At 61.9% G+C, this 41438-nt stretch carries 34 protein-coding genes, 2 tRNA genes and 5 pseudogenes (1 of these 41 running past the window's edge); 27 read left to right on the top strand and 14 right to left on the bottom strand.

Annotated elements, in window-relative coordinates; all coding sequences use genetic code 11:
• From PQR42_RS25395 to PQR42_RS25385, 3 genes and pseudogenes are all read right to left on the bottom strand, one after another.
• Positions 1-209 (bottom strand): annotated as a pseudogene (locus tag PQR42_RS25395) (hypothetical protein); the annotation flags it as partial.
• Positions 210-276: 67 nt separating this feature from the next.
• Positions 277-741 carry a hypothetical protein gene (locus PQR42_RS25390; protein ID WP_408387647.1) on the bottom strand — a complete coding sequence of 155 codons (465 nt, stop codon included), beginning with the start codon at positions 739-741 and terminating at the stop codon, positions 277-279.
• A gap of 379 nt (positions 742-1120) precedes the next feature.
• Positions 1121-1969, bottom strand: a complete 849-nt coding sequence (locus PQR42_RS25385; protein WP_408210779.1) for a FadR/GntR family transcriptional regulator — start codon at positions 1967-1969, stop codon at positions 1121-1123.
• Positions 1970-2242: 273 nt separating this feature from the next.
• On the opposite strand from PQR42_RS25385, the gene PQR42_RS25380 reads away from it, so the two are divergent.
• The 9 genes from PQR42_RS25380 (at position 2243) to dhaL (ending at position 11856) form a co-directional block, all read left to right on the top strand.
• Entirely contained in the window at positions 2243-3451 is a 1209-nt protein-coding gene (locus tag PQR42_RS25380) for an ABC transporter substrate-binding protein (protein WP_408210755.1), read from the top strand.
• A gap of 90 nt (positions 3452-3541) precedes the next feature.
• Entirely contained in the window at positions 3542-4402 is an 861-nt protein-coding gene (locus tag PQR42_RS25375) for a branched-chain amino acid ABC transporter permease (RefSeq protein ID WP_408210752.1), read from the top strand.
• Positions 4399-5454, top strand: a complete 1056-nt coding sequence (locus PQR42_RS25370) for a branched-chain amino acid ABC transporter permease (RefSeq protein WP_408210749.1) — start codon at positions 4399-4401, stop codon at positions 5452-5454. The genes PQR42_RS25375 and PQR42_RS25370 overlap by 4 nt, the downstream gene beginning before the upstream one ends.
• Positions 5451-6218 (top strand): ABC transporter ATP-binding protein, encoded by a 768-nt coding sequence (locus PQR42_RS25365; RefSeq protein ID WP_408210746.1) that lies wholly within the window; start codon positions 5451-5453, stop codon positions 6216-6218. The genes PQR42_RS25370 and PQR42_RS25365 overlap by 4 nt, the downstream gene beginning before the upstream one ends.
• Positions 6215-6916: an ABC transporter ATP-binding protein gene (locus PQR42_RS25360; protein WP_408387649.1), complete on the top strand. Its 702-nt coding sequence runs from the start codon at positions 6215-6217 to the stop codon at positions 6914-6916. The genes PQR42_RS25365 and PQR42_RS25360 overlap by 4 nt, the downstream gene beginning before the upstream one ends.
• Positions 6917-6949: 33 nt before the next feature.
• Complete coding sequence (locus PQR42_RS25355; protein ID WP_408387651.1) at positions 6950-8230, top strand: Zn-dependent hydrolase; 1281 nt, start codon at positions 6950-6952, stop codon at positions 8228-8230.
• Positions 8227-9717: a M81 family metallopeptidase gene (locus PQR42_RS25350; RefSeq protein WP_408387653.1), complete on the top strand. Its 1491-nt coding sequence runs from the start codon at positions 8227-8229 to the stop codon at positions 9715-9717. Before PQR42_RS25355 ends, PQR42_RS25350 begins: the two co-directional genes overlap by 4 nt.
• A gap of 65 nt (positions 9718-9782) precedes the next feature.
• Positions 9783-9859 (top strand) — tRNA-Val (locus PQR42_RS25345).
• Between the two features lie 293 nt (positions 9860-10152).
• A complete protein-coding gene (dhaL, locus tag PQR42_RS25340) occupies positions 10153-11856 on the top strand; it encodes a dihydroxyacetone kinase subunit DhaL (protein WP_408387655.1) in 1704 nt (567 codons plus the stop codon).
• 121 nt (positions 11857-11977) lie between these two features.
• Here the strand turns inward: dhaL and PQR42_RS25335 are convergent, their stop codons facing one another.
• The 5 genes from PQR42_RS25335 to PQR42_RS25315 all read right to left on the bottom strand — a co-directional run bounded on the left by PQR42_RS25335 (position 11978) and on the right by PQR42_RS25315 (position 16006).
• A complete protein-coding gene (locus tag PQR42_RS25335) occupies positions 11978-12112 on the bottom strand; it encodes a hypothetical protein (RefSeq protein ID WP_408210732.1) in 135 nt (44 codons plus the stop codon).
• Positions 12113-12115: 3 nt separating this feature from the next.
• Entirely contained in the window at positions 12116-13171 is a 1056-nt protein-coding gene (locus PQR42_RS25330; protein WP_408387657.1) for a permease, read from the bottom strand.
• 24 nt (positions 13172-13195) lie between these two features.
• Positions 13196-14263 (bottom strand): tRNA 2-selenouridine(34) synthase MnmH, encoded by a 1068-nt coding sequence (gene mnmH / locus PQR42_RS25325; RefSeq protein WP_408387659.1) that lies wholly within the window; start codon positions 14261-14263, stop codon positions 13196-13198.
• A 121-nt stretch (positions 14264-14384) separates the two neighbouring features.
• Positions 14385-15449 carry a selenide, water dikinase SelD gene (gene selD / locus PQR42_RS25320; RefSeq protein WP_408387661.1) on the bottom strand — a complete coding sequence of 355 codons (1065 nt, stop codon included), beginning with the start codon at positions 15447-15449 and terminating at the stop codon, positions 14385-14387.
• Positions 15450-15646: 197 nt separating this feature from the next.
• Complete coding sequence (locus PQR42_RS25315) at positions 15647-16006, bottom strand: beta-xylosidase (RefSeq protein WP_408387663.1); 360 nt, start codon at positions 16004-16006, stop codon at positions 15647-15649.
• A 194-nt stretch (positions 16007-16200) separates the two neighbouring features.
• Between PQR42_RS25315 and fdnG the strand changes: the two genes are divergently transcribed.
• The 8 genes from fdnG to PQR42_RS25275 all read left to right on the top strand — a co-directional run bounded on the left by fdnG (position 16201) and on the right by PQR42_RS25275 (position 26880).
• Positions 16201-19269 carry a formate dehydrogenase-N subunit alpha gene (gene fdnG / locus PQR42_RS25310; RefSeq protein WP_408210718.1) on the top strand — a complete coding sequence of 1023 codons (3069 nt, stop codon included), beginning with the start codon at positions 16201-16203 and terminating at the stop codon, positions 19267-19269.
• Positions 19270-19278: 9 nt separating this feature from the next.
• Positions 19279-20211, top strand: a complete 933-nt coding sequence (gene fdxH, locus PQR42_RS25305) for a formate dehydrogenase subunit beta (RefSeq protein WP_408387665.1) — start codon at positions 19279-19281, stop codon at positions 20209-20211.
• A complete protein-coding gene (locus PQR42_RS25300) occupies positions 20198-20854 on the top strand; it encodes a formate dehydrogenase subunit gamma (RefSeq protein WP_408210712.1) in 657 nt (218 codons plus the stop codon). Before fdxH ends, PQR42_RS25300 begins: the two co-directional genes overlap by 14 nt.
• Before the next feature lie 110 nt (positions 20855-20964).
• On the top strand, positions 20965-21960 hold the full coding sequence (gene fdhE, locus PQR42_RS25295; RefSeq protein ID WP_408387667.1) for a formate dehydrogenase accessory protein FdhE: 996 nt from the start codon (positions 20965-20967) through the stop codon (positions 21958-21960).
• Positions 21961-21995: 35 nt separating this feature from the next.
• Positions 21996-23426, top strand: coding sequence for an L-seryl-tRNA(Sec) selenium transferase (gene selA / locus PQR42_RS25290; RefSeq protein ID WP_408387669.1), 1431 nt, complete (start codon positions 21996-21998; stop codon positions 23424-23426).
• Positions 23423-25336: a selenocysteine-specific translation elongation factor gene (gene selB, locus PQR42_RS25285; protein ID WP_408387671.1), complete on the top strand. Its 1914-nt coding sequence runs from the start codon at positions 23423-23425 to the stop codon at positions 25334-25336. The genes selA and selB overlap by 4 nt, the downstream gene beginning before the upstream one ends.
• 30 nt (positions 25337-25366) lie before the next feature.
• Positions 25367-25462 (top strand) — tRNA-Sec (locus tag PQR42_RS25280).
• Between the two features lie 164 nt (positions 25463-25626).
• Positions 25627-26880 carry a tyrosine-type recombinase/integrase gene (locus tag PQR42_RS25275; protein WP_408387673.1) on the top strand — a complete coding sequence of 418 codons (1254 nt, stop codon included), beginning with the start codon at positions 25627-25629 and terminating at the stop codon, positions 26878-26880.
• A 471-nt stretch (positions 26881-27351) separates the two neighbouring features.
• Here PQR42_RS25275 and PQR42_RS25270 read toward each other — a convergent pair.
• Positions 27352-27618 (bottom strand): annotated as a pseudogene (locus PQR42_RS25270) (IS21 family transposase); the annotation flags it as partial.
• Positions 27619-27951: 333 nt separating this feature from the next.
• Between PQR42_RS25270 and PQR42_RS25265 the strand changes: the two are divergent.
• The 4 genes and pseudogenes from PQR42_RS25265 to PQR42_RS25250 all read left to right on the top strand — a co-directional run bounded on the left by PQR42_RS25265 (position 27952) and on the right by PQR42_RS25250 (position 31011).
• Positions 27952-29015 (top strand): annotated as a pseudogene (locus tag PQR42_RS25265) (glycosyltransferase family 4 protein).
• Positions 29016-29335: 320 nt separating this feature from the next.
• Complete coding sequence (locus PQR42_RS25260; RefSeq protein WP_408387675.1) at positions 29336-29923, top strand: BPSL1445 family SYLF domain-containing lipoprotein; 588 nt, start codon at positions 29336-29338, stop codon at positions 29921-29923.
• A 61-nt stretch (positions 29924-29984) separates the two neighbouring features.
• A complete protein-coding gene (locus PQR42_RS25255) occupies positions 29985-30131 on the top strand; it encodes a DUF3096 domain-containing protein (protein WP_115102851.1) in 147 nt (48 codons plus the stop codon).
• Between the two features lie 106 nt (positions 30132-30237).
• Complete coding sequence (locus PQR42_RS25250) at positions 30238-31011, top strand: PRC-barrel domain-containing protein (RefSeq protein WP_408210700.1); 774 nt, start codon at positions 30238-30240, stop codon at positions 31009-31011.
• Positions 31012-31163: 152 nt separating this feature from the next.
• Here PQR42_RS25250 and PQR42_RS25245 read toward each other — a convergent pair whose 3' ends face one another.
• The 3 genes and pseudogenes from PQR42_RS25245 to PQR42_RS25235 form a co-directional block, all read right to left on the bottom strand.
• A complete protein-coding gene (locus PQR42_RS25245; protein ID WP_408387677.1) occupies positions 31164-31340 on the bottom strand; it encodes a CsbD family protein in 177 nt (58 codons plus the stop codon).
• A 121-nt stretch (positions 31341-31461) separates the two neighbouring features.
• The gene (locus tag PQR42_RS25240; RefSeq protein WP_149676769.1) at positions 31462-31617 is read right to left on the bottom strand and encodes a DUF3309 family protein; all 156 of its coding nucleotides are present in this window, start codon (positions 31615-31617) and stop codon (positions 31462-31464) included.
• A gap of 377 nt (positions 31618-31994) precedes the next feature.
• Positions 31995-32357 (bottom strand): annotated as a pseudogene (locus PQR42_RS25235) (Crp/Fnr family transcriptional regulator); the annotation flags it as partial.
• A 22-nt stretch (positions 32358-32379) separates the two neighbouring features.
• On the opposite strand from PQR42_RS25235, the gene PQR42_RS25230 reads away from it, so the two are divergent.
• Positions 32380-33039: an IS6 family transposase gene (locus PQR42_RS25230; RefSeq protein ID WP_408387878.1), complete on the top strand. Its 660-nt coding sequence runs from the start codon at positions 32380-32382 to the stop codon at positions 33037-33039.
• Positions 33040-33516: 477 nt separating this feature from the next.
• Entirely contained in the window at positions 33517-34131 is a 615-nt protein-coding gene (locus PQR42_RS25225; RefSeq protein WP_408493906.1) for a dioxygenase family protein, read from the top strand.
• A gap of 205 nt (positions 34132-34336) precedes the next feature.
• On the opposite strand, the pseudogene PQR42_RS25220 reads toward PQR42_RS25225, so the two are convergent.
• A pseudogene (locus PQR42_RS25220) lies at positions 34337-35783 on the bottom strand (IS1182 family transposase).
• Positions 35784-35921: 138 nt separating this feature from the next.
• Positions 35922-36740, bottom strand: coding sequence for a DNA-binding transcriptional regulator (locus PQR42_RS25215; RefSeq protein ID WP_408210691.1), 819 nt, complete (start codon positions 36738-36740; stop codon positions 35922-35924).
• Between the two features lie 216 nt (positions 36741-36956).
• Between PQR42_RS25215 and PQR42_RS25210 the strand changes: the two genes are divergently transcribed.
• The 4 genes in view from PQR42_RS25210 to PQR42_RS25195 are tightly spaced (at most 8 nt apart) and all read left to right on the top strand, a layout consistent with a single transcriptional unit that may run on beyond the window.
• A complete protein-coding gene (locus PQR42_RS25210) occupies positions 36957-38798 on the top strand; it encodes a bifunctional 3-(3-hydroxy-phenyl)propionate/3-hydroxycinnamic acid hydroxylase (protein WP_408387681.1) in 1842 nt (613 codons plus the stop codon).
• A 1-nt stretch (position 38799) separates the two neighbouring features.
• Entirely contained in the window at positions 38800-39762 is a 963-nt protein-coding gene (locus PQR42_RS25205) for a 3-carboxyethylcatechol 2,3-dioxygenase (RefSeq protein ID WP_408387683.1), read from the top strand.
• Entirely contained in the window at positions 39752-40540 is a 789-nt protein-coding gene (mhpD, locus tag PQR42_RS25200) for a 2-keto-4-pentenoate hydratase (protein WP_408387685.1), read from the top strand. Before PQR42_RS25205 ends, mhpD begins: the two co-directional genes overlap by 11 nt.
• Before the next feature lie 8 nt (positions 40541-40548).
• Positions 40549-41438: the 5' portion of an acetaldehyde dehydrogenase (acetylating) gene (locus tag PQR42_RS25195; protein WP_408493904.1), read on the top strand. 52 nt of this gene lie beyond the right edge of the window; 890 of the gene's 942 nt are visible here — the first part of the coding sequence; the start codon lies at positions 40549-40551; its stop codon lies beyond the right edge, outside the window.

The raw sequence follows: 41438 nt of genomic DNA, 5'->3' as shown, positions 1-41438 counted from the left end.
CAGGCTCCCCTGCAGCAAACAGAAACCCCACCCCGCAAAGGTGGGGTTTCTGCGTTTACCGCGGCCGGAAAACAGACGAAGCGGGCGTGAAAACCACCCTCACTCCCTGTGCCCATCCGCAACGCATCGGCATAGCCCGTCAGTTCCAGATAGGCCCGTCCGACATCCACACCTTCGCGGCTCACCCGCACCGCGCCCATCCAGTACACTGCGCCCGCCAATCGCCGGAAACTCGTCGACGAGGCTTCCCTCGCTGTCCCCACATCGCGTGGTCGACTAAGCCCGCTTACGCACCGGCGTCTGATGCGACATGCCTGCGGTAAACCGATCGAGTCGTTCGCTCGCATCGGTGATTGCCCAAAGGGGCGCGCTATGCAACTGCCGGTCGTAATTCGTTGCGATCACCGCAAAAAGCGCGAATCCGGCGTCGTCCAGTTTCCACTTGCCGGTCTCTCGGCCGATATCGAACACTGCGGACACCACGCGTTCCGCCGCACCCAGTTGCTCACCAGTCGCCGAGCCGAAGCCCGATTCCGCCAGAAAGCCCGTCAACAGCATGATCTGCGTGAGCGTCTGCGCGTCGGTCATGCTGCCCGCACCGCGGCGCAAGGCGTCGAGTGCCAGATGGACCCGCAACGCGAGGTCGTCGGCGGTCTGCCGGGCGATCGGCAACAGCATGGCCTTGGCATGCCGGGCACGCGCAGCGCCAGTGTGGCGGGATAACGGAATAGGTTGTGCCATGAAGGTCCAATGTTTATGCCTGTGCAGATGCAATAACGGCGCGGCCCGTAAAAGGTTGAGCCCTCGTTGTGCATGCCACAGGCGGATCGACTGGAACGCCGGCTAGAGGCTGCTTTCGGCGCGATTCCTTCGCGGACCCGGCGCGTGCATCCTTCCAATCTGAGCGCGCGATGCCTTTCGATCTTCCTTCATGCGAAGGCATTTCACCCGCCCAGATCCCACACTCCGCGACGCCGATATCGCGAGCGCGCCACGCCTTCTGCCGTATGCCGGGCGCATCAAACCATTTGCATCTCGTCAGAGAAGACGGCCGCCGTTCTCCAAGCAAGGCACCCACCGGGCGTCCATAGCGGAATTGCCCGCAACCCGCAACCCGACCTCACTCCTCATCACCTTCATCCGAAACCGGCGCCACACTTCGCGCCCGCACGCGCCGTCGAATCTCCGAATCCAGAATCAGACGCCCCCGCAATTTCCCCTTCATCCGCTTCACATAGCGCGGCGCCTCGGTCATATGAATCACCATCAACTCCCGCACCTTCTCCACATCACGCTCACGCGCTGCCTTCGTAATCGCTTTGTGAATCTTGACGTTGGCCTGACCGAACCGCTCATGCTCAGCTTGCGGCGTGTCGTTACGAAACTCGATCAGTTGCCGGATCATTTCGTTGATCAACTCGCAACTGAAACGCAGGAACGGATTCGGATTCGCCGCCGCGAGAATGTCGTGGAAATTCACGTCCTCCTGACGTTGTCGCACGATGTCCTGGCCGCCGTGTGACGAAGCCGGTCGATCGCAACACGCAATGCTCGCGTCGAGCGCCTCGAAATCCTGCTCCGTCAGATGCGGCACTGCCCCTGCCGCGAGCTCCGGCTCCAGCAGTTTGCGCACGGTGTAGATGTCGTCGATCGATACGTCCTTGAAGAACAGATAGTTCTGCAGAAGTTGCAACGTACGATCGAGCGGCACCTCCACCACCATGCCGCCGCCGCTCGGGCCGGTGGTCACTTTGATAAGACCTTGCACCTCGAGCGATTTCAACGCCTCGCGGATCGTGCTTTTGCTCACCGAAAAGAGCTGCTGCAACTCCACCTCGCGCGGCAGGCGGTCGCCTGGCTTCAGGTCTTTCTCGGTGATGAGCCGCTTGATTTCCTCCGCGACCAGATCGCCGCGTTTTTGCTGCTTGATCTCAATCGCAGCGCCAGCCTTGGCGCGGTCCATGGCCATTTTCGAATCTCCCAGTTTGCCCTGCACGATCTTCGATCGATTCACCGGCGCCGTCGCAGCCCGGCAGGCCGCTTCGATGCCGCCAGGAATTTTGCCTTATTGACACCCGAATTTATTGTACCTACGATCAAGTCCAACCTATTTATCATGATAAATAGAACAAAGCCGATGTGGTGGAAAACTTCACGGCGGCCAGCAAGCAAGTAGTCGTTCGCGCAATGCGTGCAGTTTCGTAGTCGGTCAGTGCGTGTCTCTTTCCTAAGGAGCGTCATTTTGAATCGCCGAAATATGTTGAAGCTGGCCGCGTTGTCGGCCGTTCCGGGGACGTTGGGCTCGCTGGTCGCGCGAAGCGCGTTCGCGCAGGCCGGCACCTTGCAGTTCGCTTGTCCGGTGCCGATGTCGGGTCCATTCGCGGCGAACGGCAAATACGCCGACCTCGGCATGAAGCTTGCCATCGAGCAATATGGCAAGGTGCTGGGTCAACCGCTCGCATATACGGTGCTCGATACGGAAGGCAAGCCTGCAACCGCTGTGCGCCGTGTGCAGGAAATCGCGCAGCAGAAGAACGCACGCTTCTTTGCCGGCGGTATTCTGTCCTCCGAAGCATTGGCAATGGGCAAGGAAGTCCAGAAAGCAGGCGGCATTTTCATCACGACGGCAGGCGCGGACGAAATCACCGGCAAGGACTGTAACGACGCCACGTTCCGCTGGTCGGTGCCGACCTATGGCGCGATCGAGCAGACCGTGCGTCCGCTGATCCAGATGCTGCCTAAAGCGAAACGTTGGTACACCATCACACCGCAATACGTGTTCGGCGACGGTTTGCTCTCGGCCGCCAAGGCGATCTTCAAAGAGAAGGGCATCGAACATGTGGGCAACAGTTACCACTCGCTCAATGAGAAGGAATTCAGCGGCTATCTAACGAACGCAGTCGCGGCGAAGCCTGACGTGCTGCTGATTCTGAACTTCGGCTCGCAGTCGTCCGATACGTTGCGCCAGGCCGTCAGCTTCGGCATGAAGAACAATTGCACGATTCTGATGGCTTGGGCGTCGGGACTCGAGCAATTCGAATCGCTCGGCGCAGACCTGTGCGAAGGTGTCTATTTCGGCGCACAGTATTGGCACGGCATCGATTCGCCGCTCAACCGCGATCTCGTCAAACGTTCGAACGCCGCGTTCAAGGCAAACCCCAACTACAGCCTCGCCGGCTCGTATATTTGCACGAAGATCCTGCTCGACGGCATCGTGAAAGCAGGCAACGTCGATCAGAAGAAAGTGGTCGCCGCACTTGAAGGCATGAAATACGATGGTTTGACAGGCCCGGAAGAAGTACGCAAAGGCGACCATCAGGTGCTAAAGAACTATTATCTGTTGAAGGGCAAGGCGAAGAACAAGATGAAAAACGCCGACGACTACGCGGATATCGTGAGCTCAGGCCAATCGTTCCTGCCGCTCGACAAAACCGGCTGCAAGATGGCCTGACGCCTGCGTGCCGCATGCGAGCGCGGCGCGGCGCACATATCGCAACACGGCATCGCGATTCCCCTACGCACCACCCTTTAGACGGACGCCATGAACGTTTATCTCCTGCAGATCGTCAACGGCATCGGAGTGGGAATGCTGTATTTCCTGCTCGCGGTCGGTTTGTCGATCGTGTTCGGCCTGCTGCGCTTCGTGAATTTCGCGCACGGCGCGTTCTATCTGCTCGGCGCGTACTTCTGCTATCAGGCGATGCAGTGGTCGATGAGCTTCTGGACCGCGCTCGCGGTCGTGCCGATCGTCGTGGGCGCGCTTGCGTGGGTCGTCGAGAAACTGATTCTGCGGCACGTCTATGCGCAGCAGCATGAGTTTCATATTCTCGTGACCGTGGGTCTCGCGCTCGTCGTGCAGGAATGCGCGATCCTGATCTGGGGACCGCTCGGCGATAACGTGGCCGTGCCCGACGTACTGAACGGCGTGGTGATCTGGGGCAGTTTCGTGTATCCGAAGTACCGTCTCTTCGTGATTGGCTTCACTGCGGTGCTGGCTGCGCTTCTGTGGTGGGTGCTCGAAGGCACGCGGCTCGGCAGCGCGGTGCGTGCGGGCAGCGAATCGACTGAGATGGTCTCGCTGCTCGGTATCAACGTGTTGCGTGTTTTCAGCCTCGTGTTCGCGCTCGGCGCTGCGACTGCCGCGTTGGCGGGCGTGCTCGCCGCGCCGATTCGTGGCGTCGATCCGTTCATGGGTATCGAAGCGCTCAGCGTCGCGTTCGTCGTGGTGGTGGTCGGCGGAATGGGTAATTTTCTTGGCGCGCTGGTCGGCGGATTGCTGGTGGGGATCGTGCAAAGCGTGATGAGTACCTTGTGGCCGGAAGGCGCGCGATTGATGATCTATGTCGCGATGGCCGCCGTCCTGTTGCTGCGACCGAACGGTTTGCTCGGGAGGGCGGCATGATCGATACGTCGAAACCTATCGTGCAGAGCGCTTCTTCCGCAAGGACACAATCGAGCCTGAAGCATTCATTGCACCGCTATCGGTTCCTGCTACTGGCGTTGCTGGTCGTGTGCGTGTTGCCGCTGACGTTGCGCTCGGGATCGCTGGCTACTGAAGTGCTGGTGTTCGCACTCGCCGCGCTCGGCTGTAATCTGCTGCTCGGCCACACAGGTTTGCTGTCGTTCGGGCAAGGCATTTTCTTCGGGCTCGGCAGCTATTGCGCGGGACTGGTCCTTACCAAAACGGGCTTGCCGGTGTCTGTGGCCTTGCTTGCGTCGGCCGTCATCGGCGCGGCGGCCGCAGCACTCGTCGGCTGGTTTTCAATTCGCCAGCGCGGCACCTACTTCGTCATGCTGACGCTTGCGTTCGGACAACTGTTCTACTTCCTCGCCTACACCACGCCCGACCTGACCGGCGGCGACAACGGCTTGCTAGACATTCCGCGCCCGGCGCTTGGACTGTTCGGCAAAACGATCGTGCCGTTGACATCGCCATGGCAGTACTACGGTTTCGTCGCCGTGTTGTTCCTCGTGGTCTTCTGGCTGCTGATGCGCGTATCGCACTCGGTATTCGGCCGGACGTTGCTCGCGATTCGCGACAACGAAGCGCGCGCCGCTGCGGTTGGCTACGACGTCAAACGCTTCAAACTGATGGCGTTTGTCATCTCCGGCGCGGTCACGGGTCTGGCGGGCGCGCTGCACGCGTTGATGACCGGTATCGCGCCGCTTTCCAACATCGACTATCACACGAGCGAGATGATCCTCGTGATGACCGTGATAGGCGGCACAGGCAATCTTTTCGCCTCCGTATTGGGCGCCGCGTTCTACGTGCTGTTCGCCGACTGGCTGTCCACTTTGTGGCCGCGCTGGCTCTTGTTGCTCGGCATCGTGCTGATCGCCGTCAGCCTGTTCATGCAGCGCGGTCTGTGGGGATTGGGCGAACGCATCTGGCAATCGCTACGCCGCAAATCATCCGCCGACGCAGACAACGACGCAGACAAGGAGCCCGTATGAGCGAACCCATTCTGCGAGCGAGCGGCGTTGTGAAGCGCTACGGAAAATTCACAGCGCTCTCCGACGTCAGTTTGAACATCATGCCGCGCACGGTGCATTCCGTGATCGGTCCAAACGGCGCGGGCAAAACCACGCTCTTTCACGTGTTGACCGGCACGCTGCCGATCACCGAAGGCAAGATCGTTTTCGACGGCCACGACGTCACGCACGAGCCGGATCATAAACGCGTGCGGCGCGGCGTCGCGCGTTCGTTTCAAGTGACGAGCCTGTTTGCCAACCTGAGCGTGCGCGAAAATCTGCGGCTCGCCGCGCAAGGCGTCGACGCGGTGCGCGCATTGAATGCGTGGACGCCGCCGCACGGCGCGCTCACACATGCGGACATCGTGAACAGTGTGCTCGAACGGCTCGCGTTGCAGCGGTTCAGCGAGGTATCGGCAGGCGCGCTTTCGCACGGTCAGCAGCGCCGGCTCGAAGTCGGCATGGCGCTCGCCGCGCGGCCCAAGGCGATCTTTCTCGACGAGCCGACCTCGGGCATGGGCATCGACGATCTCGACGACATGAAGCAGTTGATTCGCGGCCTGCGCGACGACTACACGGTCGTGCTGATCGAACACAACATGGGTATCGTGATGGACATCTCCGACACGATCACCGTCATGCAGCAAGGGCGCGTACTGGTGGAAGGACGTCCCGACGACATTCGCGGCGACGAGCGCGTGCGCAGCGCCTATCTCGGCAACATGATCACCGGAGGCCGCGCATGATTCTCGACGTACAGCAGATTCACGGTTTCTACGGCAAGAGCCACATCCTGCAAGGCGTGTCCCTGCAAATCAACGATGGTGAGACGGTCACGCTATTGGGCCGCAACGGCGCCGGCAAATCGACCACGCTCAAGTCGATCGCCGGCGTCGTCACGCCTCAGCGCGGCACGGTCACGTTCAACGGCGCCAGGATCAGCGGCATGCCGCCGCACAAGATCGCGTCGCGAGGTGTCTGCTTCGTACCCGAGCATCGCGGCATCTTTCGTCTGCTCACCGTCGAAGAGAACTTGCGGCTTGGCGCGCGCAAGGATTCGCCGTGGCAACTCGACGACATCTACCGAATTTTTCCACGCCTGAAAGAACGGCGCACGAACGGGGGCGCGCAGTTATCCGGTGGCGAACAGCAGATGCTTGCAATCGGCCGCGCGCTGATGAATCACCCGCGTTTGCTGATGCTCGACGAACCGGTCGAAGGCCTCGCGCCGGTGATCGTCGAAGAAATCGTCGCGCAACTCAAGCTGATCCGCGAGGCCGGCGTGGCGATTCTGCTGGTCGAGCAGAACCTGGAAGTCTGCACACAACTCGCGGATCGCCATTACATCATCGAACAGGGCGTGATCGTCTATTCGGGCGACAACGCATCGTTTGCTGCGGACGACTCGATCAAGGACCGTTATCTCGGCGTCGGCGTGGTCTGACGCGCACTCAGTCTTCAACACGAGGAAGGATCGATGCAAGTTCATGAATCAACAACCGTCGCGACGTTCGCCGATCTGCGAGTCGACGGCGCGCGGCTCTGGGACAGTCTCATGCAACTCGCGCGGATCGGCGCCACGGAGAAAGGCGGTGTGTGCCGGCTCGCACTCACGGAGTTGGATCGCCAGGCGCGCGACCTCTTTATCGCGTGGGCGAAGGAGATCGGCTGCAGCGTGCGGATCGACGCGATCGGCAATATTTTCGCGCGCCGCGCGGGTTTGCGTGACGACCTGCCGCCGGTGATGACCGGCAGCCACATCGACACGCAGCCTACAGGCGGCAAGTTCGACGGCAATTACGGCGTGCTCGCGGGACTGGAAGTGCTGCGCTCGCTGAATGATGCCAATGTGCGGACACTCGCACCGCTCGAAGTCGCGGTATGGACCAATGAAGAAGGTTCGCGCTTCGTACCGGTGATGATGGGTTCCGGCGTGTTCGCCGGCGCATTCACTCTGGAGCACGCGCTCGAACAAAGCGATCGCGAAGGCATCACGGTGCGCGATGCGCTGTCGCAGATCGGATATGCCGGCGAAGCCGAAAAACCACACGACGTAGGCGCTTATTTCGAAGCGCACATCGAACAAGGGCCTGTTCTCGAGGCGAACGACAAAACAATCGGCATCGTGCAAGGCGCGCTCGGCCAACGCTGGTACGACGTGACGGTGCACGGCATGGAAGCGCACGCCGGCCCGACACCGATGGCACTACGCCGTGACGCTCTGCTGGTCGCGGCGGATCTGATTCACGCCGTCAATCGCATTGCGCTCGATCACGCGCCTCACGGCCGCGGCACGGTCGGCTGGCTCGACGTACATCCGAATTCACGCAATGTGATTCCAGGCCGCGTGACGCTCACCGTCGATCTACGCGCCGCCGACGATGCCACGCTCACGACAATGGATAGCGCGTTGCGCGCCGCATGCTCGCTAGCGGGCGAGAAAACCGGCATCACGGTGGACGTCGAGCAAGTGGTGTACTTCCCGCCGCAACCGTTCGCCGCGGAACTGGTCGGCGCCGTGAAGCAGGGCGCGGACACGCTCGGTTTTTCATCGATGGACGTGATCAGCGGCGCCGGCCATGACGCCGTTTATCTCGCGAGAGTCGCGCCCGCGGCGATGATCTTCGTGCCGTGCAAAGACGGCATCAGTCACAACGAAATCGAAGACGCCCGCGCGGATCATCTCGAAGCCGGTTGCAACGTGCTGCTGCAGGCCATGCTGAACGCCGCGCAGAAAGCGGGGAGCGCAGACGCATGAAGATCCTCATCGCGCGCATGAATCACGAGACCAACACGTTTTCGCCGGTGGCCACGCCGTTGGCAGCGTTCGGCCGTAACGGTCCGACCTATGGCGAAGACGCGTTCAACGACAACAAAGGCATGCAGACGGCGATGGCCGCGTTCATCGACGCAGCCGAGCATGAGCATGCCGACATCGTGACGCCCGTGTCGGCGTCGGCGAATCCGAGCGGGCCGGTCGAGGCCGCCGCTTACGATGCAATCTGCGAGGCGATCGTGTCGGCGGCAGCAGGTTGCGACGCTGTCATGCTCGATCTGCACGGCGCGATGGTCGCCGAGAATTCGAACGATGGCGAAGGCGACCTGCTCGAACGCGTGCGCACATTGCTGCCGGATGCGCCGATCGCCGTCGCGCTCGACTTGCACGGCAACGTCACGAAAAAGATGATCGACAACGCGGACGTGATCGTCAGCTTCAAGACCTATCCACACGTCGATATGTACGAGACCGGCGCGCATGCGGCGCGTCTGATGTTCGACCTGGTCCACGGCAAGGCGAAGCCTGTGATCGCATGGCGCCAACCGCCCTTGCTCACGCACACGCTGCGCAGCGCGACTGCCGAAGGCGCGATGAAGCGCGCCGTGGATGCCGCGCGCGCCGCCGAGGCCGACGGCATGCTCGCGGTGTCGGTGCTGTCTGGCTTCTCGCTCGCTGATATCGAGGCGCCATGCATCAGCGTCGTAGTGGTGGGCAACGGCGATCCTGCTCATGCCGAAGAGGTAGCAGAACGCATCGCGGAGCAGATCTGGAACGAACGCGAGGATTTCGTGTATCGCAGCGCGCCGCTCGCTGAATCCGTCGCACAAGCCGCCTCGCTCGCAGTGGACGCCGACAAGCCCGTGCTCCTGCTCGATCACGGCGACAACTGCATGTCGGGCGGCACATGCGACACGATGGATCTGCTCGAAGAAGCCTTGAAGCAGAAGCTCGACGGCATCGTGAGCGGGCCGTTGTGCGATCCGCAAGCGGTTGCGGCGTTGATGTCGGCCGGCGTGGGCAGCACGGTGACGGTGACCATCGGCAACAAGGTCGCGAGCGATGCGCTCAAGCCGCGTCCGCCGCTTGCCGTGACCGGCGTGGTGCGCGCGTTGACCGACGGCGAGTACGTGATCAGCGGCCCGACATACACCGGGCAGCGTGCCTTCATGGGACGCGCCGCGGTCCTCGACACGGGCACCGTCAAGCTCGTGACGACCGAGCGCACGCACGAACCGTGGGACCTGGGCGTGTTCGAGAGCGTCGGCATCGATCCGCGTCGCGCGCGTTTCCTGTTGTTGAAATCGCGCATGTATTGTCGGCCCGTTTTCGTGCCGATCGCCGCGGCGCTGGTGGAATGCGACAGCCGCGGCGTGACGAGTTCGGACTACGGCCTGTTCGCTTTCAAGCGCGTGAAGCGGCCGGTTTTTCCGCTCGATACGCAGACTGAGTGGCCATCCGCGAATTGAATCGACAGAAGTGCTGTCAGGGGCTTGTGCAGAGCGCACGGGTTCTCTATAATTCGCGCCTCTAAAGGCTCGTAGCTCAGTTGGTTAGAGCACCACCTTGACATGGTGGGGGTCGTTGGTTCGAATCCAATCGAGCCTACCAACGCATCCGTGACGTAGACGAAAGCGGCTTCGCTTTCGTCTACTGTCAGGTTCTCGCATCACCTCGGCGCACTGTCTGTTGTGCCGCTGTCCTGTCAGTTTCTCCCCTCCGTATTGCCTTCAATTCGACGCAGCGTGACTCGTTCGCCGTGAGTGCCTTTGTGCGTCCATCGTTGCCGTCTCACGTCGTCGTGAACCAATGCGCGGTACAGTTAAGCCTCCCGGTTTCGCCACTGAATAAACTGCCGTCAGCGCGCGACGAAAGCGCGGGCAGCTCAAAAGGAAGCTGACGCAATGAAGAAGCTCATCAACGAGGTCTCCGCGGTTGTTCCGGACATGCTCGACGGACTCGCGGCGCTCAATCCCCATCTCTCCCTGTTGCAAGGCAGCACGATCGTCGTGCGAGCGGATGCCGAGGCCGCCGCGGCGCGCGGCGAAGTCTCGCTGATCTCGGGCGGCGGCTCGGGCCACGAGCCCGCGCACGGCGGTTATGTGGGCTCCGGCATGCTGAGTGCGGCGGTCGCGGGTGAAGTCTTCACGTCGCCGTCCACCGACGCCGTGCTCGACGCGATCCGCGCGGTGGCCGGCAAGGCCGGCGCCTTGCTGATCGTGAAGAACTACACGGGCGACCGCTTCAACTTCGGCCTCGCGGCAGAGATCGCGCGCGCCGAAGGCATCCCCACGGAAATGGTGATCGTCGCCGACGACGTCGCGCTGACGGCAAGCGGCGATCATGCGGGCCGTCGCGGGCTCGCGGGGACCGTGCTGGTTCACAAGATCGCGGGCGCGGCTGCCGCGGCGGGCCGCCCGCTGGCGGAAGTCGCGCGGATCGCGCGCGACGTGGCGGCTTCGCTCGGCACGATGGGCGTCGCGCTCACCGCGTGCACGGTGCCGGCTGCGGGCAAGCCGGGCTTCGAATTGGCTGACGGCGAGATCGAATGGGGGCTTGGCATTCATGGCGAACCGGGTGTGGAGCGCGGAGCGATGGAGCCCGCCGGCGCGATCGTCGACAAGCTGCTGGCGAAGATCGTCGGCGATCTGTCGTTGCAGGCCGGTGTGCGGGTGGCATTGCTGGTGAACAATTTAGGCGGCACGCCGTCGAGCGAATTGAGCATTGTGGCCGGCTCCGCGCTGCGTTATCTGGCGGCCCGCGGCATCAAGGTGGAACGTGCGTGGGCCGGCACGTTCCTGAGCGCGCTGGAAATGGCCGGCGTCTCGCTGACGCTGCTGCGCGTGGACGACCAACGGCTCGGCTGGCTCGACGCCGTCGCACATACCAGCGCGTGGCCCGCGCTCAGCGGCCGCATTGCACAGGTTTCCGTGCGGCCCGCGCCTGCCGAGCCGGAGCGCGCAAGCGGTGCGACGCTGTCGCCTGAAGCGACGTTGCGCCGCGTGATCGAAGCCGTTTGCGCGTGCCTGCTGAAAGCGGAGCCGACGTTGACGGACATGGATCAACGCGTCGGCGACGGCGATCTCGGCATCAGTCTGTCGCGCGGTGCACGCGCGATACTTCACGAGCTCGATGGCTATCCGGCTGAAACGACGCCGGGCGCCGTATTGCGCAGCCTGTCGGCGACGCTGCGGCGCGTGGTCGGCGGTACGTCGGGCCCGCTTTACGCGGTGATGCTGGTACGCGCGGCGGTCGCGCTCGAACAGTCAGGCGGATCGACGCCGAAGGAATGGGCGGCGGCGTTCGGCGCGGGTGTCGACGGCTTGATGGAACTGGGCGGTGCGCATCCGGGCGATCGCACGATGGTCGATGCATTGAAGCCGGCCGCCGACGCATTGCAATCCGCTCTCGCACGTCAGGATGCATTGGATGCCGCGTTGCAAGCGGCCGTCGACGCGGCAACCGAAGGCGCCTCGCAAACGGCGTCGATGCATCCACGGCGCGGGCGCTCGAGTTATGTCGGCGATCGCGCGCTAGGTTACGTGGATCCGGGCGCGCATGCGGTGGCGTTGTGGCTTTCCGCGATTCGCGAGGCGCTGAAGAAGTAAGCGAGTCAGCGCAAACACTCGCTTGTCCGAAACGAAAAACGGCTAACAGCAGAGCAGAGGTCCCATGTTTTTAGCCGTGCGAGCAAAGCACCAACGCTCACGCTTTCGCATCAGCACGCTGTCACGGACGAAGCAGATCAAAACCAGCCAGCGCAACCACCCCGCTCACCATGATCAGCGCCACCGAATGCTGTCCGAAGTAAAGCAGGCCGGCAGCCGACCAGCACGTCAAAGCAAATGCGGCAATACGTTTCATGCTTTAAAACCCCAACGCGACAGCCAGCAACCCGCTGATCACCCCACACACCACCACGGCCAACGCCACGACCGTCAGCACACGCCGCGGAAACGAGCGTCCGAGCATGGCCATCGACGGGACACTGATCAGCGGCAGAGTCATCAGCAACGCGCCAGCCGGGCCGGCCGCCATGCCGAACGAGAGCATGGCCTGGATGATCGGCACTTCGCCCGCGGTCGGAATCACGAACAGCGTGCCGGCGATGGACAGCGCGATGATCCACAGCAGGCTGTTGTCGATATCCGGTCCGACATGCGGAAACAGCCACGTGCGCGCCGCGCCGAGAATCAGCACGAGCACGATGTATTCGGGAACGAGCCGCAGCGTCATCGTGCCGAGGATTTTCACCCAGCGGGCGAAGGCGGTGCGGGGCACATCGCCGGCGACCAGTTGCGCCATCGCTTCGCGCGACGCTTCGGCTTCCTTCGGCGTCACCATGCGGTTCACCAGATAGCCGAGGCCGAAGACCATCACGATGCCCAGGGCGAGGCGCAGGCCCATCCACTGCCAGCCGAGCACGAAGCCCATGAAGATCAGCGTAGCCGGATTCAACGCGGTATTGCCGAGCCAGAACGCGATAGCCGCGCCCGGCGCCGCCTGACGCGCACGCAAGCCCGCCACGACCGGCGCCGCGCAGCACGTGCACATCATGCCCGGCAACGACAACAAGCCACCCTTCACGACGCTGCTGAAATCGGTGCGGCCGAGCGCGCGCGCGACCCATTGCGGCGGAATCAGCGCCTGCACCGCCGAACCGAGCAGCAGCCCGAGCACCATCGCTTGCCAGATCGCTTTGCCGTAGGCGAAGGCGTAGTCGATGGCAGCCTGCCACGACGCCGCCGGCGCGCTCGCCGACGTGCCCATCAGGATGGATTTGCCGATGGAGTGCTGGCTCGCGGCCACGAACGCGCGGTTGTAGTACGGGAACCACTTCACATAAAAGAGGCCGACCACAGCGATCAGCAAAAAGACGATCCAGCCAAGAGCGACTCGTGGTTGTCGAAGGGTTGATTGCATGGTGGTCTTAAATGTTGGTTTTAATCAGATGACAGCGAGCGCGCTGCGGTCGTACTGCGCAAGCAGCGCTCTTGCCTGGTCGACGACATCGGTGTCGTTGGGGCGGAAATTCCATTGCAGTGCGCGCGGCAAATGGACGAAATGCTGATGGCTGCTGCGCGCATACGCCGGATCGTAGTGACGCTCGATCAGCTCATGCGCGAGTTCGGCACGTCGGTTGTCGTCGACGAGCTTTTGCCAGCCGGTGACACGTTCCCGGCTATGCAAACCGATCATCCGTTGCAACTGCCCCTTCAGTGAATCGGGATCGTCGAACAGATGGGCATAGTCGTGCAGCAGGAATGCCGCGCGATCTTCGCGGCTCGAAATCACCTCGACGCAGCGACCCTGATGAAACGTGTCGAGCAGCGCGAGCGGCAGCGCGACCGAGCCGATGCGCCGGCTCTCCGCTTCCACGAACACCGGCCGTGCCGGATTGAACGTGCGCAACGCGCTCACGAGCAGCGTATCGAAACGTTTCTGCGACGGCTGCGCCACGCCGGCCCAGGCGCCGAGCAGCGAGCCGCGATGCGCGGCCAGCGCTTCGAGATCCAGCGTCTGCGCACCCGCGGCGTTCAGGGCCGCGAGCAGGCGCGTCTTGCCGCTGCCGGTCGGGCCCACCAGCGCGATGTATGAGAAGGTCTTCGGCAAGGTGCCGAGCGTGTCGAGCGTGGCCCGCCGATAGGTTTTGTAGCCGCCATCGAGTTGGCGCGCCTGCCAGCCGATCATATTGAACAGCGTGGTCACCGAACCCGAGCGCTTGCCGCCGCGCCAGCAATAGATCAGCGGCCGCCAGTTGCGCGGCCGGTCGGCGAAAGTCGTTTCCAGATGGTGCGCGATATTGCGCGCGACCAGCGCCGCGCCGATCCGCGTGGCTTCGAACGGCGATACCTGCTTGTACGTCGTGCCGACCAGCACGCGCTCTTCGTTGCTCAGCACGGGCGCGTTGAGCGCGCCCGGAATATGGTCTTCCGCAAACTCGAGGGGCGTGCGCACATCGATGATTTCATCGAAATCACCTGCTTTTTCGAGGCTGACGAGTAGGTTTTTCAAGGAGTTGGGGATAAAACGGGCCGGCTGCGGCAGGTTGAAATTATCGCATGCGCCGTGAATCCAAGCCGGTGGGCGCGTAGGGCTGCTTCCCGCATGCGCCCCCCACGCCGTTGCTCGCGGCTCAGATGACCTCGACGCGTCCTTCTCCACTGACCATTTCGCCGATCACACACGCCTCGCCGAATCCGTCGGCGCGGAACAGGGCGAGAACCTCGTCGACGGCTTGCGGCGCGCACGAAACCAGCAGGCCGCCCGAGGTTTGCGGGTCGGTGAGCAGGGTGCGCGCCGTCGCAGGAAATGAGGAGGGCAAAACGATGTTTTTACCGTATGCGTCCCAGTTGCGTCCCGACGCGCCGGTAAAAATGCCGGCTTCCGCGAGGCTCACCACGTCCGGCAACCACGGCAAATCCGCGTAGCGCACGCGGGCGGTCAGGTTCGAGCCGCGCGCCAGTTCGAGCGTATGGCCGAGCAGGCCGAAGCCGGTGATATCCGTGAGCGCGTGCACGCCGTCGAGCTTGGACAGGTCCGCGCCCGGCCGGTTGAGTTTGGTCGTCGCGCCGATCATGGCGGCGTAGCCGGCGGCGTCGAGCCGGTCTTTCTTCAGCGCTGCCGAGAGAATGCCCACGCCTAGCGGCTTGCCGAGAATCAGCACATCGCCCGCGTGCGCGTCCGCATTGCGTTTGACGCGCTTCGGATCGACCACGCCGATGGCGACGAGGCCGTAGATGGGCTCGACCGAATCGATCGAATGGCCGCCGGCGAGCGGAATGCCGGCCTCGGCGCACACGGATTCGCCGCCCTTCAGCACGGCTGCGATCACGTCGTGCGGCAGCACGTTGATCGGCATGCCGACGATGGCCAGCGCCATGAGCGGCTTGCCGCCCATGGCGTAGACGTCGGACAGCGCATTGGTCGCCGCGATGCGGCCGAAGTCGAACGGGTCGTCGACGATCGGCATGAAGAAGTCGGTCGTGGCGACGATCGCCTGCTCGTCGTTGAGCTTGTAGACGGCGGCATCGTCGGCGGTGTCGTTACCGACCAGCAGATCGGGAAAGAACGGCAGCGGCGCGCTGCGCTTGAGCAGATCGGCGAGCAGGCCAGGCGCGATCTTGCAGCCGCAACCGCCGCCGTGCGACAGACTGGTCAGACGGGGCGACGCGCTTGCGTGGCTGGGGGTATCGGTCATTGTGGCGGGCATTTCAGGCTACGAATGACCGCCATTATGATGGTTGTTCGGGCAATGCGCAGGGAACGGCCGCCGCCGGAGCGATCCCGGCAGAACAGGAAACGCGCCGTGCATTCCTCCGCGCCTGCCCATAACGCGCCCCACGCTCGCGATGCGCTTGCCGCAAAGGTGCGACAAAAGGACTGCAGCCGCACTCGTTACTTGTTGCTGCCCGTCCCCGTGCCATAGAGGCCGCTATCGAAGCCGCCCGCGCCTTGGGACTTGTGACCCTGCCCGCCAGTCTTGCCGCGCGAGTTCGCCGAACCGCCATCTTTCGTCTGCGGCTTGTGCGATTCATGGACCGCGGACGCGGACGCATCCGGCGCCGATCCCATCGAAGAGGTGCGGTTCTCCTGCTGCGACGAACCACTGCCTTGTGTGATCTGAGCAATACCGTGCGGACTCGTCGCGAGCATCGCGACACCCAGCGCGAGCGAGACAACGCTGACCGATGCACGCGATTTCACTGCGCCGTAAAGATTGCCCGCGAGAAAAGACTTCAGAAGTAGGTAGGTCATAGGTGCGCCAAAGATCTGGAGTAAGTGTCGATCCGTAACTCACAGACTCAGCAATAACAATGCCTCGACTTTTATAAACCGGCTGTGGCACTTCATATTTAGTTGCACTGTAGAAGGCTTAAGTCTCGCTGCAGGATTTCATACCGGTCTCTATAATCGTTATCAGTGTCCCCATTAAGAGCCGAGGCCATCCAATGCCCCAAATGTCCCGGCGACAATTTCTGAAGATCTCCGCCACCACGCTAGCCGGATCGAGTCTCGCCCTCATGGGCTTCTCGCCGACGCCCGCGTTAGCGGAAGTCCGTCAGTACAAGTTGTCGCGCACAACCGAAACCCGCAATACCTGCCCGTACTGTTCGGTAGGCTGCGGCATCCTGATGTACGGACTCGGCGACAACGCCAAGAACGCAAAGTCCAGCATCATCCATATCGAAGGCGATCCCGATCATCCGGTCAATCGCGGCACGCTGTGCCCGAAGGGCGCGAGCCTGATCGACTTCATTCACAGCCCGAGCCGTCTGAAGTATCCGGAGTATCGCGCGGCGGGCTCGAATGAATGGAAGCGCATGTCGTGGGAAGACGCGCTCGACCGCATTGCGAAATTGATGAAGGAAGATCGCGACGCCAACTTCGTCGAGACCACGGCAGACGGCAAGAAGGTCAACCGCTGGCTGACCACCGGCGTGCTCGCTGCATCGGCCGGTAGCAATGAAGTCGGTTATTTGACGCACAAGACTGTCCGCAGTCTTGGCATGCTCGCATTCGACAACCAAGCACGTGTCTGACACGGCCCGACGGTGGCAGGTCTTGCCCCGACGTTTGGCCGTGGAGCGATGACGAACCATTGGGTCGACATCAAGAACGCGGATGTGATTCTGGTGATGGGCGGCAATGCGGCCGAGGCGCACCCGTGCGGTTTCAAATGGGTCACTGAAGCCAAGGCGCATCGCAAGGCGAGGTTGATCGTGGTCGATCCGCGCTTTACGCGCACGGCATCGGTTGCGGACTATTACGCGCAGATTCGCACTGGCTCGGACATCGTGTTCCTCGGCGGGGTGATCAACTATCTGCTCACCAACGACAAGATCCAGCACGAGTATGTGAAGAACTACACGGACATGCCGTTCATCGTTCGTGAGGACTTCTCGTTTACCGACGGTCTCTATTCCGGCTACGACGCCGACAAGCGCAAGTACGACCAGAGTTCGTGGGATTACGAACGCGGCGACGACGGCTTCGCCAAAGTCGATCCGACCTTGCAGCACCCGCGCTGCGTCTATCAACTGATGAAGCAGCACTATTCGCGCTACACGCCTGAACAGGTCGAAAGCACGTGCGGCACGCCTAAGGAAAAATTCCTCAAGGTGTGCGAGATGCTCGCGTCGACGGCTGTCCCAGGGCGCGCCGGCACGATCCTGTACGCGCTCGGCTGGACGCATCACTCGATCGGCGCGCAGATCATCCGCACCGGCGCGATGGTGCAATTGCTGCTAGGCAATATCGGCATTGCGGGCGGCGGCATGAATGCGCTGCGCGGTCACTCGAACATTCAGGGTTTGACCGACCTCGGTCTGATGTCGAACCTGTTGCCGGGTTACATGACGCTGCCGCTGGAAGCCGAACAGGACTTCGACGCCTTCATCGCGAAACGCGCGAGCCAGCCGCTGCGGCCGAATCAGTTGAGCTACTGGCGCAACTATCGCGCTTTCCATGTCAGTTTCATGAAGTCATGGTGGGGCGATAACGCGACCGCCGAAAACAACTTCGGTTTCGACTATCTGCCGAAGCTCGATAAGTCATACGACATGCTGCAGGTCTTCGAGCTGATGAATCAAGGCAAGATGACCGGCTACATCGCGCAGGGCTTCAATCCGCTCGCCGCGGCGCCGAACAAGGCGAAGATCGGCGCGAGTCTGGCCAAGCTGAAGTGGCTTGTCATCATGGACCCGCTCGCCACCGAAACCTCCGAGTTCTGGAAGAATTTCGGCGAGTTCAACGACGTCGATCCCACGTCGATCGCGACCGAGGTATTCCGTTTGCCGACCACCTGTTTCGCGGAAGAGCGCGGTTCGCTGGTCAGCTCCAGCCGCGTGCTGCAGTGGCACTGGCAGGGCGCGGAGGGCCCCGGAGAAGCGAAGAGCGACCTCGAGATCATGTCGGGGCTATGGCTGCGCATCCGCGAGGCTTACAGGAAGAACGGCGGCAAGTATCCCGATCCGATTCTCAAGATGAGCTGGCCGTATGCCGACCCGGAAAGCCCGACGCCCGAAGAGATCGCCATGGAGTTCAACGGCAAGGCGCTCGCCGACGTCACCGACGCGACCGACAAAACCAAGGTGCTCGCCAAAAAGGGCGAACAACTGGCGAGCTTCGCACAGTTGCGCGACGACGGCAGCACCGCGAGCGGTTGCTGGATCTTCTGCGGCGCATGGACCCAGGCGGGCAACCAGATGGGCCGCCGCGACAACTCCGACCCGACCGGCATCGGCAATACGCTGAACTGGGCGTGGGCCTGGCCGGCAAACCGGCGGATTCTGTACAACCGTGCTTCATGCGACGTCAGCGGCAAGCCGTTCGATCCGAAGCGCAAGCTGATCGCGTGGAACGGCAAGGCGTGGACGGGTGCGGACATTCCCGACTTCAAAGCCGACGAACCGCCCGAAAACGGCATGAATCCGTTCATCATGAACGCGGAAGGCGTGGCGCGCTTCTTCTCGCGTGACGGTCTGGTGGAAGGGCCATTCCCGGAGCACTACGAACCGTTTGAAACGCCGCTCGGCTATAACCCGCTGCATCCGAACAACAAGGCGGTCGTCAGCAGTCCGGCGGCGCGCGTGTTCCCCGATGACCGGGCCGCGTTCGGCACGCACGAGAAATTCCCGCATACGGCGACCACGTATCGTCTGACGGAGCATTTCCACTACTGGACCAAGCACGCGCGCTTGAACGCAATCGTGCAGCCGCAACAGTTCGTGGAGATCGGCGAGGATCTGGCGAAGGAGGTGGGCGTGGTGGCCGGGGACCGCGTCAAGGTGTCGTCCAATCGCGGGCACATCATTGCCGTGGCGCTCGTCACCAAGCGGATCAAGCCGCTGATGATCGAAGGAAAGAAAGTCCAGACAGTCGGATTGCCGCTGCATTGGGGCTTCAAGGGACTCGCGAAGCCGGGCTATCTCGTCAATACGCTAACGCCCTCCGTGGGCGATGGGAATTCGCAAACACCGGAATTCAAATCGTTCCTCGTCAAGGTCGAAAAGGCATAGGGAGAAGAGATGGCACTGCAATCACTGGACATCAAACGCCTCTCGGCCACGACCTTGCCTGAACCGCAAGTGCGTGAGCCGGCCACGGGCACGGTCGCCAAGCTCATCGACGTGTCGAAGTGCATTGGCTGCAAGGCGTGTCAGACCGCCTGCATGGAATGGAACGATCTGCGCGATGAAATCGGCACGACAACGGGCATCTACGACAACCCGCGCGATCTGAGCGAACATTCGTGGACCGTCATGCGGTTCTCGGAATACGAGAACACCGAAGGCGATCTCGAGTGGCTGATCCGCAAGGATGGCTGCATGCACTGCGAGGATCCCGGTTGTCTGAAGGCCTGTCCGTCACCGGGCGCGATTGTGCAGTACACCAACGGCATCGTGGATTTCCACGAGGAAAACTGCATCGGCTGCGGCTATTGCATCACCGGTTGCCCGTTCAACGTGCCACGCATTTCGAAGAAGGACAACCGCGCGTACAAGTGCACGCTGTGTTCGGACCGCGTGGCGGTCGGCCAGGAACCGGCTTGCGTGAAGACTTGCCCGACCGGCGCGATCATGTTCGGCACCAAGGAGGACATGAAGCAACAGGCTGCGGACCGGATTGAAGATCTGAAGGAACGCGGTTTCCAGAACGCCGGTTTGTACGATCCTGCCGGCGTGGGCGGCACGCACGTGATGTACGTACTGCATCATGCCGACAAGCCCACTCTATATCACGGATTGCCGCAGAATCCGAAGATCAGCGTGATGGTGACGCTGTGGAAGGGGCTGGCCAAGCCGCTGGCGCTCGCAGGTATCGCGTTCGCGGCGCTGGCCGGGTTCTTCCACTACACGCGTGTCGGTCCGAACGAGGTGTCGGAGGCGGATGAAGCCGAAGCCCAGCACGAAGCCGACGAAGTACGCCGTTCGCGGGAGGCATCCAATGAAGCACCCTGAGCATACCGAACTGAAGGACGTGAAGGGCAACAGCCTGATCGTGCGCTACACGCCGAATGAACGTACGAATCACTGGATCACCGCGATCACGTTCGTCCTGCTGGCGCTGTCCGGCCTCGCCATGTTTCATCCGGCCATGTCGTGGCTCTACGCGATCTTCGGCGGTGGGCAATGGACGCGAATTCTGCATCCCTTCGTCGGCTGCGTGATGTTCCTGTCGTTTCTGATTCTTGCGTTGCGCTTCTGGCATCACAACTATCTCGACAAAGCCGACCTTCAGTGGATGAGGCAGATCGACGACGTGCTCAACAATCGCGAGGAAAAGCTCCCCGCGATCGGCAAGTACAACGCCGGTCAAAAGCTGCTATTTTTCACCATGGTGATCTGCCTGCTGCTGTTGCTGGCGAGTGGCATCGTGATCTGGCGGCGCTATTTCTCGTTCTACTTTCCGATCGAGATCATCCGGCTCGCGGCGCTCGTGCATGCCGCGGCGGCATTCGTGCTGATCGTCGGCATCGTCGTGCATATTTATGCGGCGTTGTGGATCAAGGGCTCGATCGGCGCCATGACGCGCGGTACGGTGACCTACGGCTGGGCGCGAAAGCATCATCCGAACTGGTTCAAGGAAATCATCGGTAAATAGCGGGCCACGCAGAGGCAACCCAGGCAGCGCGGCTTCCGGCGTGCTGCATCCGAGCCGCCGCTCTCGTTCGATGAACGGCGGCGGCTCCTTAGTTTTCAGAGGTCGATACTGTGGTTCAACGTATTCTCGAAGCCGGCGATATCGAATCGCTCGATCATTCGGCGATTCCGCGCATTCGCATGCCGGAACGGCTCGCGGTGTTTTCCGCGCGCGCCGCGCGGCTGCGCCAGCTTGCGGCGCTTAACAACCCGATCGCCGGCTATTTGCGCCTGATGGCCGTGCTCGCCGATGCGCAGCAAGCCGTGATGGCGAGCTTCAAGGCGCAACCGCCCAGCGCCGAGTTGATCGCGAGTGCGCAGCAGCATTCCATGCCGCTGATTCCGGCGCTTTCCGGCGTGCGCGATCCGGCGTGGCGCGACGTGCTGCGCCAGTTGCTCGACAAAGTGGCGGCGGCGGCCCCGCTTACGCCGCCGCTCGAAGCGCTGATCGACCGGCTGCGCACGCTCGACACCAGCGCGCTCGAATTTCAGGCTGACGCAATCTTCGCGCAGCGCTTCGAAGAAGTCGATCCGGCGAGCGCGCCGTTCATCGTGGCCGCGCTGCAAGTGGTGTGGACCGACCTCGCTGCCGATATCGACAAGCGCGAGGTGCCGTACATCGAGACGCTCGGCCTGTGTCCCGTGTGCGGATCGCATCCGGTGGCGAGCATCGTGCGCGTGGGCGGCGCGTATGACAATTACCGCTACCTGCAATGCGGCCTGTGCTCGACCGAGTGGCACATGGTTCGCACGAAGTGCTCGAACTGCGATTCGACCAAGGGCATCGCCTATCACACGGTCGGCTCGCCGGAAGCCGACGAGGCCACGCGTGAAGCGGAATCCAAGAACGCCGCGTTGAAAGCGGAATCGTGCGACGAATGCCATACTTATCGAAAGATCGGCATTCAGTCGAAGGACTACGATTTCGAACCGTTCGCGGACGATCTCGCCAGTCTCACGCTGGATCTGTTGATGGGGGCGGAAGGTTACCGGCGGGCGTCGCCGCATCCGTGGCTGTGGCCCGAACAGGGCGTCAATGCGGATGACGCTTCCGGCGAGTCTGACTAGCAGCGAGTGGATGTGACTGGAAAAGGGATTGCCTCGTGAGCGATGTAAGCGGCTCTGAATTGCGGGCGCTGATGGCGCGCGTGCCGTCGGTGGAAAAGCTGATGGCGTCGGTCGAGTTCGCGGCGTTGATCGGCGAATACGGGCGCACGCAGGTGTTGAGCGCGGTGCGCGAGGCGCTCGACACCTGGCGCGCCGGCGCGCAGTCGGGCGATGCGTCCGTGAGCGCGCTCGACGTCGCGCAACTGAAGAGTTCAGTCGAAGCCGCGCTGCGCCAGCGCAACGAGTCGCGCTTGCGCAGCGTTTTCAATTTGACCGGCACGGTGTTGCATACCAATCTCGGCCGCGCATTGCTGCCCGACGAAGCGGTGCAGGCCGTGATGAAGGCGCTCACGCAACCCGCCAACCTCGAGTTCGATCTTGGCACCGGCAAGCGCGGCGATCGCGACGATCTGATCGACGATCTCATCTGCGAATTGACCGGCGCCGAAGCGGCCACCGTGGTCAACAACAACGCGGCTGCCGTGCTGCTCACGCTGTCCGCGCTGGCGTCGAAGAAAGAAGTCATCGTGTCCCGCGGCGAGCTGGTTGAAATCGGCGGCGCATTTCGCATTCCCGACATCATGAGCCGCGCGGGCGCGAAACTGCGCGAAGTCGGCACGACGAACCGCACGCATCTAAAGGACTACGACGAAGCCATCGGCCCGCAAACCGCGCTGCTGATGAAGGTCCACGCCAGTAACTATGCGATCAGCGGTTTCACCAAAGAGGTCGGTCTGGATGAGATTGCGCCGCTCGCCCACGCGCGCGGTCTTGCGGTTGCCGTGGATCTCGGCAGCGGCACGCTGGTCGATCTGAGCCAATGGGGTTTGCCGCGCGAACCGACGGTGCGCGAAACCGTCGAGGCCGGCGCCGACCTCGTCACGTTCAGCGGCGACAAGTTGCTCGGTGGTCCACAAGCCGGTTTGATTGTCGGGCGGCGCGATCTGATCGCGAAGATCAAGAAGCATCCGCTCAAGCGTGCGTTGCGCGTCGGCAAACTGACGCTTGCGGCGCTGGAGCCTGTGCTGCAGTTGTATCGCGCGCCGGAGAAACTCTCGGAGCGGCTCACCACGTTGCGTTTGTTGACCCGTCCCGCCGACGACATCCGTCTCGCCGCGGAGCGCGTGCAGCCCGCGTTGCAGCGCACATTCGGCGAACGCTATGCTGTGACGGCGGAGCCGATGTTCAGCCAGATCGGCAGCGGCGCTTTGCCGGTCGACGTGCTGCCGAGTTACGGTCTAGTCGTCAGAATGGCGGACGGTAAACGCGGTGGCCGTCAATTGCTCGCGCTCGAAAAGATGCTGCGCGAGATGGCGCGGCCCGTGATCGGCCGTATCGCGGACGATGCGTTGCGCCTCGATCTGCGCTGTCTCGAAGCCGCCGACGAAGCGCAACTGATCGAGCAACTGAAAGGCGCGCGCGCATGATCGTCGGTACGGCGGGACATATCGACCACGGGAAAACGAGCCTGGTGAAAGCGCTGTCGGGCGTCGATACGGATCGGCTCAAAGAAGAAAAGGCGCGCGGCATTTCGATCGAATTGGGCTACGCGTACGTGCCGCTCGAGAATGGCGACGTGCTCGGCCTGATCGACGTGCCGGGCCACGAGAAGCTCGTGCATACCATGACCGCGGGCGCGAGCGGCATCGATTTCGCCCTGCTCGTGATTGCCGCCGACGACGGCGTGATGCCGCAAACGCGCGAGCATCTGGCGATCGTCGAACTGCTCGGTATTCAGCGTGGCGCCGTCGCGCTGACCAAGGTGGACCGCGTGGACGCGCAGCGTCTGCAGGAAGTGCACGACGAAGTGCGCGCGTTTCTGAGCAGCAGCGTGCTTCAGGACGCGCCCGTGTTCGATACCTGCGCGGTGCGCGCCGACGATCCTGGCGTGGCCGCGTTGAAGGCCCATCTGCACGCGGCAGCCGCGGCGTGGCGTATGAAGCGCGATGACGGTCTGTTTCGTCTCGCAGTGGATCGTGTCTTCACGCTCTCGGGCCAAGGCACGATCGTGACCGGCACCGTGGTGTCGGGCCGCGTGGCGGTCGGCGACACGATGCTGCTCGCGCCGAAGAATCAACCGGTGCGCGTGCGCAGCATTCATGCGCAGAATCGTCCGGCGCAAAGCGGACGCGCCGGCGAGCGCTGCGCATTGAACCTGGCGGGCATCGAGAAGAGCGCGATCGATCGCGGCGACTGGATCGTCGATCCGCGGCTCTCGCAGGCGTCGCAGCGAATCGACGTCATGCTGACCCTGCTCGCCGATGCACCGCTCACGTTGGAGCACTGGGCGCCGCTGCATGTGCATCTGGGCACGCAACACCAGGTCGCGCATGTCGCGTTGCTCGATGGCGACACACTCGGCGCCGGTCAGCGTGCCCGCGTTCAACTCGTGTTCGAGCGGCCGGTTTGCGCGCTGCCGGGCGATCGCTTCGTGGTGCGCAACGCGCAGGCCGATCGCACGATCGGCGGTGGCCATGTGCTCGATCCGTTCGCGCCGTCGCGCAAGCGTCGCTCGGCCGAGCGGCTGGCGTGGCTCGATGCGCTTCAGACGATGCTCGACACCGGCACGCTCGACGCCATCTTCGCGAGAGCACCGCATGGCTTGTCGCGCTCGCTGCTGGAAAGTTTGACAGGCATGCCGGCGGCCGCGCTTGCGTTGCCGCCCAACACGCGTGTCGTGGCACTGCCAGGCGAGGACGCATTGCTAGTCGCCGACACGCTCTGGCTAGCGCTCAATACTCGATTGACGACGACGCTCGCGCAGTACCACGAACGTTCGCCGGACGAGTTGGGCCCGGACGTCTCGCGTTTGCGGCGCATCGCGGCGCCGCTGGTGAACGACGCGCTATGGCGCGCGCTTGTCGACGATGCCGCGACGCGTGGCGAGATCGTCAAACACGGGCCCTGGCTGCATCTGCCGGGCCACACGGTGACGCTCGACGACGCCGATCGCGCGCTCGCGGCGACGTTACTGCCGGCGGTCAAAGCGGGGCATTTCGATCCGCCGTGGGTGCGTGATCTGGCCGGCGCGCACGGCGTATCCGAGGAGCGTGTGCGTCAATTGATGCGCAAGCTCGCGCGGCAGGGCGAGCTGTTTCAGGTCGTGCGTGATCTTTTTTATCATCCGGAGGTGATTCGGGAACTGGCTTCGATCGCGGCTGCCGAGGCGCAAAAGAATGCCGGTATGGTTGCGGCCGCACCGTTTCGCGACGTTACCGGATTGGGCCGGAAACGCGCGATTCAGCTTTTGGAGTTCTTCGACCGGGTTGGGTATACTCGCTTCCACCGTGGCCTGCATCTGCTGCGCACGGATAGTCGCTGGCTCGATCTGCTCTGATCATCGGCAACGTGTAGTTCAATCACCGTAGGAAGGCATTCGTGTCCGGTGGCGCGGCTGGGCTTCAAACCCAGTTGAGGGTGTCAGACGCTCTCAGGTCGGTTCGACTCCGGCTGCCTTCCGCCAGTCAAGCCTTCCCGGGCATTCCTGCAAGTTCCGAAAACGTACGGTAAGGCGCTGATTTAAAAGCGTTTTATGGGTAACGATGTGCTTGCTGCTTCCACCGCGATCCCGCACAATTTCCCCATGAAGTATGGGTAGGACGATGGGTAAGCGGGTAGGAGGGTGTCATGGCGGGACGACAACTGCACCGGCTCGGCGCACTGCGAATTGCGAAGAAGGTGGCCCCGGGCCACTACGCCGACGGAGGTGGCCTTTACTTGCAGATCGCCGACAGCGGCGCGCGCTCGTGGGTATTCCGGTTCAAACTCAATGGGCGTGTTCGGGAGATGGGTCTCGGTCCGGTTTCGCGCGTCTCGCTTGGCGAGGCGCGGAAACTGGCTACCGGTTACCGTGAGATGGTCAGGGACCAGATCGATCCTATCCTGGCGCGGCGTGAGCAGCAGCGCCGAAAGTTGCTCGATATCTCGGCGGATGCCAACGTGACGTTTCGTGAGGCAGCCGAAGCATACATCCGCGCGCGGGAGCCTGAGTGGCGAAATCGCAAGCATGTCCAGCAATGGGGCAACACGCTGAAGACGTACGCTTATCCGGTGATCGGAGAGGTCCGTGTGCGCAACATCGACACGGCGATGATCATGCACATTCTCCAGCCGATCTGGACGAAAAAGGCAGAGACAGCACGTAGGGTGCGCGGTCGCATCAAGGCTATCCTGGACGCGGAGGCTGTGCTTGGCCACCGCGTCGGCAGCAACCCGGCACGTTACGTTGACCATCTTCAAATCGTGTTGCCGCGATCGAAGAAGCGCTCGCAGGTCAGACATCATCCGGCGCTACCCTGGGAAGAACTGCCGGCGTTCATCCGGGAGTTGGAGCAACGCCCCCGACGTGCCGCACGGTTACTGCACCTGCTCATCCTCACGGCGACCCGCACGAACGAGGTCCGCTATGCGCGGCCGGAGGAATTTGATCTGGATAACCGTGTCTGGTCTATTCCCGGCGACCGTACCAAAAGTGGCCGGCCACTGCGCGTGCCGCTTTGTGAGCAGGCCATCGACATCGTGCGCAGCGCGCTGCCCAAGGCGAAATACGGGTATCTGTTTCCCGGTTGCACGGAAGGGCATCCCTTGTCAAACATGGCGATGCTGATTCTCCTGAAACGCATGTCGCGGCATGGCATCACCGTGCACGGATTCAGGTCGACGTTCCGCGACTGGGTGGCGGAGTGCACGGAATACCCGGATTCGCTAGCGGAAGAAGCCTTGGCTCACGTGATCACTTCGCAGACGGTGGCAGCCTACCGGCGTCGCGACCAGCTTGAACGACGGTGCCTGATGATGGAGGATTGGGGAAGGTATTGCGGCAAAGAGCACAAGAACAATGTGTCAGAGGCGTCGACTGCATCACAGGCGTTCGCTGCATAGTTGCTTTTTGAACGCGCGGAGCATTGCGCGAAATGGTGCAGCAATCGATAAGCTCATTTTTATCTGCATGTCTTGGCTTTGACATCAGACGTTATGGAGGCGATCGATGTCGAATGCGAGGCCCCGACGACGGATCGGCGGCTGTGTGCTTCATTCGAAGTATTGTTCTTTGCATTTCGTCGAAGCCCCATCGCGTGCCGCGAGAGGGTCCCTTTTCGGAAAAGCTGCTATCACATCACGAAGATGCTGGTCGTAGTGACGCTCATCCTCTCAACGTCGCAGCAGACAGACAGCTATTTCGGTGCCTACCAATACATTCTTCGATGTTGGCGCGCTGAGCTGATCTAGCACCTTGCCAAAGCTATGCCATAGGATCCGGGCCGACGCGGGAACGCTTGTTAGTCATACCAAGTTTACTGATATCTCGATCAAGCTTGTCGAGTGGGTGCGGTTTGTACATGGCGCCCAAAGCAATTTGCGCAACAGGGTGATCGCCTTCAGCTTTGGCGCAGCGCGTAGCAATGGGACCACTTCGCTCTCCCAGACACCGGCGAACGGATCAGGGCGCGAGCGCCAATAGCGCCGGGGCTGCTGTGACGGTAGTCCGGCTTCGTGTTCGACACGCCGCGCCGTGCGCTCGCTCATGCCTGACTTCGCCGCAGCGAGCTTCTGTGGATGGTGTTTGCGATGGTTCATGTAGAGGCGGACCTGCTGGTCGGTGATGCGGCTTCCAGACATGGGCTGATCGCCTCTTTTTAGGTTCAGTCAGCCATCCTAAGCCTCGCCGATCCGGCGCCGCCGGCAGTTCGTCGCCTCCGGCGACTACGCCGCCTCCGACTCCTCACTACCGGCCAAGATGAATGTCGCAACACCGGACGTAGTCATTGTCGCCCCCCAGGCGGGTGTTGAACGCTACCGTACAGACGTATGTACTCGCAGGTGAGAGGTTCACCACATGCCACAGACCTGGCGCAGCGCAATACATATCGCGCAGACACCAGCCTTCAAGACTATCGCTGGTCATTCGAGAATAGTTTGAAGCCCCAGCACCTGTTCAAGGGAGAACGGCCAATGCGAATCGCACAGATTGCCCCGTTGCACGAGGCTGTTCCTCCGAAATTATATGGCGGCACCGAGCGTGTGGTGTCTACCTTACCGAGGCGCTCGTCGACCTGGGGCACGACGTGACGCTGTTCGCAAGCGGTGACTCGCGCACGAAGGCGACGCTCGATGCAGCGTGGCCGCGTGCATTGCGCCTCGACCCGTCGACCCGCGACGTGCTCGCCCCGCACATGCTGATGCTCGAACAGGTGCGCCGTGTTGCCCACGAATTCGACGTGTTGCACTTCCACCTCGACTATCTGCCGTTCTCGCTGTTTTCGCGGCTCGACACGCCGTTCGTGACGACACTGCACGGCCGCCTCGACCTGCCGGAACTGCAAGCCGTGTTCAATACGTTCCCGAAGGCGCCGGTCGTGTCGATCTCCGATTCGCAACGTTTGCCGCTACCGCAGGCAAACTGGCTCGACACCATTCATCACGGTCTACCCGAAGAGCTGCTAACGCCGCAAACGCAGAATGAGCCGCCATATCTCGCTTTCCTCGGTCGTATGTGTCAGGAGAAACGCCCCGATCTCGCCATCGAGATCGCGGCACAAAGCGGTCTGCCCTTGAAGATCGCCGCCAAGGTGGACAGAGCTGACCAGGAATACTTCAGGACCGCGATTGAGCCGCTGCTGTCGCAGGCGCACGTTCAATTCCTCGGCGAAATCAACGAGCAGCAGAAGCCCGGGTTCCTCTCAGGTGCAAAGGCGCTGCTGTTTCCGATCGACTGGTCCGAGCCGTTCGGCCTGGTCATGATTGAGGCGATGGCGTGCGGGACCCCAGTGATTGCATTCAATCGCGGCTCGGTACCGGAGGTGATCGATCACGGTGTCACCGGCTATATCTGCGAAGACGTACAGGGTGCCGTCGGTGCACTGCAACGTCTCGATGACCTGTCACGTACAGAGATCCGAGCTCAGTTCGAACGTCGCTTCAGCGCCAGGACGATGGCGCGGAATTACGTCGACAGCTATACGTCCCTCCTTCAGGCATCAAGGCGCCCGGTGTTGCGACGTGCCGCCGCGGGTTGATCGGCGCCTGGACAGCCTTCCAGGACGAAGCGATGACGCCGGAATCAAGTTTCCACATGAAAAGCTGGACCTGCTCAGAAAAGCGCAATGGATCAGGCTATTGGGTATCTGGATCAAGCCGGCAGACATACTGACTGGTCTGCTGGTAAAACCAACCGCTGCGCCGATGCGCCAGAACGACTGGAAAGTGATGCGCGGGTTGCGAGTCAGATCCGGCTTGTCCATCGAGACCTGTTTAGCGTTTTTGTACGCTGTCGTACCGCGTCCGCAGCCACTTTGGCGTAGCGTCAAAAGTATTCCGAAACCACCTAGAAACGATGATGCTGCGACGAACATTCATATGGAGTACGCCGGGATCGATCCTGGCTGTTGGCCTCGCGGTCTCCGGCTGCACGACGACCGGAACATCCGACGCCAGTAGCCACCAGGCCGACAAGCGTCACACCATCGACGCGGGCGTCGACTCGACCCTCGCACGTCTGTACACGACCGCCAACGGCTCACGTGAACTGGTCGGCAAGGCGCGTGGTGTACTCGTGTTCCCGTCGGTCATCGCCGCTGGCTTCTGGGTCGGCGGCCAGTATGGTGAAGGCTCGCTGCGAGTCGGTGTCAGCACGGTCGGGTACTACAGCACTACGACCGGTTCGATCGGGCCTCAGATCGGCGCGCAATCGAAAGCCATCATTTTCCTGTTCATGACCGAGGATGCTCTCGCCCGATTCCGTAACAGCGAAGGCTGGTCGGCAGGCGGCGACGCGTCAGTGGCGGTACTGAAAGTCGGCGCGAACGGCAACATTGATACCACCACCGCGACGGCGCCGGTCGAAGCGTTCGTGCTCACGAACAGCGGGTTAATGGCCGGTGTGACGCTTGAAGGCACGAAGGTCACCAGGCTTAAGTCACTATAACGAGCGACACAGGCGGGACAGGTTTGTGTCTACTTATCGGCTTCAATCTTACGGAGGGGGCATGCACATTCTCACGAACGCGGGCCCGCTGGTTTCGCTGATTGCCGGCATTCTGATTCTCGTGGTGCCTCGCCTGTTGAATTACATCGTTGCGATCTACCTGATCGTCATCGGACTGCTCGGTCTGTTCGGGGGACATCTCCACTGAACCGAAACCGCCCATCAGGAAGCACGTTGTGAGCATTGGTCTCTTCTAACGGTGGTTTCAGGACATCGGGGCATCGATCGCCGGATGCAGAGAAGGAGTATCGAACATGTTGCGAAGCATAAAGAGTCTTCATGGATGCACCGTCGCGGCGCGTGACGGCGATATCGGCAGCGTCGGTGATATTTATTTCGACGACGAAGCCTGGGGATTGCGCTACCTCGTGGTCGACACGGGAAGCTGGATGCGTGAGCGGCAGGTACTGATTTCGCCGTATTCGGTCAAACATATGGACCGGGAATCCGGCACCGTCCACGTGCATCTTACGCGGCAACAGGTACTGGACAGTCCGAACATCGACACGAATAAGCCGGTATCGCGTCAGCATGAAACCGAGTACCTCCTTTACTACGGCTATCCGACGTACTGGGGTGGTTTAAACCTGTGGGGGATGGGCTCCTCCCCGGCATTCGACATAAAGGACGTGCCGCCAGATCCAGCATCGGAGGCGCTCCCGCGCCCCGACCCGGACGCACATCAGGCGCCCGTGGATGTCCATCTGCACAGCACAAATGCCGTGGAGGGCTATCACATCGAGGTGGCCGATGGCAGCATAGGCCACGTCTCCGGTTTCATCTTCGACGATGTTGCATGGGCCATTCGTTATCTGACCGTCGATACGCGAAACTGGTGGCCCGGTGGCAAGGAGGTGCTGGTGGCAACGCGATGGATCGACCTGATCGACTGGGTTGGCTCGATCGTTTCTACCCGACTCAGTCGCGATGCAATCAGGAACAGTCCTGAGTACGACGACTCCGTTCCGCTCAGCCGCGATTACGAAAAGAGACTCCATGAGTTTCATGGCAGGGACGGATACTGGTGAAGTGAAGATAGCGCGGGGCAGCGCGGTGTGTTCGCGTGCCGTGGACGTAGCCGCACGGGAGCACGTTGCCCCGCAACGTAACGCTTGAGCCCCGGACCTATCCGCGATTTCGTGGGCGAGGCATATCATGAGCCCCTGTCTGCGCGGACACCCTACGACCGCTTCCTGAAGTGCGCTTTCGCGTCGCCGTACGAGGCTTGTGTCTTGCCGACGACCTGTTCGATCCTGCCTTTCACCCTGGTCGTTGCATTTCCAGTGGCTTTGCCGACCACTTCCATCAGCATTCCTTTTGCCTCCTTGACGCGGCCTTTCACCTGATCCCTGTTCATAACATTGCTCCTTGAAATTGTCGGATGCCCGGGCCTCACGACACGTGGCCGGCCGCGCGTTTTCAGATGAAACGCCCCGCAACGACGGTCGCGAAGAATCCTTCGGACAAAAATTTCGCGCCTATATCCTGCCCAGAACGAGTAGCACTAGCACGACGATCAGCACCACGCCTAGCAGACCGCTAGGCATATAGCCCCACGAACGGCTGTGCGGCCAGGTCGGTATCGCACCGATCAATATGAGTACCAGCAAGACTATCAATATTGTTCCCAACATGGAACTTCTCCCTTCCGACTCCGTGTTTTGACGAGACCGGTCGCCGCGCTCTCGCTAGTTGCCCGGAATCTTCATGGTTTTCGCGAGGTATCTCAGCAACGTTCAATTTGATGCTGGCGGGCATCCGCGACACTCCTGAAAGATCTCTACAGTAGAGTGAGCGTGACCTTGATTTGCCACCCAGTCGGTACGGTGGTGGACGCCTGGATCTCTTTGTTTGTAGTGGCCGCCCCGCGTTCACGAGGACCGCGTGCCGACGCACAGCCAAGGGGTGCCCTCGTTGCTGGACTGGACGTTCAATTGTGCTTTGGCCGGTCGGGAAATGGTTCGGTGCGAGCCATTGGACAATCCGTCCTCATGAACGGAAGATTTGCCTCTTATATCGCCTTCAGATCAGGCAGCAACCGGTCGAACTCCCGTCTCACCACGCCATAGCATTCACACACGCGTTGTTCCAGCCCCGGTCGATCCAGGACCTCGATGTGGCCATGACTGTAGCGAATCAGCCACGCGTCCTGCAGTTTCAGCGCCGCCTCCGTCACACCGGATCTCCGCACGCCAAGCATGTTGGCGATGAGCTCCTGCGTCATCGTCAGCTCGTTCGACGGCAGGCGGCCCATGCTGAGCAGCAGCCAGCGGCACAGTTGCTGGTCGATCGAATGATGCCGGTTGCAAACGGCGGTCTGGGCCATCTGCGTGATCAGTGCCTGCGTATAGCGCAGCAACAGCCGCTGCACCGCGCGGCATTTTGATCGCGAGGTCATCATCCTTTGTGTTCGCTGGTACCTGCGCTACAAACTCAGCCTCCGGGACCTCGTGGAAATGATAGCTGAGCGGGGACTGTCGCTGGCGCACACAACCATCTTGCGTTGGGTAAGACGCTACTCACCTGAGTTTGTCAGACGTTGGAACCGGTTTGGCACGGCCACCGGTCAGTCATGGCGTGTTGATGAGACGTATATCAATTTGCGGGGCAAATGGGTCTATCTGTACCGCGCGGTGGATCGGGCCGGCCAGACGGTGGACTCTCTGCTGCGCGCCAAGCGCGACGTGAAAGCAGCCAAAGCCTTCTTCAAGAAGGCGATCAAACATCAAGGCCAGTCGCCGCAAACCATCACGCTTGATGGTTCCGCGGCTTCGCATCGTGCGGTGCGCGAGATGAAGGCCGACGGTGAATTGCCCAAAGGCACGATGGTATGCTCCTCGAAGTACCTGAACAATTTGATCGAGCAGGATCACCGCAACGTTAAGTCCCGCACCAACGTCATGCTTGGGTTCAAGCAATTCAGCAATGCCGCAATCACGATAGCCGGAATTGAGTTGATGCATCGCATTCGCAAGGGCCAATTTGGCCTCGCCGGACTGCATCTCAAAGAAGCTACTGCGCCTGCGGTCTGGAACGCGGTCCTCTCGGATCGATAAGGTATCCTACCAACCTGAATTATATCGACTCATCGAAATATTTGCACAGAGCAAAAATTGCCGCCCGTGCCAGGGTGGCAGACCTGCTTACAAGGCGCCGAGGCTGATCATTTCATTCTCGTCGTGACCACAATCGTCCGCCTAGCCGGCGGTTCGCTTTAGCGCGAACTCCGGTCCGTCGATCTTTTAGGTGGGGCGGCGGTAGTGGGTCGATAGTGCCTGGTCGAATTGCTCGGAAGCGGCCATTGTGGAGCGGCCGTGACGACCATGGCATGAACGGCATGCGAAGGCCGCCGACGACCAGTCATTCGCCAGTTTTGTCTCTTACGGCTCACCCAACCTGAAGTTTCGGCTTACCATGGTTGGCATAGGATGCTGGCTCCGGTTAGCCGCAACGGCGCCAGCACGGACGCTCGTCGGCTCGGCAGCGTGCGCGGCGCAGCGTGCCGATCGAGCGGGAAGCAAGGAGCGACCACGATGCGGACACGAAGTGTGAGCCAGGGACGGCGCGATTTTCTTCGCAGGTCGGGTGCCGGGCCGTCCACGTTGCTGCTGTTGGCCCTCGGAAAAGCAAACTATGGCCGGGCCGACGAAGTTTCAGCTACACCCGCCTGCACCGACGCACAAGAACCGACCCGGCAGCAAACGGCAGGTCCGTTCTTCCTGCCGCATTCGCCGCAACGGGGATCGCTGCTCGAACCGGGCATCAATGGAACGAAGATCGTCCTGACCGGACGGGTGTGGTCGACACGATGCAGGGCGGTGTCCGGGGCTTTGCTCGATTTCTGGCACGCCAATGACGCGGGCAAGTACGACGTCGAGGGGTTCCGGCTGCGTGGCCATCAATTCGCCGACAGCGAGGGACGCTACCGCCTTGAGACCATCGTGCCGGGGCTATATCCGGGACGCACACGACACTTCCATGTGACGGTGCAGCCGCCCAACGGGCCAATCCTCACCACCCAACTATACTTTTCTGGCGAGCGACGCAACGCTCGCGATTCCCTCTTCGATGGCCGGCTGCTGATGACGATTCACGACGACGGCGAGCAAAAGGCTGGCCGGTTCGATTTCGTGCTCGCGTTCACGTAGCGCAAGTCGTCGTGAAGCCGCGACTTGTTGAGAGTCGAGGTTGACTCCGTAGCGACGATACGGATCGCGTGCAGTAGTCGGCCGAGCCCGTGTGGAAACTGTTTTCTTTTCCCTAAAGCTCAGCTCGCCAGCCGGACCAATCAAGTTTGACGATTACGGCCCGCGCTAACGTAACGTTTCGAGCGTAAAAAAGGCCCTTGGGACCCTAGGTTTCAGCCATCCTCATTGCCTTTATTGTCCCGGCAACCCCAAGTATGTTCATGACGCGCTTGAGGTTGTACGCCAATACCTGAAGACTCATTTCGGTGCTCACCCGTCCGAGCGTCCGGGTCAGGAAGTGTGTGGCACCCATCCAGTGCTTGAGCGTATCGAATACATGCTCAACGGTACTTCTTCGGATGGTCATTGCGTCGAGCTTCCGGTCAAGCCGACGCTGCATGGCTTCCAGGATCTGTTCGTGCTCCCATCGTCGGATGCGGCGATAGTCGCTGGGAGAACATCGCTCCTTGAGATGGCAACGCGGGCAGGCGCTGGGCCAGTACACCCGCAGATTCATGTCATGCTCGACGGTCTTGAATCGAAGAATTGCGCGCTCGCCGGCGGGGCATCGATACTCGTCGTTCCTTGCGACGTAGAGGAAGTCGCGCTTGGTAAAGAGCCCTTTCTTCCTTGATGCCGAGGTCAGTGGTTTCGGCACATACGCCTTGATCCCGGCCAGTTCGCACACGCGGATATCCGGACCGCTGAAGTAGCCCCGGTCTGCCAGCACCTTCAGCTTTGGCTTGCCCATCGCGTTCTTCGCCAACAAAGCCATCCTGCTAAGTTGCCCGTGATCGCTTCCGATATTCGTCACCTCGTGTTCGACGATCAGATGATGCTTCGTATCCACGGCGACCTGAACGTTGTAGCCGACTGCTCCTGTTCTTTTTCCACCACTGGCCATGGAACGGGAATCCGGGTCGGTAAGCGACAACTGTCTGTCCGGTTCTTTCTTCAACCGCTCCTTGATCTGTTCGAGCTCGCGCATCCGCTGGCGTAACAGCGCAATCTTCTCGTACAGGCGCACGGTCTTCACATCGAAACCTGTCGGACTGGTCCGGTCTGCCGTTTCAATCATGTCGAGATATCGCTGAACGCTTTCCTCAATCTGCTGCTGACGCTTGTCGATCTTGCCTGCCGTGTAGTTCCTGTCGCGGCTGTTCACAGCCTTGAATTTGCTGCCGTCGATGCCCACCATGTCGCTGGATAGTAGCTTCAGTCCACGACACAGTTCGACGAAACGGACGACATACGTGGCGGATGGCCGGGCCGTTGTCGCGGCGAAAGTCGGCGATCGTCTTGAAGTCTGGCGCCAGACGTCCCGTCAGCCACATCAGCTCGACGTTGCGTTGACATTCACGCTCGAGACGCCTGCTAGACGGCACCCGGTTCAGATACCCATAAACGTAGATCTTGAGCATCACGCCTGGGTGGTAGGACGGGCGGCCCGTGACTGCGGGCGTGCTACCGTTGAAACCAAGTTCCGCAAGGTCCAGTTCGTCGACGAAAGCATCGATGACCCTGACCGGATTGTCCTGTCCGATGTAGTCATCGACGCATTCGGGAAGTAGTGCGACCTGCTTGCGGTCATCGCCTTCAACGAATCGCTTCATGAGTCACCCGGTCTCAATGCGTTGATTCAGTTTAGGCGATCAATGCGTTTTCACACGGCCTCGGCCATTCTCGGACGTTCGACGACCTTCCACGTATGGCCGCAGTGTTCCTCGGAACAGCCATCTAACACGCTTATCTTACGGAATCCCCTTCTCCGACCGCGATGCATGTACCTCGGCTTCGAGTGCCGCGACCATCTCGTCCGCGGCCAGTTTGAGTTCAGGTACATAGCGGCGTTTCGCCTCCGCAAGCGTTACTGCGCGCGACAGAAAAACGACGTTCAGGCTCGCGAGTACGCGCTCGCGCGAAACGATCGGAACCGCAACGGCGCCGATCTTGTTCTGAGCCGTCCAATCCCCGTGATTCGAACCGAATCCATCAACGCGTACGCGTCGGATGAGATTGCGAATCAGCGCATCGCTGGACGCCAACGCCTTTTGTTCATCGCCGCCGGCACCCGAACGCAGCAAGTCCAGAATGTCCTCGCGCTCGCTGTCTGGACACATCGCGAAATAGGCACGGCCCGACGCTGTGAGAAGAATGGGCAGGCGCCGGCCGACCATCGACCGATGAAACGATAGCTGACTGAACCGATGCGTCGTCTCGCGAATAATCATTGCGTCGCCGTCCGGGGTCGTGAGATCCGAAGGCCACGCCACGCGCTGGAGCAATCGACCCATGATCGGCGGTGCGATGGTCGCGATGCGCTCGTCGTCCGTGAAGCCTTCGCTCAGCGAACGGACGTCGAGCGTCAGGCGAAAGCTATCGTCCGACGCACTGCGTCGAACGAACCCCTCTTCGACCAAAGTCTCCAGCAATCGACGCACCGTGGTGCGGTGCAAGCCGATTGCGTCGCTGATCTGCTGGCTCGTGGCGCGGCCGCTTTCCATCGCGTTGAGCGCACGCAGGACCTGGAGGCCGCGCGCCAACCCCCGAACGTTCGTGTACTTCGTCACGCGATATTCTCCTTTTAAATCAGTCATGTGCATTCTATGCACATTTTTCAGATTTTGTTGAGCGGTCGAAGGGCGCCCCATAGACTGCATCAAAACCAACTATTCAAGGAGACGCATCTCGTGACGCATGTCACGCATGTGCTCCTGACTCTGACTAACCAAACAGTATCGGACGCGACCACGGACCCCATCCGGTCGCGAACTTAGGAGACAGACATGCATCCCGACATCGACACGGTTGTCGTCAGCGGCCGTCCCGAGATTGTGTCAACCGACATCGCCATCATCGGCGCCGGACCCGTCGGCCTCATGATCGCCAACTATCTGGGACTGCAGGGCGTAGGCGTCGTGCTGATCGAAAAGCTGGACCAGATCATCGACTACCCGCGCGCCATCGGCCTCGACGATGAAGCCTTGCGCGTGTTCCAGTCGGTCGGCCTTGCAGAGGAACTGCTGCCCCATACGACGCCGGATCACTGGATGCGCTTCGTCACGCGCACGGGCCACTGCTTCGCATCAATCGAGCCGCGCACCGACGAATTCGGTTGGTCGCGCCGCAATGCTTTCATTCAGCCGCTTGCCGACCGCATCCTTTTTCAGGGGCTGCAGCGCTTCCCGCACGTACAGGTGCTGTTCGGACACACTGTATCGGGCTTTGCGCAGGACGACACCGGCGTGACGATCGACGCACAGGATGCGTCCGGCGCGATCAAGTCGATCCGCGCCGCCTATCTGATCGGCGCGGATGGCGGCAACAGCTTCGTGCGCCGCATGCTCGACGTGCCGTTCGAAGGGCGCACCAAGCCAAACCAGTGGATCGTCGTCGACGTGCGCAATGATCCGATCGGTTCGCCCCATGTCTACATGCATTGCGACCCGGCGCGGCCCTATGTGTCGGCGGCGTTGCCGCACGGCATCCGGCGCTTCGAATTCATGGTCATGCCGGGGGAAACGGAAGAAGAACTCTCGAAGCCAGAGAACATGGCGGCGCTGATCCGCAAGGTGGTCGCCGATCCGGACAAGGTCGACTACATCAGGAAGCGCGTGTACACGCACAACGCGCGTCTTGCGAGCACGTTCCGCGTGAAGCGCGTGCTGCTCGCGGGTGACGCCGCACACATCATGCCGGTGTGGCAGGGGCAGGGTTACAACAGCGGCATCCGCGACGCGAACAATCTCGGCTGGAAACTGGCGATGGTGGTCAAGGGCCTGGCGGGCGACAGCCTGCTCGATACGTACACGACGGAGCGGCGTGCCCACGCGCGGTCGATGATCCATCTCTCGGAAGTTGCAGGCGACATCTTCGCGCCGACGAGCCGACTCGGCACGAAGTTCCGTGACGGCTTCGTCCGGTCGCTCGACATGCTTCCTTTGCTCAAGCGCTATTTCGTCGAGATGCGCTTCAAGCCGATGCCGCGTTATGAATCAGGCGTGGTGCTGTTGCCCGAACGCGAGCATCGCGACGGCTTCCTCGCGCGCCTTCTGGAACGCTCCGGTCATTCGGCGCTCGGCCGGATGCTTGGGCTGATGAGCGAGAAACGTGAGTCATTGATCGGCCGTCTCGTGCACGGGCGCGATTGCGCGAGCCAGTCACCCGTAGGCCGCATGTTCATCCAGCCGCGCGTGCGTTCAATCGATGGCGCCGTCGTGCGCCTCGACGATGTGATCGGCAATCGCTTTGCGATCATCGGGTGGGGTTCGGACCCGACCTTCGGATTGACGCCGGAGGCACGCGAGACGTGGAAGCGAATCGGCGGATGCTTCGTGATCGCCAAGCCCGATACGCAGCTGGCCTATCGCGACGACGTGCCCGCAGGCGTGATCGCAATCGGCGACATGAGTAATCGACTGAAGGACTGGTTCACGCGCGTGCCGCAATCGGTCGTGCTGCTGCGCCCGGACCGCTTTGTCGCGGGCATGTGTTCGCCGCAGCAAGTGTCGTCGGGCATCGCGGAACTCGCCGGCAAGCTGGGGCTGCAAACGCTCGCTTTGCCGGACATCCATCCCGCGCATGACGTTGCATGCGAAGCGGCCGTCGCGGTCGAAGCAGGAGTCTGATATGCCGATTCTTATCGAATGTCTGTCTCACACGCCGCTGCACGGTTACTACGATCCCGCGCCCGAGATCGTGGCGGAGGTGGAACGTGTGCAGCATGAAGCTCGTGCACGCGTCGAAGCCTTCGATCCCGAGTTGGTGATCGCATTCGCGCCCGACCACTACAACGGATTCTTCTATGACGTGATGCCGCAGTTCTGCATCGGGATCGCGGCGACGGCCATCGGCGATTTCAACAGTCTCGCCGGCCCGCTCGACGTGCCTGAGGAGACCGCGCTCGCGCTCGCCGAGGCCGTGCTTGCGAGCGAAGTCGATGTGTCCGTGTCGTACCGCATGCAGGTGGATCACGGTTGCGCGCAAGCCCTGAACGTGCTGACGGGCGGTCTCGATCGTTACCCGGTCGTGCCGGTATTCATCAATTCGGTGGCATCGCCGATGGCGTCTTCCCGCCGCTCGCGCCTGCTCGGCGATGCAATCGGCCGCGTTCTCTCGCGAACCGGCAAGCGCGTGCTCGTGATCGGTTCGGGCGGCATCTCGCACGAGCCGCCCGTGCCGGAAATCGCGGGTGCGAACGCCGAGGTCGCCGAGCGGCTGATTGCCGGGCGCAATCCGACGGCCGAATCGCGTGCGGCGCGGGAGGCGCGCACGGTGGCGGCAGCGAAGTCTTTCACAGCTGGCGACAGCCATCTGCATCCGCTTAACCCCGAATGGGACCGCGCGTTTCTGGAGCTGCTCGCCGCCGGCGACATCGCCGCCGTCGACGGCATGACCAACGCCGCGATCACCCGCAACGGCGGCAAGTCCGCTCACGAGATCCGCACCTGGATCGCCGCTTTTGGCGCGCTCGCCGCGTACGGGTCGTATCGCGCATCGCTCGATTACTACCGGCCCATCCCCGAATGGATCGCGGGCTTCGGCGCGATGCATGCACAACCCGAGACCCAAGGAGACTGTCATGTCCAATGAGCAAGCCGTCCTCGCACTGGCCGCGCGCCTTTGCGAAGCCGAACACACAAGACAACCCGTCGCACCGGTACGCGGCGAGATTCCCCCCGACGATGCCGCGCTCGCATATGCCGTGCAGCGCGCCCGCGTCGACGCGCGATGCACTGAAGGCGAGCGCGTGGTCGGCCGCAAGATCGGTCTCACGTCGGTCGCGGTGCAACGCCAGCTCGGCGTCGAACAGCCCGACTTCGGCACGCTCTTCGCATCGATGGCCTACGGCGACAACGCGCCGATGCCGTATTCGCGCCTGATACAGCCGAAGGTCGAAGCGGAGATCGCGCTCGTGCTGGAACGCGACCTCTTGCAGGAGAAGCACACGTTCGCCGATCTGATCGACGCGACCGCTTACGCGCTTGCCGCGATCGAAGTGGTCGACAGCCGTATTCAGGACTGGGACATCCGCTTCGTGGATACGGTGGCCGATAACGCGTCGAGCGCGATGTTCGTGCTCGGAAGCCGTCCCGTGCCGCTCGCGGGACTCGATCTCGCGGCCTGCGCGATGACGCTTTCGCAGGACGGCGAGGTACTTTCCCGCGGCAACGGCCCGGCATGCCTCGGGAATCCACTCAACGCAGCCGTGTGGCTCGCCGATCGCATGGCGCAACTAGGCACGCCGCTTCGCGCCGGCGACATCGTGCTGACAGGCGCGCTCGGGCCGATGGTAAGCGTCACGCGACCCGGCACGTTCACCGCGCAAATCGACGGACTCGGCAGCGTCCGCGCCGCTTTCACCGACTAGGAACCCCCATGACAACCGACAAATTCAAGGCCGCGATCATCGGCTCCGGCAACATCGGCACCGATCTGATGATCAAGATCATGCGACACAGCAAGCATCTGGAAGTCGCCGCGATGGTGGGCATCGACGCGGCATCGGATGGCCTCGCGCGCGCCGCGCGGCTCGGTGTCGCGACTACCCACGAAGGCGTTCAGGGACTCACGTGCCTGCCCGTATTTGACGACATCGAATTCGTATTCGATGCGACCTCCGCGGGCGCCCACGTGAAGAACGACGCGTTCCTGCGCGCCCTCAAGCCCGGCATCCGCCTGATCGACCTCACCCCCGCGGCCATCGGCCCGTACTGCGTGCCGGTCGTCAACTTCGATGCGCATCTCGAGAGCCGCAACGTCAACATGGTGACCTGCGGGGGCCAGGCGACCATTCCGATGGTGGCGGCCGTATCGCGGGTGGCGAAAGTGCACTACGCGGAAATCGTCGCGTCGATCAGCAGCAAGTCGGCGGGACCGGGCACGCGCGCGAACATCGACGAATTCACCGAGACTACCTCGAAGGCGATCGAAGCCGTGGGCGGCGCGGCGAAGGGCAAGGCCATCATCGTGCTCAATCCGGCCGAGCCGCCGCTCATGATGCGCGACACGGTCTATGTCCTCTCCGAACTCGCGGACCGCGCGAAAGTCGAGGCATCGATCGAGGCCATGGCCGCCGCGGTGCAGGCCTACGTGCCGGGCTATCGCCTCAAGCAGAAGGTGCAGTTCGATGAGATCGCGGCCGATGCGCCGCTCAACATCCCGGGACTTGGCTGCTTCAGCGGGTTGAAAACTTCCGTGTTCGTCGAAGTGGAAGGCGCTGCGCACTATCTGCCAGCGTATGCCGGCAACCTCGACATCATGACCTC

Origin of the sequence: Paraburkholderia sediminicola, assembly GCF_046027355.1 — a bacterium.
In the GTDB taxonomy this organism is placed as follows: domain Bacteria; phylum Pseudomonadota; class Gammaproteobacteria; order Burkholderiales; family Burkholderiaceae; genus Paraburkholderia; species Paraburkholderia sediminicola_B.
The sequence above is the reverse complement of the archived record's forward strand: the minus strand, read 5'-3'. Positions and strand labels throughout refer to the sequence as shown.

What these genes read in the sequence shown, in the direction of transcription:
- PQR42_RS25360 (WP_408387649.1), top strand. Translation starts at nt 6,215, where the DNA reads ATGATTCTCGACGTACAGCAGATTCACGGTTTCTACGGCAAGAGCCAC.
- PQR42_RS25210 (WP_408387681.1), top strand. Translation starts at nt 36,957, where the DNA reads ATGCATCCCGACATCGACACGGTTGTCGTCAGCGGCCGTCCCGAGATT.
- PQR42_RS25225 (WP_408493906.1), top strand. Translation starts at nt 33,517, where the DNA reads ATGCGGACACGAAGTGTGAGCCAGGGACGGCGCGATTTTCTTCGCAGG.
- mhpD (WP_408387685.1), top strand. Translation starts at nt 39,752, where the DNA reads ATGTCCAATGAGCAAGCCGTCCTCGCACTGGCCGCGCGCCTTTGCGAA.
- PQR42_RS25330 (WP_408387657.1), bottom strand. Translation starts at nt 13,171, where the DNA reads ATGCAATCAACCCTTCGACAACCACGAGTCGCTCTTGGCTGGATCGTC.
- PQR42_RS25315 (WP_408387663.1), bottom strand. Translation starts at nt 16,006, where the DNA reads ATGACCTACCTACTTCTGAAGTCTTTTCTCGCGGGCAATCTTTACGGC.
- PQR42_RS25275 (WP_408387673.1), top strand. Translation starts at nt 25,627, where the DNA reads ATGGCGGGACGACAACTGCACCGGCTCGGCGCACTGCGAATTGCGAAG.
- PQR42_RS25350 (WP_408387653.1), top strand. Translation starts at nt 8,227, where the DNA reads ATGAAGATCCTCATCGCGCGCATGAATCACGAGACCAACACGTTTTCG.
- PQR42_RS25260 (WP_408387675.1), top strand. Translation starts at nt 29,336, where the DNA reads ATGCTGCGACGAACATTCATATGGAGTACGCCGGGATCGATCCTGGCT.
- fdxH (WP_408387665.1), top strand. Translation starts at nt 19,279, where the DNA reads ATGGCACTGCAATCACTGGACATCAAACGCCTCTCGGCCACGACCTTG.
- PQR42_RS25245 (WP_408387677.1), bottom strand. Translation starts at nt 31,340, where the DNA reads ATGAACAGGGATCAGGTGAAAGGCCGCGTCAAGGAGGCAAAAGGAATG.
- PQR42_RS25390 (WP_408387647.1), bottom strand. Translation starts at nt 741, where the DNA reads ATGGCACAACCTATTCCGTTATCCCGCCACACTGGCGCTGCGCGTGCC.
- PQR42_RS25365 (WP_408210746.1), top strand. Translation starts at nt 5,451, where the DNA reads ATGAGCGAACCCATTCTGCGAGCGAGCGGCGTTGTGAAGCGCTACGGA.
- PQR42_RS25375 (WP_408210752.1), top strand. Translation starts at nt 3,542, where the DNA reads ATGAACGTTTATCTCCTGCAGATCGTCAACGGCATCGGAGTGGGAATG.
- selD (WP_408387661.1), bottom strand. Translation starts at nt 15,449, where the DNA reads ATGACCGATACCCCCAGCCACGCAAGCGCGTCGCCCCGTCTGACCAGT.
- PQR42_RS25240 (WP_149676769.1), bottom strand. Translation starts at nt 31,617, where the DNA reads ATGTTGGGAACAATATTGATAGTCTTGCTGGTACTCATATTGATCGGT.
- selB (WP_408387671.1), top strand. Translation starts at nt 23,423, where the DNA reads ATGATCGTCGGTACGGCGGGACATATCGACCACGGGAAAACGAGCCTG.
- PQR42_RS25250 (WP_408210700.1), top strand. Translation starts at nt 30,238, where the DNA reads ATGTTGCGAAGCATAAAGAGTCTTCATGGATGCACCGTCGCGGCGCGT.
- PQR42_RS25205 (WP_408387683.1), top strand. Translation starts at nt 38,800, where the DNA reads ATGCCGATTCTTATCGAATGTCTGTCTCACACGCCGCTGCACGGTTAC.
- PQR42_RS25300 (WP_408210712.1), top strand. Translation starts at nt 20,198, where the DNA reads ATGAAGCACCCTGAGCATACCGAACTGAAGGACGTGAAGGGCAACAGC.
- PQR42_RS25355 (WP_408387651.1), top strand. Translation starts at nt 6,950, where the DNA reads ATGCAAGTTCATGAATCAACAACCGTCGCGACGTTCGCCGATCTGCGA.
- PQR42_RS25255 (WP_115102851.1), top strand. Translation starts at nt 29,985, where the DNA reads ATGCACATTCTCACGAACGCGGGCCCGCTGGTTTCGCTGATTGCCGGC.
- PQR42_RS25335 (WP_408210732.1), bottom strand. Translation starts at nt 12,112, where the DNA reads ATGAAACGTATTGCCGCATTTGCTTTGACGTGCTGGTCGGCTGCCGGC.
- PQR42_RS25385 (WP_408210779.1), bottom strand. Translation starts at nt 1,969, where the DNA reads ATGGCCATGGACCGCGCCAAGGCTGGCGCTGCGATTGAGATCAAGCAG.
- PQR42_RS25370 (WP_408210749.1), top strand. Translation starts at nt 4,399, where the DNA reads ATGATCGATACGTCGAAACCTATCGTGCAGAGCGCTTCTTCCGCAAGG.
- dhaL (WP_408387655.1), top strand. Translation starts at nt 10,153, where the DNA reads ATGAAGAAGCTCATCAACGAGGTCTCCGCGGTTGTTCCGGACATGCTC.